General features: G+C 36.0%; 44 protein-coding genes, 1 other RNA gene and 2 pseudogenes (1 of these 47 running past the window's edge). 36 read left to right on the top strand and 11 right to left on the bottom strand.

Going from position 1 to position 57671, the window contains the following annotated elements:
* The 8 genes from B9T31_RS01775 to B9T31_RS01810 all read left to right on the top strand — a co-directional run.
* The coding region (locus B9T31_RS01775) for an aromatic-ring-hydroxylating dioxygenase subunit beta (protein ID WP_086180385.1) at window positions 1–471 on the top strand (471 nt) is incomplete at its 5' end.
* A 9-nt stretch (window positions 472–480) separates the two neighbouring features.
* Window positions 481–1218 (top strand): SDR family NAD(P)-dependent oxidoreductase, encoded by a 738-nt coding sequence (locus B9T31_RS01780; protein ID WP_086180243.1) that lies wholly within the window; start codon window positions 481–483, stop codon window positions 1216–1218.
* 33 nt (window positions 1219–1251) lie between these two features.
* A complete protein-coding gene (locus B9T31_RS01785; protein WP_086180244.1) occupies window positions 1252–2205 on the top strand; it encodes a PDR/VanB family oxidoreductase in 954 nt (317 codons plus the stop codon).
* 49 nt (window positions 2206–2254) lie between these two features.
* Window positions 2255–3217, top strand: coding sequence for a p-hydroxyphenylacetate 3-hydroxylase reductase component (locus B9T31_RS01790; protein WP_086180245.1), 963 nt, complete (start codon window positions 2255–2257; stop codon window positions 3215–3217).
* 204 nt (window positions 3218–3421) lie between these two features.
* Window positions 3422–4330 carry a transcriptional regulator FeaR gene (gene feaR, locus B9T31_RS01795; RefSeq protein ID WP_086180246.1) on the top strand — a complete coding sequence of 303 codons (909 nt, stop codon included), beginning with the start codon at window positions 3422–3424 and terminating at the stop codon, window positions 4328–4330.
* A gap of 275 nt (window positions 4331–4605) precedes the next feature.
* A complete protein-coding gene (locus B9T31_RS01800) occupies window positions 4606–6213 on the top strand; it encodes a GMC family oxidoreductase (RefSeq protein ID WP_086180247.1) in 1608 nt (535 codons plus the stop codon).
* A 72-nt stretch (window positions 6214–6285) separates the two neighbouring features.
* Window positions 6286–7773: an aldehyde dehydrogenase family protein gene (locus tag B9T31_RS01805; RefSeq protein WP_086180248.1), complete on the top strand. Its 1488-nt coding sequence runs from the start codon at window positions 6286–6288 to the stop codon at window positions 7771–7773.
* A 71-nt stretch (window positions 7774–7844) separates the two neighbouring features.
* Window positions 7845–8795 (top strand): transporter, encoded by a 951-nt coding sequence (locus B9T31_RS01810; protein WP_416202508.1) that lies wholly within the window; start codon window positions 7845–7847, stop codon window positions 8793–8795.
* 165 nt (window positions 8796–8960) lie between these two features.
* Here B9T31_RS01810 and B9T31_RS01815 read toward each other — a convergent pair whose 3' ends face one another.
* Both B9T31_RS01815 and B9T31_RS01820 read right to left on the bottom strand, forming a co-directional pair.
* Window positions 8961–12059 carry an efflux RND transporter permease subunit gene (locus B9T31_RS01815; protein WP_086180250.1) on the bottom strand — a complete coding sequence of 1033 codons (3099 nt, stop codon included), beginning with the start codon at window positions 12057–12059 and terminating at the stop codon, window positions 8961–8963.
* Window positions 12059–13210, bottom strand: a complete 1152-nt coding sequence (locus tag B9T31_RS01820) for an efflux RND transporter periplasmic adaptor subunit (RefSeq protein ID WP_086180251.1) — start codon at window positions 13208–13210, stop codon at window positions 12059–12061. Before B9T31_RS01820 ends, B9T31_RS01815 begins: the two co-directional genes overlap by 1 nt.
* A gap of 147 nt (window positions 13211–13357) precedes the next feature.
* Between B9T31_RS01820 and adeR the strand changes: the two genes are divergently transcribed.
* Window positions 13358–14086, top strand: a complete 729-nt coding sequence (gene adeR, locus B9T31_RS01825) for an efflux system response regulator transcription factor AdeR (protein WP_086180252.1) — start codon at window positions 13358–13360, stop codon at window positions 14084–14086.
* Window positions 14076–15149 carry a two-component sensor histidine kinase AdeS gene (adeS, locus tag B9T31_RS01830; RefSeq protein WP_086180253.1) on the top strand — a complete coding sequence of 358 codons (1074 nt, stop codon included), beginning with the start codon at window positions 14076–14078 and terminating at the stop codon, window positions 15147–15149. The genes adeR and adeS overlap by 11 nt, the downstream gene beginning before the upstream one ends.
* 115 nt (window positions 15150–15264) lie before the next feature.
* Here the strand turns inward: adeS and B9T31_RS01835 are convergent, their stop codons facing one another.
* Window positions 15265–16677: a PLP-dependent aminotransferase family protein gene (locus B9T31_RS01835; protein ID WP_086180254.1), complete on the bottom strand. Its 1413-nt coding sequence runs from the start codon at window positions 16675–16677 to the stop codon at window positions 15265–15267.
* A gap of 102 nt (window positions 16678–16779) precedes the next feature.
* On the opposite strand from B9T31_RS01835, the gene B9T31_RS01840 reads away from it, so the two are divergent.
* Together B9T31_RS01840 and B9T31_RS01845 are read left to right on the top strand one after the other, a co-directional pair.
* Window positions 16780–17193: a cupin domain-containing protein gene (locus B9T31_RS01840; protein WP_171264661.1), complete on the top strand. Its 414-nt coding sequence runs from the start codon at window positions 16780–16782 to the stop codon at window positions 17191–17193.
* Window positions 17194–17229: 36 nt separating this feature from the next.
* Complete coding sequence (locus tag B9T31_RS01845) at window positions 17230–17682, top strand: carboxymuconolactone decarboxylase family protein (RefSeq protein WP_086180256.1); 453 nt, start codon at window positions 17230–17232, stop codon at window positions 17680–17682.
* Window positions 17683–17850: 168 nt separating this feature from the next.
* Here B9T31_RS01845 and B9T31_RS01850 read toward each other — a convergent pair whose 3' ends face one another.
* Window positions 17851–18912 carry an alpha/beta hydrolase gene (locus tag B9T31_RS01850; protein WP_086180257.1) on the bottom strand — a complete coding sequence of 354 codons (1062 nt, stop codon included), beginning with the start codon at window positions 18910–18912 and terminating at the stop codon, window positions 17851–17853.
* Window positions 18913–19692: 780 nt separating this feature from the next.
* Between B9T31_RS01850 and B9T31_RS01855 the strand changes: the two genes are divergently transcribed.
* The 9 genes from B9T31_RS01855 to B9T31_RS01895 all read left to right on the top strand — a co-directional run bounded on the left by B9T31_RS01855 (window position 19693) and on the right by B9T31_RS01895 (window position 31780).
* Entirely contained in the window at window positions 19693–20673 is a 981-nt protein-coding gene (locus B9T31_RS01855) for an aliphatic sulfonate ABC transporter substrate-binding protein (protein WP_086180258.1), read from the top strand.
* Window positions 20674–21215: 542 nt separating this feature from the next.
* Window positions 21216–22676: an NAD-dependent succinate-semialdehyde dehydrogenase gene (locus tag B9T31_RS01860; RefSeq protein WP_086180259.1), complete on the top strand. Its 1461-nt coding sequence runs from the start codon at window positions 21216–21218 to the stop codon at window positions 22674–22676.
* 87 nt (window positions 22677–22763) lie between these two features.
* The gene (locus tag B9T31_RS01865) at window positions 22764–23549 is read left to right on the top strand and encodes an SDR family NAD(P)-dependent oxidoreductase (protein WP_086180260.1); all 786 of its coding nucleotides are present in this window, start codon (window positions 22764–22766) and stop codon (window positions 23547–23549) included.
* 48 nt (window positions 23550–23597) lie between these two features.
* Window positions 23598–25781: an alpha-ketoacid dehydrogenase subunit alpha/beta gene (locus B9T31_RS01870; protein WP_086180261.1), complete on the top strand. Its 2184-nt coding sequence runs from the start codon at window positions 23598–23600 to the stop codon at window positions 25779–25781.
* Window positions 25782–25826: 45 nt separating this feature from the next.
* Window positions 25827–27065, top strand: coding sequence for a dihydrolipoamide acetyltransferase family protein (locus B9T31_RS01875; protein WP_086180262.1), 1239 nt, complete (start codon window positions 25827–25829; stop codon window positions 27063–27065).
* 12 nt (window positions 27066–27077) lie between these two features.
* On the top strand, window positions 27078–28466 hold the full coding sequence (lpdA, locus tag B9T31_RS01880) for a dihydrolipoyl dehydrogenase (RefSeq protein WP_086180263.1): 1389 nt from the start codon (window positions 27078–27080) through the stop codon (window positions 28464–28466).
* Between the two features lie 132 nt (window positions 28467–28598).
* A complete protein-coding gene (locus B9T31_RS01885; RefSeq protein ID WP_086180264.1) occupies window positions 28599–29900 on the top strand; it encodes an MFS transporter in 1302 nt (433 codons plus the stop codon).
* Between the two features lie 284 nt (window positions 29901–30184).
* Complete coding sequence (locus B9T31_RS01890) at window positions 30185–31030, top strand: shikimate dehydrogenase family protein (RefSeq protein ID WP_086180265.1); 846 nt, start codon at window positions 30185–30187, stop codon at window positions 31028–31030.
* Between the two features lie 9 nt (window positions 31031–31039).
* On the top strand, window positions 31040–31780 hold the full coding sequence (locus tag B9T31_RS01895; protein ID WP_086180266.1) for an SDR family NAD(P)-dependent oxidoreductase: 741 nt from the start codon (window positions 31040–31042) through the stop codon (window positions 31778–31780).
* Window positions 31781–31849: 69 nt separating this feature from the next.
* On the opposite strand, the gene B9T31_RS01900 is transcribed toward B9T31_RS01895, so the two are convergent.
* Both B9T31_RS01900 and B9T31_RS01905 read right to left on the bottom strand, forming a co-directional pair.
* Entirely contained in the window at window positions 31850–32536 is a 687-nt protein-coding gene (locus tag B9T31_RS01900; protein ID WP_086180267.1) for a GntR family transcriptional regulator, read from the bottom strand.
* A 335-nt stretch (window positions 32537–32871) separates the two neighbouring features.
* The gene (locus B9T31_RS01905; protein WP_086180268.1) at window positions 32872–33483 is read right to left on the bottom strand and encodes a TetR/AcrR family transcriptional regulator; all 612 of its coding nucleotides are present in this window, start codon (window positions 33481–33483) and stop codon (window positions 32872–32874) included.
* 204 nt (window positions 33484–33687) lie between these two features.
* Between B9T31_RS01905 and B9T31_RS01910 the strand changes: the two genes are divergently transcribed.
* The 12 genes and pseudogenes from B9T31_RS01910 (at window position 33688) to cas6f (ending at window position 46157) form a co-directional block, all read left to right on the top strand.
* Window positions 33688–35493, top strand: a complete 1806-nt coding sequence (locus B9T31_RS01910; RefSeq protein ID WP_086180269.1) for an ABC transporter ATP-binding protein — start codon at window positions 33688–33690, stop codon at window positions 35491–35493.
* Window positions 35487–37265, top strand: coding sequence for an ABC transporter ATP-binding protein (locus B9T31_RS01915; RefSeq protein WP_086180270.1), 1779 nt, complete (start codon window positions 35487–35489; stop codon window positions 37263–37265). The genes B9T31_RS01910 and B9T31_RS01915 overlap by 7 nt, the downstream gene beginning before the upstream one ends.
* Entirely contained in the window at window positions 37256–38197 is a 942-nt protein-coding gene (locus B9T31_RS01920; RefSeq protein ID WP_086180271.1) for an ABC transporter permease, read from the top strand. Before B9T31_RS01915 ends, B9T31_RS01920 begins: the two co-directional genes overlap by 10 nt.
* 23 nt (window positions 38198–38220) lie before the next feature.
* Window positions 38221–39144: an iron chelate uptake ABC transporter family permease subunit gene (locus B9T31_RS01925; RefSeq protein ID WP_416202509.1), complete on the top strand. Its 924-nt coding sequence runs from the start codon at window positions 38221–38223 to the stop codon at window positions 39142–39144.
* Window positions 39141–39911, top strand: coding sequence for an ABC transporter ATP-binding protein (locus B9T31_RS01930; protein ID WP_086180273.1), 771 nt, complete (start codon window positions 39141–39143; stop codon window positions 39909–39911). The genes B9T31_RS01925 and B9T31_RS01930 overlap by 4 nt, the downstream gene beginning before the upstream one ends.
* Before the next feature lie 6 nt (window positions 39912–39917).
* A complete protein-coding gene (locus tag B9T31_RS01935) occupies window positions 39918–40883 on the top strand; it encodes a siderophore ABC transporter substrate-binding protein (RefSeq protein ID WP_086180274.1) in 966 nt (321 codons plus the stop codon).
* A gap of 140 nt (window positions 40884–41023) precedes the next feature.
* Window positions 41024–43261: a TonB-dependent receptor gene (locus B9T31_RS01940; RefSeq protein WP_086180275.1), complete on the top strand. Its 2238-nt coding sequence runs from the start codon at window positions 41024–41026 to the stop codon at window positions 43259–43261.
* Between the two features lie 169 nt (window positions 43262–43430).
* Window positions 43431–43628, top strand: coding sequence for a hypothetical protein (locus tag B9T31_RS01945; RefSeq protein WP_086180276.1), 198 nt, complete (start codon window positions 43431–43433; stop codon window positions 43626–43628).
* A 429-nt stretch (window positions 43629–44057) separates the two neighbouring features.
* Entirely contained in the window at window positions 44058–44228 is a 171-nt protein-coding gene (locus B9T31_RS17645; protein ID WP_139840891.1) for a TetR/AcrR family transcriptional regulator, read from the top strand.
* A gap of 7 nt (window positions 44229–44235) precedes the next feature.
* A complete protein-coding gene (locus B9T31_RS01950) occupies window positions 44236–44724 on the top strand; it encodes a TetR-like C-terminal domain-containing protein (RefSeq protein ID WP_139840892.1) in 489 nt (162 codons plus the stop codon).
* 71 nt (window positions 44725–44795) lie between these two features.
* Window positions 44796–45057, top strand: a pseudogene (locus B9T31_RS17950) (PAAR domain-containing protein); the annotation flags it as partial.
* Window positions 45058–45542: 485 nt separating this feature from the next.
* Window positions 45543–46157: pseudogene (gene cas6f, locus B9T31_RS01960) on the top strand (type I-F CRISPR-associated endoribonuclease Cas6/Csy4).
* 211 nt (window positions 46158–46368) lie between these two features.
* On the opposite strand, the gene B9T31_RS17650 reads toward cas6f, so the two are convergent.
* From B9T31_RS17650 to ssrS, 3 genes are all read right to left on the bottom strand, one after another.
* A complete protein-coding gene (locus B9T31_RS17650; protein ID WP_139840893.1) occupies window positions 46369–46572 on the bottom strand; it encodes a hypothetical protein in 204 nt (67 codons plus the stop codon).
* 72 nt (window positions 46573–46644) lie between these two features.
* Window positions 46645–46770: a hypothetical protein gene (locus B9T31_RS18105; RefSeq protein WP_265733375.1), complete on the bottom strand. Its 126-nt coding sequence runs from the start codon at window positions 46768–46770 to the stop codon at window positions 46645–46647.
* Between the two features lie 402 nt (window positions 46771–47172).
* A non-coding RNA gene (gene ssrS, locus B9T31_RS01965) (6S RNA) lies at window positions 47173–47359 on the bottom strand.
* A gap of 260 nt (window positions 47360–47619) precedes the next feature.
* Between ssrS and B9T31_RS01970 the strand changes: the two genes are divergently transcribed.
* Window positions 47620–49341, top strand: coding sequence for a thiamine pyrophosphate-dependent enzyme (locus B9T31_RS01970; RefSeq protein ID WP_086180278.1), 1722 nt, complete (start codon window positions 47620–47622; stop codon window positions 49339–49341).
* Between the two features lie 265 nt (window positions 49342–49606).
* On the opposite strand, the gene coq7 is transcribed toward B9T31_RS01970, so the two are convergent.
* Both coq7 and B9T31_RS01980 read right to left on the bottom strand, forming a co-directional pair.
* On the bottom strand, window positions 49607–50242 hold the full coding sequence (gene coq7 / locus B9T31_RS01975; protein ID WP_086180279.1) for a 2-polyprenyl-3-methyl-6-methoxy-1,4-benzoquinone monooxygenase: 636 nt from the start codon (window positions 50240–50242) through the stop codon (window positions 49607–49609).
* Window positions 50243–50246: 4 nt separating this feature from the next.
* The gene (locus B9T31_RS01980; RefSeq protein ID WP_171264670.1) at window positions 50247–51569 is read right to left on the bottom strand and encodes an MFS transporter; all 1323 of its coding nucleotides are present in this window, start codon (window positions 51567–51569) and stop codon (window positions 50247–50249) included.
* 175 nt (window positions 51570–51744) lie between these two features.
* Between B9T31_RS01980 and B9T31_RS01985 the strand changes: the two genes are divergently transcribed.
* Window positions 51745–54525 carry an autotransporter assembly complex protein TamA gene (locus tag B9T31_RS01985; RefSeq protein WP_086180281.1) on the top strand — a complete coding sequence of 927 codons (2781 nt, stop codon included), beginning with the start codon at window positions 51745–51747 and terminating at the stop codon, window positions 54523–54525.
* 21 nt (window positions 54526–54546) lie between these two features.
* Window positions 54547–57671: the 5' portion of a translocation/assembly module TamB domain-containing protein gene (locus B9T31_RS01990; RefSeq protein WP_086180282.1), read on the top strand. Its footprint extends 1384 nt past the window's final position; the window shows 3125 of its 4509 coding nt (coding positions 1–3125); it begins with the start codon at window positions 54547–54549; its stop codon lies beyond the right edge, outside the window.

A 57671-nucleotide genomic window follows, 5' to 3' on the forward strand; every position in this document is an offset into this window, starting at 1 on the left:
GATTTATTAAATGAAGTTACGGCTTTTATATGGGCTGAAGCAGACATGCTAGATCATTTAGAGCATGAGTCATGGTTGAACTTATGGAATAAAGATGGTGTGTATATTATTCCGATTGATCCAAGTTTGACAGATTATGAAAATAACTTGAATTATGCTTATGACAACCATCATATGCGTCAATTACGAGTGAATCGTTTGGAAAATGGTGAAGCGATTTCAGCAACGCCACGCGCAAATACGGTTCGTAGCGTATCTCGTGTACGTATACTAAAAGATGAGGATGGTGAGATTGTTTTACGTTGTGCACAGAATTTACGAGAGTTTCGTAAAGAGAGTTTAAAGCATTATACGGCCGATGTGACCTTTCATTTAGTGCGTGATGAAGAACAGGGTTTTAAGATTAACCGTAAGATTATCAATTTAGTGAACTCGACAGATACATTAGCGGGTATCAGTTATATTCTTTAGGAGAAAAACATGAAACAGGTTGTTTTAGTAACTGGTGCTGCATCTGGATTAGGAAATGTCATTGCTGAATATTTCGCAAGTCAAGGACATCAAGTCATTTTAACTGCAAGCACCTTAGAAAAAGCTGAGAATGCAAAAGCACGTAGTGCCAATGCAAATAATATGTTTCCATTTAAGTTAGATATTTCTATTGAAGCTGATTTTTATGATGCAGTGGCTTGGATTGAAAAACAATTTTCTAAGCTCGATGTACTCATTAATAATGCAACAGTCACTAAGGCAACTCCTGTTCTTGAAATAACAGCTGCAGATTTTGATTGGATTACCCAAGTCAACCAGCGTGGCACATTTCAGGCATGTCAAATCATTGGTCAATACATGGCAAAAAAAGGCTATGGACGAATTGTCAATATGGCATCCTTGGCGGGTCAAAATGGTGGAACGGCAACAGGTGCACACTATGCAGCAACTAAGGGTGCAATTGTAACTTTAACAAAAATTTTTGCTAAAGAATTTGCAGCCAAAGGTGTAACGGTCAATGCGATTGCACCAGGTCCAATGGAATCACCAATTGTGCATAGTGTGGTATCCGATGAAAAAATGGAACAATTTATCCAAAATATCCCTGTAAAAGCATTAGGCAGTATGACGTTTATTGCTGAAACTTGTGCACTATTGGCAAGCCCAACAGCGGCTTTCGTCACAGGTGCAACATGGGATATTAATGGGGGATTATTTATGCGTTAAGCCTTACGGCTTTTCGTATAAGAGGAAGGTATTATGACTGAGCTATATAATGTCATTGTAAAAAATCGCCATGTTGAGGGTGATAATGTTGCAGTAATGGAATTTGAATCGATAAATTCGACTGCATTACCTAAAATTGAAGCAGGGGCACATATTGATGTTCATTTGCCCAATGGCATGGTTCGTCAGTATTCACTTTGTCAAAATCCGAATCAAGTGGGGACTTTCCGCTTAGGGATTTTGCGAGATCCTGAGTCTAGAGGTGGTTCTGTATCAGCTTTTGATGATTTAAAAGATGGTATGCAGATTCAAGTAAGTGAACCTAAAAACCTTTTTCCTTTAGTGCAAGCAAAACATAGTGTTCTTATTGGTGGTGGCATAGGTATTACACCTCTGATTACTATGGCCTACCAATTGGCCTCTCAAGGGGAATCTTTTGAACTGCATTATTGCGGTGCAAGCCCTGAAAGATGTGCTTTTGTAAATGAAATTAAAAATAGTGAATTAGCTGCATTTACCACTTTTCACTTTAAGTCGGAAGGTGCAAGTCATCGCGATTTTTTCCAATCTGCGATTCAAAATATTGATGGTGAAAGTCATATTTATACCTGTGGTCCAAATGGTTTCATGGATTGGGTGATTAATTTAGCGGTTACTCAAAAATTTCCTGAAAACCAAATTCATAAAGAATATTTCCAAGTTGAAGTAGAAACAGGTGGAAATGCTTTTGAAGTTGTTGCAGAGCGAAGTGGAAAAATTATTTTAGTTGATGCAGAAGAAACAATTTTACAAGCATTGGCAAGAGAAGGTATTGAAATTGAAATGTCTTGTGAGCAAGGCGTTTGCGGGACATGTATGTGTGATGTGATTGAAGGTGAACCAGACCATCGAGATGTTTATTTTACAGATGAAGAAAAGGCCAGTAATGAGCAAATATTAGTATGTTGTTCTCGTTCTAAATCTTCACGTTTAGTTCTCGATATTTAGGTCAAGCATCATCGCTGTAGAAACAGATTGAAAAATTCAGGTGGGAAAAATGAATGTATTAAAAGCAATGGATAGTGTAAGTATTGATCCAATGAAATTTAGACGCGCTTTAGGAAATTTTGCAACAGGCGTTACTATTATGACGGCGCAAAATGAACAAGGTGAAAAAGTTGGAGTAACTGCCAATAGTTTTAATTCTGTTTCATTAGATCCAGCATTAATTTTATGGAGTATTGATAAGAACTCATCAAGTTTCTCGGTATTTGAACAAGCAACGCATTTTGCCGTGAACGTTTTATCAGGCTCTCAAATTGAATTGTCAAATAAGTTTGCACGTCGTAACGTAGATAAATATGAAGGCACTTTGCACCGCGAAGGTGCAGGTAAAGCCCCAATTTTAGAACATTGTTCAGCCGTCTTTGAATGTGAACGCCACCAAATTATTGAGGGTGGTGATCATTGGATCATTATTGGAAAAGTCGTGAATTTTCATGATGAAGGTCGTAGCCCATTAGTTTATCACCAAGGTGCTTATTCTGGTGTGACGCCGCATCCGCTGTTACAAGTTAAAGATCAACAGGTCGAGTCAGAGCAAGATATTGGACAGATGCATCAAGGACACTTATATAGCAATGTATGCTATTTAATGAGTCGTGCATTTAAGTTCTATCAAACGGATTATATTCCTAAACAATTGGTAACTGGTTTTAGAACCAGTGAGGCAAGACTCTTACTTGTATTAGGAAGTGGCACAGCTTCTAAAAAAGAAGATTTGCCAAGAGATATTGCAATGCCAATGCATCAAGTTGAGCAAGCTGCAGAAATTTTGCAAAAAGATGGACTGCTTTTAGAAAGTGATGGTTTTTACCAACTTACGGAAAAAGGACGTAAAACAGCCCATTATTTATTTGATATTGCCGATAGTCACCAAAATGATGTCTTCAAAAAATATCCTGAACATGAAAAAGAGATTTTTATTAAAATCTTAAGGGATATTGCAGGGGTTGCATAAATATAGAACCAGTAAAAGAATAATTTTTTTACTGGTTTATTTTTTGCATGATAAATAAAGATAATATTTTTGATTTTTAGCAATCTATGCTAAGACTATAGTTTAGAAAATTAACATCATGCGATTGAAACAAAGGTGAATATCACAGATTAAAAATACAGCGAATTTCAGGATTGAAATTTGAACGCTTAAAAGGAAACTGTTATGAATACTTATATTAATAATGCAGTTATGGCGTGGAAGCGTGAGCTTCAAAACGTTTGTGGAGATTTTGAAATTGCATTTGATATGCAAAACTCACTCTTTATTGGTGATATAAAGTCCTTTTTATTGGGTGAAACTGAAATTGCATTTATTAAAAGTAATGCGAATTATATTTGTCGGAATGAAGGAATTTCTGATCGAGCAAAAGATCGATTTTGTTTTTTGATTTTACAATATACAGGAAAGATGAAAATTGACTATCAAGGGCAGACCATTACCTTGAATGAGGGCGATATTGTATTACTAGATTCAGAAGAAAAAATAGAAATGTATCCTCAAGGATTATTTAGTCATATTTCAGTGCATCTATATCGTGAAAAATTATATAAACAAGGTATTAATGAAAATCATTTTGGAAAACTCATTACTTCAAATATGAGTGGACATTTATTAAAAGGCATGTTGCAAAATTTATCACCGATTAATATTGAGCTTTGGTATGCCAAAGAAGATGAAAATGCCTTTGAAGATGCTTTGATTGCTTTAATTAAACCTACAATTAATTATAAAAATATTGAAATACTTGATCACTTAAATGTAAAAGCTGAACGATTTATTGTAGAACACTTAGAACAACCTAATTTAAACTCTCAAATGGTTGCAGATTATTTAGGCATTTCAATTCGACATCTATTTCGGTTATTTGAAAATAAGCAGCAAACCGTACATCAATATATTCAAACACAGCGCTTAGAGAAAATTAAATATGAACTCAGGGATGTGAATAATAAAGATGTTTCTATTTCTGATATTGCGCTGAAGTATGGCTTCAGTGACAGCGCTCATTTCTCTAAATTGTTTAGAAAAATCATTGGTATTTCCCCGAGAGAATATCGTATTAGTGATTAAAAATTAATTGATTTATTAAAAGAATATTGAAATTAATTTTAATAAATTATGACGAATGGCATGTAAAAAAGAATATGGCTAACATAAGTTTAATTGGTTTAATTATTATAAATAGGCAATAATTTAAATTTTATAAAATAATAACTTATTGAATATTATAAACTATTTTTTAAATGTCCTGATTTGACATAAATAATGTCACGTTTATACAAGAACATTAAAGCGAATAAATGATGTAATCAAAAGAATGGATTTAGAGCAATTAGGGAAAAGCGATGAATTTGGAATACGATTACATCATCATTGGTGCAGGATCTGCAGGTTGTGTTGTTGCAGCTCGATTACTTCAAGCAAAAGCAGGCACCGTATTATTATTAGAAGCAGGAACGAAAGACAATAGTCCGTTTCATAAAATTCCTGCCACTGTGGTTAAGGTTTTTCAACAAAAGTCATGGCCGTATATGACAACGCCACAAAAGCATTGTAATAATCGCGAAATGATTTTAGCCCAAGGAAAAGTATTGGGTGGTGGAAGCTCTGTTAACGGTATGATTTATTGCCGTGGTCAACGTCATGATTATGATTTATGGGCATCAGATTGGGGATGCACAGAATGGTCATATCAACATGTATTACCATTTTATAAGCATGCTGAAAATAATGAAAGCCTGGGTGATGAATATCATGGTAAAGCTGGCATTCTCCCTGTAAGTGAAAATCGCTATCGTCATCCATTAGTGATGTCATGTGTTCGTGCTGGTCAAGAAATGGGCATGAAATACGTCACAGATATTAATGGCTGGGATCAAGACGGTGTTGGTTTTTATCAAACGACAACTAAAAATGGTGAACGGGCGAGTACGGCTCAAACTTATTTAAAAGCGGTGGGTGACAATCCAAATTTAAAAGTGATTACTGATGCACTTGTACATCAAGTTACCACAAGTGGACAGACAGCAACTGGTGTGATTTATAGTGTCAATGGTGCTGCACCAATTGAAATTAAAGCACGTAAAGAAGTTATTGTCAGTGCAGGGGCAATTGGTAGTCCGAAAGTTTTATTACTGTCTGGTATTGGACCAAAACAGCATTTACAAGACATTGGAATTCCTTGCGTACAAGACTTGCCAGTAGGTGACAATTTCCATGACCATTTGCATATGTCAGTGAATGCAACGATTACCACAGGAAATAGCTTACTCGGTGAAGATAAAGGTCTAAAAGGCTTAAAGCACGGATTACAATGGTATTTTACTCGTTCAGGTCTACTTACATCGAATATTCTTGAAGGTGCTGGGTTTATTGATACCAGTAATTTAGGACGTCCAGATGTGCAATTCCACTTTCTCCCTGTTCTTGATAATTTTGACAATACACCCGGAGAAAAAGCTGCTGCAGAAGAGCATGGTCTGACCATTAAAGTTGGGCATATTCAGCCCAAAGCACGGGGTACTTTGCGTTTAAAAAGTAAAAACCCAAGTGATTTACCTGTGATCGATCCAAATTATTTGGGCGATCAATTAGATGTTGATGCAAATATTCGTGCTGTTCAAGCTGGGCTACGTTTATTACAACAACCGTCACTAAAAGCAATTGTTAAAAACATTGTAGAACCTGCAAATACAGATCCAGATGATGTTGAAGCAATTGAAAAATGGATGCGACAAAACATCAAAACAGTCTATCACCCAGCTGGATCATGCAAAATGGGGAACTCTGCTTCAGACTCTGTGACAGACCAAACCTTAAAAGTACATGGCTTTGATAATTTAAGAGTCATTGATTGTTCAATTTGCCCTCAGGTTCCAAGCGGAAATACCAATGCGGTTGCCATTATGATTGGTGAGCGTGGTGCTGATTTTATTTTGAATAAAACTGCGTAATACCGTACAGGGTATGGTCATCATTTCGTTGAATAACGAATTACAAAAATTTGAAAATATATGGATTGTAAAATGAGCGAAGTACAGATTTTATCAAGTATTCAACAGTTTTTAACACGTAAGCATGGGCATTTTATTCAGGGTCAACACGTTGAAGCAGAACTTTCGGAACGTATTGAGCTTAAAAACCCTGCAACTGAACAAGTCATTGCAACGATTGCATGTGGTAATGAAAATGAAGTGAATCAGGCGGTTGATAGTGCTCATGATGCATTTATAAATGCTTGGGCAAATACATCCCCGTATGAACGCGGGTTAAAATTAAATAAATTAGCTGATTTAGTTGAACAACATGCAGAAGAGCTGGCTCAACTTGAAACTCTTACCACAGGGAAATTGATTAACTTATCTCGTCATTTAGAAGTGGCACAAACTGCGGTCTTTTTAAGATATTTTGCGGGTTGGGCGACTAAAATTCATGGTCAAACGATGCAGCCTTCTATTCCTTCTGCTCAAGGGGAAAAATATACAGCATATACTGTACGTCAGCCTATTGGAGTTGTTGCTGGAATTGTACCGTGGAATTTCTCTTTAATGATTGGAGCATGGAAAATCGGTTCAGCACTAACGACAGGCTGTACTATTGTCTTAAAACCAAGTGAATTTACGACGTTATCACTATTACGTCTTGCAGAGCTTGCGATTGAGGCAGGAATTCCAGCAGGAGTAATTAATGTTGTGACTGGTAAAGGTAATGTAGGGCAATACTTAATTGATTCACCGAAAGTTAAAAAAGTATCATTTACAGGATCTGTTCCAACAGGTATTGCCATTGGTCAACAAGCGATGCGTAGTGATTTAACACGAGTCAGTCTAGAGTTGGGCGGTAAAAATGCAGCCATTATTTTGGCTGATTCCAATATTGACGAAATTTTACCAAGACTATTACAAGCAACGTATGTACACCAAGGGCAAGTGTGTGCTGCACCAGAGCAATTCTTTGTTCATCAATCGAAGTATGATGAATTTGTTGCCAAAGCGTCAGGTGCAATTCAACAGTTTGTCATTGGTTCACCTTTAGATGAAAGCAGTATGTTTGGACCACTATCTAATCAACCTCATTTTGAAAAAGTGAAGGCATATTTAGAATTAGCCAAGAAAAATGATCAAATTATTGCAGGTGGACGTATTTTAGAAGGGCAAGGCTATTTTGTAGAGCCGACTTTATTAAAAATTACAGATATTCATGATCCATTATTTGTAGAAGAAACCTTTGGTCCAGTGGTGAATGTTATTCCATTTGAAACAGAAGAGGAAATGTTGAATAAGGTTAATCATTCAAGATTTGGCTTAACTGCGAGCATTTGGTCAAACAACTTATCTCAAGTTTTAAATTTAATTCCTAAAGTTGAAGCAGGTTCAGTTTGGGTGAATATGCATACGTTTTTAGACCCATCTGTTCCGTTTGGTGGTGTGAAGGCTTCAGGTGTTGGGCGTGAGTTTTCAGATGCCTTTATTGATGATTATACCGAATTAAAATCAGTCATGATCTGTTACTAATCGAAGACGTTACATCAGATGAATGAATGATTAATGTCAGTTTATGGATGAAATAAACGTAATTTTTAACAATTAAAGGGATTTATATGAATAAGGGATTCATCAGCAGCGTATTGATTTTAGGCTTTTCGAATACTGTCATGGCAGGTGCATTGCCAACTGTGAATTTGGGAATGACCAGTTTTGTCGATGGAGCAGTTCCAGCTGGTTCTGGCTGGTATGCTCAAAGCTATGTACAAAACTATAGTGCAAATAGCATTCGTGATGCACAAGGGAATAAAATCCCCTTGCCTAAATCAGATGTAGATTATATTTCAGTTGCTCAACAATTGAGTTATGTACCTGAAAAAACGATTGCAGGAGGACATATTGGTTTGAATATGCTTGTTCCAGTGTTGGCACATATTGATGTGGATGATGGCTTAAATCATCAAGCAATTAAAGCACAAAGAGGTATGGCTGATTTAGTGGTTGGAACATTTATTCAATTTGATCCTATCATGGGTGAAAGTGGTCCGAAGTTTGCTCATCGCTTTGAGTTTCAAGTGAATTTACCCACTGGAAAATATGATCGAAATAAAGATATAAATCCAGGTGCAAATGCAGTATCGTTCGATCCTTATTGGGCTGCCACGTATTGGATTGATCCTAAATGGACTGTATCAGGGCGTTTTCATTATTTATATAGTTTAAAAAATAATGATCCTAATTATACGTATGGGAATGCAAAAAATCTTCAAGCTGGACAAGCATTACATGCCAATTTTGAAACGAGTTATGCATTTTCTCCACATCTACGTTTGGGATTGAATGGTTACTGGCTAAAGCAAATTACTGAAACTAAGGTTGATGGTGCTAAATTAAAAGACAGTAAAGAACAAGTTTGGGCAATTGGCCCAGGTGCGATGTATAGTTTTGATCAACATGATCATTTGGCTGCAAATTTATATTTTGAGCAAAATGCTGAAAATCGTCCACAAGGCACAAATTTGGTACTGCGCTATATTCATCATTTTCATTAATAGAGCATGATTGTATAAAGTATAAAAAGGGTCATAACATGGATATGACCCTTTTTATTATTGAATATTCTTAAAGCTAATTTTGACGGATTGTTCTGTGTGTGAGTCCAATTATGTTATGAAATAGGCAATGAAAGCGGTGATCTGTTTCATCATTCTAAGGCTTTACTTTCTCTTCGCTGAACATAGTTTTTCAACTGTACCCAAAATAAAAATAAAAAAGACTGGAACAAAGAAAATTGCCAAAATCGTTGCAGAAATCATGCCACCAAATACACCTGTTCCTAATGCATGTTGCGTTTCTGAGCTAGCACCAGTTGCAATCACCAGAGGAATAACCCCACAAGTAAATGCGAGTGATGTCATAAGAATTGGGCGTAAGCGTAATTTAGCTGCTGCAACTGTTGCCTCAATTAAACTCATTCCTTCTTCTTTTAACATTTTTGCGAATTCAACAATTAAAATCGCATTTTTTGCAGATAGACCAATAATCGTGATAAGTCCAATTTTAAAAAAGACATCATTCATTAAACCTCTGGACATGATTGCAACGACTGCGCCAAAAATACCTAATGGGATGACTAAAATAACCGACAAGGGAATTGTCCAACTTTCATATAATGCTGCGAGTATTAGAAAGACTACAAGCATTGATAATATTAAAAGAAAAGCCATTTGCGATTCAGATTGTTTTTCTTGCAATGATATTCCTGTCCATTCATAACCAATTCCTTTCGGCAATTGAGAAATTAAATGTTCCATTTCACGCATAGCATCACCAGATGAAGTATTAGGGCTAGGAATACCCGTAATACTTAGAGATGATCGACCATTATAACGATTATATTGTTGTGGTGTTTTGCTCCATTGGGGCGTAACAACCTCTGATAATGACACCAATTTTCCATTTGAATTAGCGACTTTTAAATTTAAGATATCTTGGAGTTGCATACGAGATTTCGCATCAACTTGAACAATCACTTGTTGCATGCGCCCTAAATTTGGAAAATCATTGATATACATAGAACCCATAGAGGTTGAAATGAGATCAGAGACATCTGAAAATTTAACACCAAGTACATTTAACTTTTCACGATCAATTTTTAATGAAATATTGTCACCTTGAGGAAGACCTTCATTCCAAACCATATAAAATTTTTTATTTTTTTCTGCCATTGCGAGCAATTGCTCTTGAGCTGCTAAAAGTTTTGGCATGCCTAAATTGGCACGATCTTGTAAGTGAAGTGTGAAACCTGAAGAGGTCCCTAATTCATCAATTGCAGGCGGTAGTACCGCCATAGTCGTCCCTTCTTTTGAGTCTGCCATGACTTGATTGATTGAGTTAGTGACCTCCGTGGCAGAGGTCGAACGATCTTGAAAATCTTTCAGTGTTGTAAATGCAAGGGCAACATTTTGTCCTGCACCACTGAAGCCCCAACCCATGATTGATGTATTATTTTTAACATCAGGATTTTTGGCTAATTGTTTCTCAAATTCATTGACAATATGACCTGTGCGTTCAGCAGTTGCATCTGAAGGTAATAAAAATGAAGTTAAGAACCAGCCTTGATCCTCTTCTGGCATAAATGAACTCGGCCAATATTTCAAACCCGCAAAAGTAATCACTGTAATGATGATATAAATCACCATCATAGGAAGGCTGTGTTTGACTATTTTAAGTAATATAACTTCATATTTTTTTGTGACTCGATCAAAACTACGATCAAACCATGCAAAAAACCCTTTCTTTTGATGATGCGCATCAATAGGTTTTAAGAGGGTTGCACACAGTGCAGGCGTTAAAATGAGTGCAAGGAGTGCAGAAAATAAAATGGAGACAGACATCGTAAGGGTAAATTGTTGATAAATAATACCAACTGAACCACTTGCAAATGCCATAGGAATAAATACTGCGGTCAATACGAGTGTAATTGCAATAATAGGACTGGTAATTTCTTTCATGGCCTTTGAGGTTGCTTCTTTGGGAGCAAGACCTTCAGTTGCCATGATTCGCTCAACATTTTCAACAACAACAATGGCATCATCAACAATAATACCAATAGCCAAAACCATACCAAACATGGTTAAGACATTAATCGAAAACCCTGCAAGCAACATCACGGTAAAGGTACCCAATAAAGCAATTGGAGCAACAATTGCTGGAATAAGGGTATAGCGTATATTATGTAAAAATAAATACATCACAATGAAAACCAAAACCATGGCTTCTAATAAGGTATAGATCACTTTTTCAATCGATATTTTTACAAATGGTGCCGTATCATAGGGAATGCTATATTGCATTCCTGTTGGTAGACTGAGACTCAGCTCTTCAATTTTTGCTTTGATTCCTTCTGCTGTTTTTACGGCATTTGCGCCAGGACTTAACTGAATAGCCGCAGCAGTCGCTGGTTTTCCATCTTCTAAAATTGCAAAGTTATAGGATTGAGAACCAATTTCAACAACGGCGACGTCGGAAAGTTTGATGACACTGCCATTATTTTTACTTTTTAAACTTATATTTTTGAATTGTTCAATATTTTCTAACTGTCCTTGAGCAGATAAGGGAATACTAATTAATTGTCCTTTAAGGGCAGGAAGATCACCCAACCGACCAGGCGAAATTTCGATATTATTTTCACGAATGGCGGTATTAACATCACTAATTGATAAACCATAAGAAATAAGTTTATTCGGGTCGACCCAAATACGCATGGCTTTTTCTGCACCAAAGGATTGTACTTTGCCAACGCCTTCAACGCGTTTTAGATCTTCAATGACATTTCGGACTAAATAATCACTTAAATCAACTTCTGAATATTCACCATTTTTAGAATTTAATCCAACCAACATTAAAAAGCTTGATGAAGATGCTTCAACCGATAAACCTTGTTGGCGTACAACTTGTGGTAGTCTCGCTTCAATTGCTTTGATTTTATTTTGCACATCAATTTGTGCTAAGTTGACATCTGTACCTGGTTTAAATGTGACTGATATTTCAGCACTACCAGATGTATCTGTCGTTGCACTGTAATATAAAAGATCTTTTACACCAGAAAGTTCTCTTTCAATTAATGTAATGACACTGTCATTAATTGTTTTGGGTGTTGCCCCTGGATAGCTTGCACTAATATTGACTTGAGGAGGAGCAACACTTGGAAAACGCGCTATAGGAAGCTTGGGAATACTTAATAATCCCAAAAGAATAATAAATATTGCAATTACCCAAGCAAAAATCGGGCGATGTATAAAAAACTGTGACATTAATGATTGCCCCCTTGATTCAAAGCGGCAGGTTTCCATAATGAGATGTTTAATGGTTGATTGGGCTGAATACGCTCAACACCTTCAATTACAACTTTATCACCAGATTTTAAGCCTTGATTGACGACATAATATTGTTCATGTTGTTGTCCCAAAACAATGGCGTGTAATTCTGCGGTTCCTTTTTGATTAATGACATAAACTTGTGGATCACCATTGATGTTACGCTGAATTGCTTGTGCAGGAATTAAAAGTGCTTGTGGAATTGAAGCTCGATGAATATTAACGCGGACATACATGCCAGGAAGGAGTTTTTTTCCAATATTATTCACTTCAATCCGAATAGTTACATCACCCGTTTCAGGGTCTACGTTGATATCTTCAAATAGCATTTTTGCTGTGACCTTGTATGGAATGCCATGACTATTGGTAATTTGGATATTATGTTGTGTATTCGATGCTAATTCCCCATTGAGTAAAGCACTTTGTAGGTGCTCATATTCATCAATAGATTGTTTGACATCTACATAGACTTTATCTATCTGTTGTATCACTGCTAGAGTATGTGTATCAGCTTGACTCACTAATGCACCCTCTGTGACAAATGACTGTCCAATACGCCCAGAGATGGGTGCACGTACATTGGCATATTGCAAGTTAAGATTTTGCCGTGTCAGTAGCGCTTTCATTTGTGCAACATCAGCTAATGCCTGACGATATTCTGTTTGGGTATTACTAAATTCTTGTTGGCTAATTGCATTGCTAGGTAGTAATTGTTCATAGCGTTTTAATTGAATTTTTAGACGAGAGGCTTCAGCTTCGGCTTTATTTAAAGTCGCTTTATTGCTATTTACATCGGCTTGAATAATCTCAGAATTAATTTTATATAAAGCTTGCCCTGCCTGAACTTCACTTCCTTGAGTAAATAAAACTTTTTCAATAATGCCACCCACTTGTGGTCTAATTTCTGCAGTGCGATAAGCATTTACTCGTGCAGGTAAGTTCTCACTAAAATGAATAGATTGAGGCTGTATGTTTAAAATACTGACCTTTGCAAGGGGAGCAGGTTGTTCGATTGATTCTTGAGAAGAACAACCTTGTAAGATGAGCCCAATGCATAAAAATAATGAAAGAAGTAAATGCTTTTGCATTTGTTTTAAACCTAAATCTGGGAGTTTTGATAGATATATTATTCTTATTATTTATGTAGTAATAATCACGAAAGTGTGGAAAAAGTGTGGAGATGATAAGAGAATTTAACGTACTATATCGATATTATTCTCCTTGATTCAATATATATGTTTGAGAGTTCATTTTCTTTCGATTGTCGCGATAAGATTATTCTCTTGGTAGAAGATGAATATGATATTGGCGATATTATTGAACAGTACTTAAAACGAGAAGGAATGCGCGTTATAAGGGCTGTTAATGGTAAGCAAGCTGTAGAAATTCACACTGCACAAACGGTAGATTTAGTTTTATTGGACATAAAGTTACCTGAGTTAAATGGTTGGGAGGTGCTTAGTAAAATTCGTCAAAAAGCACGAACACCTGTCATTATGTTAACAGCCTTAGATCAGGAAATAGATAAAATTATGGCATTACGCATAGGGGCAGATGACTTTGTGGTTAAACCTTTTAATCCAAATGAAGTTGTTGCAAGAGTATATGCTGTTTTAAGGCGTGCAGGACAATATCAACTACTCAACAAACATTTAACCTATAAAAATATAGAAATTGATACTGATATTCATAGTGTGTATATCCATCAAAAAGATAAAAAAGTTGTGCTGAATTTGACATTGACTGAGTATAAAATTTTAGTACAGATGATACATTATCCGCATAAAGTGTTCACGAGAAGTGAACTTATGTCTCAATCTATGCCAGATGGAAATGCTCTGGAGCGAACCGTTGATAGTCATGTGAGTAAGTTAAGGAAAAAGTTTGAAGAGCAAGGATTACTGCAGATGCTAATTAATGTTCGTGGTGTAGGCTATCGTTTGGATGATCCACATGAAAAATAATATGGGAATCAGTAAGCAACTCATTATTGCTTTAAGCATTGTAAATTTTAGTGTGACGATTTGCTCGTGTGTTTTTGGCTATTTCATTTATAGTTATGCTGTAGATTTAGGCTGGGTTTCTTTAGAGTCTCTTTCTAGCGATTGGTATGAGTTTGGTCTTGTCGATTGGATTTGGCTATTTGTTGTATTATTATTTGGTTCAATATTATCAATTTTTTTGGGCATACGGCTAGCAAATCGGTTTATTAAACCAATGAATGATTTGGCAGATGCTGCAACTAAAATTAGCCATGGAAATTTGTCTGCACGTGTTGAAAATACGCATAGCGAATCAAAAGAAATTTTAGAATTAATAAATAATTTTAACGCAATGGCTCAAAAACTTGAAGCTTCTGTAAAAAATGCACAAATTTGGAATGCTGCTATCGCACATGAGTTAAGAACTCCGATTACTATTTTACAAGGGCGTTTGCAGGGAATTATCGATGGAGTATTTGTACAAGATACGGCATTATTCAAAAATTTATTAAATCAGGTTGAAGGTCTATCCCACTTGGTAGAAGATTTACGCACACTCAGCCTCATTGATCATCAGCAATTACGTTTAAATTATGAATGGGTAAATTTTAAAGAAATGGTTGAGCGAGTGATTCATTCATTTGAAGAACGTTTGGCAAATGCAAATTTAGTGCCTGAGTTAGAGATGGTCGAGGTACCTGTGTATTGCGATCAACGTCGGATGGAACAAGCATTGTTGGCGCTGATCGATAATGCAATTCGCTACTCTGCACAGGGAAAACTAAAAATTTCAAGTGAAATCAAAAACAATAAATGGCAATTAAAAATTGAAGATGATGGGCCAGGCATTGCACTACAATATCAAGAACAACTGTTTACTCCTTTTTTTAGACTAGAAGAATCTCGAAATAAGGAATTTGGTGGTATGGGTTTAGGTTTAGCTGTTGTTTATGCGATTGTTACCGCGCATAAAGGAAATCTCTCTTATGAAAATAAACACTCAAATAGCCTTTTTATGATTGAAATGGATGATATAAGGCAGTGATTTTTTAGGTTTTATGGAACATTCAAATCACTTATTAGGTATATTTTTCTGCGCAATAAATTATAAAAAGCTTAATCTTAAATATTATATTGAGTTGCAGATATTAGGCCTAATATTAGGTAGTCATATTGTGTTGTATGATATTAAATAGTCGTTCACATGCATTGCTTACATGATGTATTGGCGCAGTCGCAATGCCCAATATCAGTGCAGAAGGAGCATTGTCTTGTTGATGATAACGAGTAGATAAGGGAGCAGGCGCTAAGCCAAAAGCTAATGCATCTTGTGCAATTTTTTGATCAGATATGTGTGCAGGTAATTGAAGTAAAATGGACAACCCAGCAGTCTGAGTTCCTAAACGATAAGGTTTTAAATGTTGAATGAGTTCATTACGTTGAGTCGTATAAATTCGCTTTGTTCGTCTGATATGTCTTAAAAAATGCCCTTCGTGCATGAATTCTTGTATTGCATGTTGTAAAGATGGTGTTGGTGCGGGAGTTAATGTTGCAGTAATATCTTCAAATTGATGAATCACATGCTCTGGCACAACTGCAAATCCTATTCTAAGTTTAGGAGAAAGTGTTTTACTAAAACTTCCTAAATGAATCACGTTTCCAGAATGGTCTAATGAAAATAAAGCAGGTGTTGCTCTTCCATCAAGCTGTAATTCACCTAAATAATCATCCTCAATGACCCACATGTGTTGTTGTTTTGCCCATTCCATTAATTTTAAACGTCGATTGAGGGAAAGGGACATCCCTAGAGGAGCTTGTTGTCCTGGTGTTATTAATGCCATTGCAGCATCAGGGTGATATTGCAGGGCAAAGTCGATATTGAATCCTTCGCTATCAACAGGTATGGGAAAAGTTTGGATTTTTGCAACATTTAAGGCGTGTTTAGAGAATGGAAAACAAGGATCTTCTATCCATGCTTTTTTCCCATGTAGATTTAAGGCCAGTAAAGAAAGTGCTAAACCACCAGAAAATCCTGAAGTAATAAAAACTTGATCTGGAGAACATTGAATTCCTCTTGATAGTGCAAGATATGCTGCAATTTCTCTTCGAAGTTCATATTCTCCTCGGGGATCTGGATAGCTTGGCCAACCACTTGATTCCATACGTATAGATTTTGCTCTGATTTTTGCAAATACTTTGGCAGGAAAACTATGTTTATCAGGTATACCCGATTGAAAAATTCCATGCCTTGTGGTCATTTCAAGATAGGTTTGCATGAATGAACTAGATGGATAAGACTCTTGATGTTTTATAGAAGAAATAACGCTACGAGACACCCGTGTACCTAAAGCTCTTGACGCAATAACAAATTGACCATCTGCAAGTTTTTCATAAGCGGCTTTTACGGTTCCTCTAGAAACACCAAGTTGGCTTGCTAAGTCAACCCAAGAAGGTAAACGATCATTTTCTTGTAAAACACCAGAAATAATTGCGTGTTCTATACTTAAACGAATTTGTTCTGCTAGAGGAGTTTTTAATGTTTTATCAAGCGTGATTTTAAATTTTGAGTCCATTCGAGGTACAGTCTTTTAATGTGTTTTTGGTACATGACTTTATACTATGAAACGATAAAATGACAACAATAGTAAGATTGTTTACAAGGTTGAACCAAGATAATGTCATTCAAAATATATCTCATATTGAGCATTAGTTTAGTGTTTAGTGCAATATCATCAGCAATGGCACATGATGTAAGTGAGAAAGTTATTCCAAATTTTGAGCATGTCATTCCCAATATACCAGGAAAATCTTTGATTGCTTTGGAGGTGGAATATCCACCGAAGGGCGCATCTGTTCCTCATACACATGCAAAATCTTCTTTTATATTTGCATATGTGGTTTCTGGAAGTATTGAATCTAAGGTCAATGATGAACCCGCAAGAATTTATCAAGCAGGCGAAAGTTGGTTTGAGGCACCAGGTGCAATTCATTCCATTAGTCGTAATGTAAGTTTGACAGAACCAGCAAAACTATTGGCAGTGTTTGTGGTAGATACGCATGACAAAGCATTGGTTACCCCACTGAAATAAAATATTTAAAGTATCAATTAGATAGAGGTTGAAATTATGACACAGCGTATCGACTATAAAAATGTTTCTCCAGCAGGTGTTAAGGCGCTAGGCAGTGTATATAGCCATGTTATGCAAAGTGGTTTAGCAGCAGATTTGGTTGAGCTGGTTTATCTACGAATATCGCAAATTAATAATTGTGCATATTGTTTGGATATGCATACCAGAGATTTGCTCAAAAAGGGTGTAAAAATTGAAAAAATTGCTTTAGTGCAAGCATGGCAAGAAGCTGGTCATTTATTTGATGCAAAAGAGCAAGCCGCTTTAGCATGGGCTGAATCTGTAACTTTAGTTAACCGTACAGGTGTGCCAGATGATGTATTTAATCATGTACACTCGGTGTTTAATGAAAAAGAAGTCGTAGATTTAACAATTGCGATTAGTTTAATGAATGCTTATAACCGGTTGGCAATAAGCTTTCGAAGTACACCACAAGCGGCTCAGGAATAAAGAATAAAACATACTCGACCAAGAGGATGATTGCTTGGTCGAGAATTTCAGTAAGCTTAATTTAAACAAGTAATGCTGCATAACCTACACAACTAAAACCAAAACTTATATTCTAATAAACTTGCATCTTATGTAATGAATGATATGCATTGTGCTTTTTATATTGATTTATAAAGATTTTGCTAAATTTCCTTGAGGATAAATTGAGAGAATATAGTTTTGGAACTGTTGTACAGCTTTGGGATTATTTGAACGCTTTAAGTAATTTAAAACACTTTCTAAATAAGGTTCACTTGGTTGTATGTCATAGTTAATGCTTTTACTAAATTGAGCATATTGCTCTTTAACCAAGTTCGGATTTTCAGGAACAGCTCTAATATTCACTTGCATATCTTTAAAAACATAACGTAAACCGTCTAGACTACCTTTAAGTGGGACTGAGCCGTGGTTTTCATCTTCATATTGTGCATATTTATAACTTAAATGATTAAGTGGTTGTTCACTTAAATAATGATTTAACCTTTGAATCCCATTAAAATGGTTATCTGTATTATTTTTAGGATCATCAGAACCTGTTTGTGTTAAGAAAAGTTTTTTATAGTGAAAGTCCTTACTTTTGGCATTTTGAAAACGTTTTAGCATGACTTCATTGTCCCACCAAATACTAGGATCGTGCACAATATAAGCTTGCATATTGCGGTGTCCATTTAACATATGATTCAGCGCCGTGATTCCACCAAAAGAATGACCAATAAAGACATTTAAACCATTCGTACGATATTTTTTTTCAATATCTGGCATCAGTTCAGTCTCAAGAAAACTGAAGAAAGCTAAATTTCCACCAGTTTTTCCATCAATATTTCGACCATCTTTTGAATCTGCTTTTTGAACAGTTGGCGTAAGATCACGAGAACGATCCGTATTTACAATGCCAACTACAATCATTTCTGGAATTGCAGGATAAGGAGATTTAGATAATTTCTCTACGAAACCAGTTAAATAGTGAAAATTACTTTCACCATCTAATAGATAGATAACGGGATAGTGCTGATTGGCATATTTTTCATAACTGGGAGGAAGATAGATTTGGATTTCTCTTTTTTCATCTAAAACAGATGAAGAAATATTGTGCATTTCACCAATATTAATGGGGCTTTGAGCTAAAGTATACGTTGAGATTTGTACTGTAATTAAGCCGAATGCTAGCCAAAGAGAAGCTTTTTTAAACATAAAAGATGCCTATTATCAAGTAAGATGGGTGCTCACATTGAGCGTATTCAGTGCTTTTGAAGTAACCAATAAAATCAAAATTCTGATTTAGTGGCTGTGCTTATTCGTTTAAAAATAAAAATATATGACTAATTATTGATAAAGGTAGATTTCATCATCATGCGTTGTATTGTTTAATGATTCATTTGATTTGGTAGCGTAAAATGTAAGAGAAGAATAATATGAATATTTGACCAATAGATGGATGTTGAAAAGCGGTAGGAATAAGGTAGACATTTCAGTTCATAATAAAATCTGTAATGAGAATTATTATCTTTTATGTTTGATGTGAAAATCAATCTATATTTTGATGTTTTTAAAAATTTAATGATATAAATAAATTAATATTCAATCATTTATTGTAAAACGAATGTTAAAAAAGCAGAATTTTTTAGTGTAAATAGGGTAATGAAGAAAGTTCAAAACATCATTAAATTTAAAATTTGTTATCTTAATAATCTCATGTTTTAATTTTTATTAGCACTATTTTGAATAAGCTTTATGTCTATTGTTATAAGTTTATTCTTAGAATGAATGATGAAGATATAGAAATATACTCTTTATGATATGATCTATACTTTAAATATATATTATTGAAAATATTGAGTTTATTTTAAATTAAGTATTAAAAACATGTATAAAATGGTGCAAATTAAAAGATAAGTATATCTACATTTGATATTTATCAAAGGATTATTAGCTCTATAAACTGAAGAAAATTTTGAATAGGTTATTTCTCCTATGAATAAGGTTATCAGTTTTAGTTTAATCGCTGTTTTAGGCAGTGGGCTAGCACTTTCTGGCTGTTCAAAACAGCAAAGTAGCGAAAAAGAAGCAGTTGCAGCAAATGATATTAAGACACTTAATATTGGGTATCAAAAAGCTGCATTGAAGTTAATTGTTGCTAAGCAAAATCATCTTTTTGAAAAAGAATTTCCAAATGTTAAAATTGAATGGAAAGAGTTTCCAGCAGGCCCTCAAACTTTAGAAGCGCTTTCTGTTAATTCAATTGATTTTGGTTATACGGGCGATGCACCTATTGTTTTTGCTTTATCTGCAGGTAAACAATTAAATTACTTAGGTTATGAACAAGCATCGAATCAAGCACATTCAATTTTACTGCCAACTGATAGTGGTATTAAAAGTCTTGCTGAATTGAAGCATAAACGTATTGCTTTAACTCGTGGATCAAGTGCACATAATTTCTTAGCAGAAGCCTTAAAAAAGGCAAATTTATCTTGGGATGATATTGAGCCAATTTGGCTTTCGCCTTCAGATGCACGCGCTGCATTAGATAAAAAATCTATAGATGCATGGGCCGTTTGGGAACCGTACATCAGTGCAGCTGAAATTGACGGTAATGCCAAAATTTTGTTTGATTCTAAAGAATTGCCACCAACATATGGTTATTATTTAGCGCAACCGAGTTTTGTTAAAAATCATCCAAATGATGCGAAAAAAGTACTTACTGTATTAAATGAAGCAGATGTTTGGATTAATTCACATAAAACAGAGGCCGCTGAAATTTTAGCAAAAAGCACTGGTTTAGATGTTAAAATTGCTGAACAGGTGATTAGTAAGAAGCATGATCCAAATCCTGTCGCATTATTAACGCCTGAAGTTGTTCAATCTCAACAAAAAATTGCAGATCTTTTTTATGGTCAAAAATTAATTCCAAATAACATTGAAGCACAAAAGTTTGTTTGGCAGCCAAATCCTTAATTAATATTAACTTTATAAAAAATCGTGGGATTTCCACGATTTTTTGTTTTAAATGAGCATAAAAAATCAACTATTAATGCTCTAGTATGAGTTTTTAAAATAATGATATTTAGGATTATGGTGTATTGTTTAAAAGAGAGTTTTAGAATAAAAAATAATCTTTTTATACCAATAATTTTTAATAAGAGTCTCAAATTTAAGTATCAGTAAAATAAGATACGAATTAATTTATTAGTTTTTTGATTAAAAAATAATCACTTGAATTGTAAAATTACAATATGAAATATTAATCCGAATCTATATGAATTTAATTTTTTTGAGAATAAATCCTTTAAGTATCTATTTAATCTATATTTTTAAAATATAGAAGAACTTTAATAAACTTATTTTTTCTATTAATTTTAAATAATTAATCTAATAAACCTATTTGAATTACATTTAAAAAAAACTAATATAATACTGTATTACGGTAATTGTGTATTATGATTATTCAGTAACTCAATCACTGCTTGACCTTAAATTTAATATGGACGCACGCCTTTATGGATATCAGCACATTTGGAATTTTTAAAAACTTATCTTTGATTCATGGGGAATGGGTTGCGTCAACAAATTCAAAAAAAATAGACGTTTTAAATCCTGTTGATCAGTCACTCATTGCAACAATTCCTGCACTTGAGCCTGCACAAATTACTGCTGCAATTGAAAGTTCCGAACAGGCATTAGGCGCATGGAAAGCACATTCAGTAAAACAACGTTCTGATATTTTGAAAAAGTGGTATGCGTTAATTATTCAACATCAAGATGAACTTGCGACCATTATGACGGTTGAGCAAGGAAAACCTTTGCATGAAGCAAAAGGAGAAGTGAATTACGCAGCGAGTTTTATTGAATGGTTCGCTGAAGAGGGGCGTCGTATGAATGGTGATACGATTCCTGCTGCAAGCAAAGATAAACGCATTATGACAAAACGTGAACCTGTTGGTGTGTGCGTTGCGATTACTCCTTGGAATTTTCCAGCAGCAATGATTACACGAAAAGTTGCACCTGCATTGGTTGCAGGTTGTACTGTTGTTGTTAAACCTGCACAAGAAACACCTTTTACAGCTTTGGCATTGGGTTATTTAGCTGAGTTGGCTGGTGTTCCAAAAGGTGTGTTGAATATTGTGACAGGTAAATCAGCTGAAATTGTCCCTGTTATGACGCAAAGCCCAATTGTAAAAAAACTGAGTTTTACAGGTTCAACGCCTGTTGGTGCAATGTTAATGGAGCAATCTGCACCGACATTAAAAAAATTATCGCTTGAATTAGGGGGAAATGCACCCTTAATCGTATTTAATGATGCCGATTTAGATTTAGCTGTTCAAGGTGTGATGGACAGTAAATTCCGTAATGCAGGTCAAACTTGTGTATGTAGCAATCGTATTTTCGTTCAAGCACAAATCTATGATGTATTTATTGCCAAACTAGCAGAAAAAATCACGGCACTTAAATTGGGGAATGGACTGACCGCAGGAACGGATATTGGTCCTTTAATCAATCAAAAAGCAATTAATAAAATTCAAGCTCACATTGCAGATGCACTATTGCATGGGGGCGAAATTGTAGTGGGTGGTCACCAGTCAGACTTAGGTGGGAACTTCTTTGAACCCACTTTAATTAAAAATGCAACAGATGACATGCTGTGTTTTCGCGATGAAACTTTTGCACCATTAGCGCCAATTTTTAAATTTACCGATGATGCTGAAGTAGTTACACGTGCAAATCATACTGAATTTGGTCTGGCATCTTATATTTTTACAGAAAACTTAAATCGAAGTATTGCCGTATCAGAAGCTTTGGAATACGGCATGGTTGGTATAAATACAGGGCTAATTTCAACTGCTGAGGCACCATTTGGTGGTGTAAAAGCCTCAGGTTTGGGACGTGAAGGTTCTAAATATGGTTTAGATGAATACACCGAAATTAAATATATCTGTGTGGGTAATGTGGCAGCAATGTGATCACGATGCAATAGAGCATTTGTACGGCATATCGGTGTCTAAAGAATGCTTGTTAGCTTTCTGTATTGATATTCAAGGAATGAGATGATGGAAAATATTCAATCTAAAACGCAATATTCAGGAATTGCAGGAAAAACTGTTGTGGTGACGGGTGCAGCAGCTGGGATCGGCTTTTCTCTTTCTAAAGCTTTCGCTGAACAAGGTGCGAAAGTATTTATGATTGATTTAAATGAAACAGCATTAACTGAAGCTACAGATGCATTAAAAGCGTATCAGGTATGTGGCTATGCTGCCAATGTGACAGACGATGAAGCAGTAAGAGCAGCCTTTGAGCGCTGTAAAAATCACTTTGGTCTGGTTGATGTATTGTTTAATAACGCAGGCATTTCACTCAATAAGCCATCATTAGAAATTAGCATGGCGGAATGGCGTCGCTGTGTAGACATTAATTTAAGTAGTTTATTTTTGTGTTCCCAAGAAGCTGCCAAGCAAATGCAACTACATGGTCGTGGCGCCATTATTAATACAGCTTCAATCTGGGGACTCAATACTTCTGCTGAACGTACAGCATATTGCACGACTAAAGCGGGGGTTGTGGCAATGACGAAGTGTCTAGCGGCTGAATGGGGGGCATTTGGCATTCGTGTTTTGGCGATTGGACCAGGATATACCCGTACAGCATTAGTGGAAAAATTACAGCAACAAAATACGCTTGATGTTGCCGATCTTGAACGTCGTACACCATTAAATCGCTTGGCTGAGCCAGAAGAAATTGCAGAGTTAGGTCTATTTCTAGCTTCAGACGCAGCCAAATTCATGACTGGACAAACTTATTTAATTGATGGGGGTTGGGATGCGAATGGGTTTCAGTAGAAACGCGCATTTACCCACCATCAAGCTATATTGTAAAGGATAGACCGAATGTCAAATCAGATTAATCTTCACCCCGCAAGTCCGTGGATTGAATTGCAAAGTACGCAAGAAGATTGGAACCAAGCAGATTCTAGTTTGCTAGAAAGTATGCTAACACAATTACATATTATTCGTGCTTTTGAAGAATCTGTACTTGAACTTGCAGGTGAGGGTTTAGTACACGGACCTGCCCATTCAAGTATTGGTCAAGAAGGTGGTGCAGTGGGTTCAATTATCTCACTGACAGCAGCTGATCAGGTTAATGGTTCACATCGTGGCCACCATCAGTTTTTAGCTAAGGCACTCACATATTTACGTCCAAATGGAATCAAGCTTGGAAATGCATTCGGCACAGATATTCAAGATGTATTACAACGCACGCTGGCGGAAATTTTAGGTTTAGCGCAAGGTTTCTGTAAAGGTCGTGGCGGTTCAATGCATTTGCAGTGGATCGAAGCAGGTGCATTGGGTACGAATGCAATTGTGGGAGGTGGTGCACCTATGGCAGCGGGCGCAGCATGGGCACACCGTCATGCAGGAACAGATGCCATTGCAATTACTTATTTTGGCGATGGCGCAGTTAATATTGGTTCTGTATTAGAAACAATGAATTTGGCTGCAGCGTGGAAATTACCAATTTGTTTCTTCATTGAAAATAACCGTTATGCGGTATCAACTTCAGTTGAAGAAGCCACTGCTGAAACACGATTATCATCCCGTGGTTCAGCATTTAATATTCCGAGTTGGAAAGTAGATGGGATGGATCCATTGGCTGTGCATTTAACGATGCAACAGGCTTTACAGCATATGCGTGAGGGGAATGGCCCAACGATTGTTGAAGCTGATGTATACCGTTTTTTCCATCAAAATGGACCTTATCCAGGAAGTGCATTTGGTTATCGTAGTAAAGAAGAAGAGCAAGAATGGAAGGCACGAGATCCTATTGTATTGCTTGAACAAAAAATGCTTGAGCGTGGTTTATTAAGTTCAGAACAAGTCGTGAGCTTACGTCAACAGTGTCAAAGCGTTATGACACAAGCCATTGCTGAACTAACGGAACCTACCGAAAAAGGCAAACGCCGTATTCGCCCAGTACTTTGGCCTTCAGAAGATTTTGTTGATGTTGGTATACGTGGTGATTTATCTGAAATCGCACATGCTGACACACAAGAAGAAATTGGATTTACCGAAAACTTAGTCAAAAGCAAATTTATTGATGCCGTGGCACAAGTCATGAATCGTCGTATGGAAACAGACGATTCTATTGTGGTAATGGGTGAAGATATTCATCGTCTTAAAGGTGGAACCAATGGCGCAACAAAAGGCTTAAAAGAACGGTTTCCAAGTCGTACGTTGGGTACACCCATTAGCGAAAATGCGTTTATGGGACTCGGTGGTGGTATTGCTGTTGATGGGCGTTTTAAACCTGTGGTTGAGTTTATGTACCCAGATTTCATGTGGGTTGCGGCTGACCAAGTATTTAATCAAATTGGTAAAGCAAGGCATATGTTTGGCGGGCAAAGTGATGTGCCTTTAGTGTTACGCACTAAAATTGCAATGGGAACGGGATATGGTTCGCAACACTCAATGGATCCAGCGGGTATTTTTGTAACGAACCCAGGATGGCGCATTGTGGCGGCTTCTACGCCATTTGATTATATCGGACTGATGAATTTTGCTTTGGCGTGCAATGACCCCGTGTTAGTCATTGAACATGTCGATTTATATAGTAAAAGTGGTTTAGTTCCAGAAAATAATCTCGACTATCAAATACCTTTTGGTCAAGCAGCAATACGTCGTGTAGGTCAAGCAGTCACTATTTTAACGTATTTATCGATGGTGGATCATAGTTTAGACGCAGTTGAGCAGACAGGTGTTGATGCTGAAGTCATCGATTTACGTTTCCTTGATCGAGCAAGTCTAGATTGGCAGACCATTGAAGCCAGTATTCGTAAAACCAACAATGTCTTGATTGTGGAGCAGGGTAATCAGGGTACTTCTTATGGGGGCTGGCTTGCAGATGAGTTACAACGACGCTGTTTTGACTGGCTAGATCAACCTATTCAGCGGGTACATGGTACAGAAGGTGCACCAAGTATTTCTAAAGTACTTGAACGTGCAGCAGCAGCACGTACTGAAGAGGTCGTAGAAGGCTTATATCAGGTGATGCGTGAAAAAGGCGAAGCGGTTTAACGAGTTTTATTGCAATTTATTTAAATTTTAGTCAAAGGTTGCATCATGTCGAAGTTGCTCCATATGCCAGAAGTTTTGGCAAATACTACTCATGCCACCATTAATCAGTGGTTAGTTGCTGAAGGTGATCATATTGTCATTGGTCAATGTATTGCAGAAGTTGAAACAGATAAAGCAGTGGTTGAATTGATTGCTGAACAAGAAGGTTTAATTAGTCTACTTATTGCCAAAGCAGGCGATGAAGTTGAAGTTGGTACAGCAATTTTACAATTAAATGGCGATGGTCAGATTGAAGCTACAGCAGCTCAAACGAATATTACACATTCTATTAGTGATACAACATCAGCTAATCGAGTAGTAACAGAAGCGTCAACGGTGGGTTTGCACAATCACGATCAAGGTGAACGAGTTTTTGCTTCACCGCTTGCAAAACGTTTAGCAAAGCAAAATCAATTAAATTTAGCAGACTTGACGGGCAGTGGTCCTCATGGGCGAATTGTAAAACGGGATATTGATTTAGCTCTTGAACAAGCAATTGCTCATGTTGTCGCAAATCAAACAACAATGGTAGAAAATTCTAAAGTATTACCAGTGGCGCATCTTGCGGAGTATGAAGAAATCCCACTGAGTAATATGCGTAAAACGATTGCACGCCGTTTGAGTGAAAGTAAATCGACAGTGCCACATTTTTATTTAAATGTGGAATGTCATGTCGATGCTTTATTGACGATTCGTCAGCAAATTAATGCCATTGCAGCAGAAAAAATATCGGTCAATGACATGATTATTAAAGCAGTTGGATTGGCATCGGTTCAAGTTCCTGCAATGAATGCATGTTGGGCAGAAACAGCTATTCATCAATATCACCATGTGGATATTAGTGTTGCCGTTGCGACCGAAAAAGGGTTATTGACCCCAGTGATTAAAAAAGCAGAAACCAAGTCATTGTCAACCATTCATCGTGAAATTGCTGAATTGGCTGAATTGGCGCGTACTGGGAAATTAACTCCTGATCAATATCAGGGGGGAAGTTTCAGTATTAGCAATTTGGGAATGTTTGGTGTATCTGATTTTAATGCCATCATTAACCCTCCACAAGCAGGTATTTTGGCGGTAGGTGCAATTCAGAAAAAGCCAATTGTCGTTCAAGATGCGCTTGAGATCGGTTCTGTACTTCGTTGTAGCTTATCTGCGGATCATCGTGTTGTGGATGGTGCCGTAGCAGCTCAATGGCTGGCAGCTTTCCAACAGTTGATCGAAGATCCACTGAAACTATTAATTTAGTGAGGAAAGCTCATGAATAAGCAAAAATTTGATCTGGTCGTTATTGGTGGTGGACCAGGTGGCTATGTTGCTGCAATTCGTGCCAGTCAGTTGGGAATGAAAACCGCAGTTATAGAAAAAGCTGAACTTGGGGGAATCTGTCTCAATTGGGGATGTTTACCAACCAAAGCATTATTGCGTAGTGCAGACGTTTTACGGTTAGTGAAACAGGCCGATACATTTGGTGTTGAGGTGAATCAACCCCAAGTTAATCTTCAAAAAATTGTACAACGTTCTCGTGATGTATCAGCTCAATTACAACGCGGCGTGATTGGTTTACTAAAGAAGAATCGAGTGACAGTTTTTCATGGTGAAGCTAAATTACTGGGTCAAAATCAAATTCATGTACAAGGTCAAGTCGATCAACAATTGAATGCAACGCATATTATTTTAGCAACTGGTGCCCGTGCCCGTACTATTCCGAATATGCATATCGATGGTCAGTATTTTTGGAGTTACAAAGAAGCATTGGTTCCGAAGTCAATTCCAAAACGTATGGTGGTTATTGGTGCTGGGGCAATTGGAATTGAATTTGCCTGCTTTTATCAATCAATGGGTGCAGAAGTTACGGTTGTGGAACTGGCTGATCGTATTTTGCCACAAGAAGATTCTGAAATTTCATCAACCATAGCCAAGTCTTTGAAAAAAGATGGTATTCAAATTTATACAGAATACAAGGTCATAGAGCATCAAATAAAGAATGGTGAAGTACTGTTGACTTTGGAAGGAAAACAAAAAGTACAGTTAAAAGCCGATGTGGTGTTACTGGCAGTCGGTATTTCTGCAAATACAGAAAATCTAGGACTAGATAAAACTCAAATTCAAATTGAGCGCGGTCATATTGTCACAGATGAATATTGTCGAACCAGTGAAACCAATATTTATGCCATCGGTGATGTTGCAGGTCCGCCATGGTTAGCGCATAAAGCGAGTCATGAAGGAGTATTGTGCGTTGAAAAAATCATGGGGTTAGATGTTCATCCATTCGATAGGCATAAAATTCCAGCATGTACCTATAGCCATCCGCAGGTTGCAAGTGTGGGATATAGCGAGAAACAGGCGCAAGCATTAGGCCGAACAATTCGAGTTGGAAAATTTCCGTTCATTGCAAATGGTAAAGCGTTAGCAATGGGAAGCAGTGAAGGTTTTGTCAAAGTTATTTTTGATGATGTGAGTGGCGAATTACTTGGTGCCCATATGGTGGGTGATGAAGTTACGGAGATGATCAATGGATATGCTATTGCACAGACACTTGAAACGACTGAACAAGAGTTAATCAATACAGTTTTACCACACCCAACGATGTCAGAAGCAATGCATGAGGCGGTACTTGCTGCGTATCAGCGTGCTTTACATCAATAATTTTAAAGATCTGACAAATTTGGATTTGCCAGATCGCATCAAGACATGATTGTGCGCTTTGAGCATGGATGCATTTCATCGGCATAAATATTGATTTGATTGCGAATTAAGAGAAATCACATAAGGATATATATGAATCAACCTGTAGATAATTTAATTAAGTCTGTAGATCAGACATCAGTCAAATATGCAGTGCGCAAAAAATCATTGATCGCAAGTGGCGTAGGTAATCTTTTAGAATGGTACGATTGGACCATTTATGCAGTTGCTTCTGTTTATATAGCTTCAGCATTATTTGATAAATCCGATCCAACTTCTGCATTGTTAAGTACCTTAGCTGTATTTGCTGTGGGTTTTATTTCTCGTCCTTTTGGTGGTTTTATTTTTGGACCATTGGCCGATAAAATTGGGCGTCGTAATGTATTAATGATTACGATGTTGCTGATGGCGGCTGCCAGTATTGTCATTGCGTTAATTCCAAGTTTTGAAAGTATTGGCTACTGGGCTTCTTTGATTTTAGTTTTGGCACGCCTAGTTCAAGGTTTTGCACATGGTGGAGAAACAACAACATCGTATGCCTATGTCTCTGAAATTGCACCGCCTAAACGACGTGGATTATGGTCAAGTACCGTATTTTTTGCGGTTGGGTTAGGTTCACTGACAGCGACTTTATTTTTGGCTTTGCTGACAGCAGTAATATCAAAAGAAGCGATGTTTGATTGGGGATGGCGTATTCCATTTTTATTCGGTGGAGTCTTAGCATTCTTTGTGCTTTATTTACGTCGTAATATGATGGAAAGTGAACACGTTGAAAAAATGCAACAAGATGATAGCCAGCCTTGGCCATTGTCTAAAGTATTAAAAACGGGCATAAAATTATTTTTCTATGAAGCTGGATCAACACTAACTTACTATATTTGGGTAACCGTATGTGCCATTTATGCAATTAACCAATTAAAAATGGATGCACATGATGCATTTGTAATGAGTTGTTTAGCACAAATGGTCTATCTTATTTGTCTACCATTTCAAGGTTGGCTATCCGATATTATTGGGCGTAAAACCAGCACATTAATTTCATTTGGTGGGTCAATGCTATTGTTATTTCCGTTATGGAATTTACTTTCTAGCGAACCATGGACATTATTTGTGGCGCAGGCAATCGGACTCGTTTTTGTTGGTTTCTTGACATCAAGTAAACCTGCGGCAATGTCTGAGCAGATTCCAACACGTTATCGTACCAAATTAATTGGTATTTTCATGTCGTTGTCTATTGCAGTATTTGGCGGTACAGCTTCATATGTCAATACATGGTTATATGCAAATCAATTTGAATCTTTATTTAATGTTTATGCTGTTATTGTCTGTATTGTTGCAATTGCAGTCGTCCTAACGTGGAAGGACAATAAAGGAATTGATTTAGATAAAGTTTAAATTATGTTGAATGAGTGAGTTTTTAGATAGAAATTCAAGTGCTTTCCTCGGTTTAATCAGTAAGAGCAAATTCTGATTAAACCTTTTTAAGGCTGTTGCTATTTCAAGAATGCCCATTCATGAATGAAAGATCAACAGCCTCTTTTTTCATCGAATTTTTTTAAATTGCGTTTGATACGACTCAAATATGACCAATGCTTATGATCAAGACTAAGATACATCTTAGTCTTGATCATATTGAAATGTAATACATAACGAATGAACACACACCGTGGAGAAGACAGATGATAAATCATCTTGAAGCAATGCCAATTTCGGGTAAGACTAAAATTATTCCTATACTGGCAGACCCGATTGCACATGTAGAAACCCCACGTATTATGAATACGTTACTTCGTAAAGCAAATTATGATGCAGTTTGTGTCCCTTTTCAGGTGGCAGCAGAAAATTTAGAGCAATGTTTAGCAGCATTTAAACTCATCCCCACAATTGTTGGGGCTGTGATTACCGTACCACACAAAATGAGCATGTCTGAATTAACTCAAATTAAGGGAGATCAAGCTCAAATTATTGGTGCTGTTAATGCTATTCGCTTTGATGAACAGCGCCAAGTTCATGGCGAGATGTTCGATGGGAAAGGCTTTGTGCAAGGGTTAATCCATGCCAATGTAGAGGTTGGACCTACATTAAAAGTCTTTATGGCAGGTGCGGGCGGAGTAGCACGTGGAATAGCTTTTGCATTATTAGAACGTGGTGTTAGAACATTGCATATTTATAATCGTACTCAAGCGACGGCAGAAGAATTAATACAGATATTACGTAACTATGCACCAGAAGCAGATATTCAATATGCAAGTTATGATGTAAAAGATGTTGACTTATGTATTAATGCCAGTTCCGCTGGAATGTTAGGTGCTTTAGAAGATGTTTTACCATTTAATATCGATGCATTGGAATCAAATGCTTGTGTTGCTGAAGTCGTCATGAATCCAGCTAAAACCAAAATATTATTACAAGCAGAAACTCGTGGTATGAAAACTGTTCCTGGTCAAGCAATGATTCTGGCACAAATTGGTCAATTGGCTGCATTTATTTTAGATGAACCAGAGCTTGCACTTATTCGGTTATAGGATATTGATATGTTTAATTTTCAGGGAAAAACAGTATTGATTACTGGAGCATCTGGTGGAATTGCGATCAGTTGCATCAAAAAACTTTATAATGCAGGTGCACAATTAGTATTATCAGATCTTAATTTGGAAGCACTCGAAAAATTTGCTTCTGAACTTGATCCGACGGGGCAACGTATCTTGGCGTTGGCACAAGATGTATCAAACTCACAGCAAGCAAATGATGTGGTGGCTGCAGCAGTGGCACGCTTTGGTGGAATCGATATTTTAATTCCATGTGCTGGTTTATATTTAGAATGTGCACTAAAAGATATGTCTGATCAAGAATGGTTGAAAGTTACAGCGGTTAATTTGGATGGTGTATTTTATACCATTCGCGCTGCAATTCCATACCTGCGTTCAGGTGGGGCAATTGTCAATGTTACCTCGATGGCAGGTCATAAAGGGAGTTTAAATCATGGTCACTATGCTGCCTCTAAAGGAGCTGTTTTAAACTTAACTCGAACCTTAGCCATGGAATTAGCACCGAATATTCGTGTGAATAATGTATCGCCTGGTTTAATTGATACACCGATGATTCGCCAATTGATGGCAGAGAAAGGTGAAAAATTGCTAGATCAAACGCCGTTATATCGTCTTGGGCATTCAGATGAAGTGGCCGATGCAATTTTATACTTAGCATCTGATTTTGCGAGTTTTATTACAGGTGAAACCTTGCATGTAAATGGTGGATTATATATTGCCAGCTAAACTGTTTTTGCCTCTTTAAGAAGAGGCAATACAATTTTCACCAATCTGAGGGTGAGTAAAGCAATACCATTAAGATGGGATCGAGTTTAAATGTCGTTTATAGTTTCTAACAGCCGCTTGTCCTGCATCTAATAAATGATGATCGTTATGCGTGCATGCTTGTATGATATCTTCTGCAAGTGTTGCATCAAAAATTAATTTTAAATCATCATAACCACGTTTTACTCGATCTTCATAAACGAAGGCAAAGTGTTTAAATAATCCGACACGTGCCTGAATTTTTAAAATCATTTCTTCAAGTACGTTATTTTTTGCACCTTTGAGTAAAATATTATAAAACGAATCTTTATATTCCCAACGTTCATCAACTGAACCATTTAAAAACTTTTTATCTAGGGTTTGATATAAATCATAAAGCTCTTTTTTTTCATTCATGTCTGAATTTTTAATAAATAATTCAATCATTAAACTTTCAACTTTAGCACGAACTAAATATAAGTTAATAATGTCATCATCTGAAAGTTTGGTGACGATTGGCCCCTGCATAGGCACGACACTAATTAAGTGTTCACTTTCTAATAAACGTAACACTTCACGAATGACTGTACGAGAAACACCATAACGTTCACAGAGCACGCTTTCTACTAAGCGATCACCTGGCATAAAGAAACCATCAAGTATGTCTCTTTTTAATAATGCAGTAACTTGCTGTCTAATGGGTGCAGCTTGGCGTTGAACTTTGGGTGCATCATTCATTCTTGAAACCTAGGGAATTGAAAGTCGTAATATTATAATATAGTTAGATATATTTTGTTGATTTAATACTGTTTTGTTGTCGTAATTCATCTCTTAAAAATGAATTGTAATATGAGGAGTTTGATCTCAAATCTTAATTAAAAATCATGCATTATCAATATTTAAAATTAGATAAAAGGTCATACATTGACAAGCAACCATTATCAAATGGAATAATTTAACAAAAATAAATGAGTCATTTCCGAATACGTTTTATTGAACCACTTTTTTAGGAAAAGTAGCCCAATAAATTCAATTTATATAAAAAGTTGGTGTTATCCAGAAAATTGTAGCGCTCATTTTTTATCATTCAACATTGCTAATGTACCAATAATTAAAGCCTCCATACTTTGTATAAATTCTTCTTCCATTTCAACTTCTTCCATTTCACGGTTGAGATTTTTTATAGGTTCTTTACCGACCACAGAATAAATAGTATCGGCAACTGCAATACAATGAAAAGCAATCGTTGCATTGAGCCAACGTGCTTGATTTTGTGTGAGATTATAAGCTTGTGCGATTACATCATGATGGGATTCTATTTTGTGAATCATAGAAGGAGTAGAAGCCATTCTACGAATTAAATAAGGTGTCAGTCCCGCATTAGATTTTACTAATTCTCGTAGAGAATGCATAAAAATAATTAAATACTCTTTTAAATTATGAGGAACAGTATTTGGTGGTTGAGGAATTTCCCATTGAAGAAAAATAGCTTCAGCAATTAAGTACTTAAGCTCTTCAAGACTAGCGACATGTTTATACAGTGCCATATGGCTAATTCCAAGTGCTGAAGCAACGCCAACAAATGTAAGGTTCAACAAACCAATCTCAATACCAGCATTCATGATGCGTTCATGCGTAATTGTACGTGGACGTCCACGTGTGGGTGTTTTTTTGAGAGCGGGCATACTTATTCCATACAACTTAGCTTTTTATGTTGCCATGTCATTGTATATGGGTCAAATCATTTACTTTATTTAATTAGTTTACTACAATGCAACTAATTAAATTGATATTAATTCTCATTAGTGTTTATTGGATATTGATGTTTGAAAACATCAACGGACCAAAGATATTGAACATGAATTATCAATGACAGGATTTTTAGTTCTATGTGTGCAAGTCGTGTGAAAGAAGCTCAACCTCGATATTCGAAGCCATTAAATTTTATATTACGTCCTATTCGGTCAAAGTTAATTCTCTCTTCAGTCACAGCAGTAATTGGCTCCATGCTGACATTGGCTCCTTTAATCGGAATGACGTTTGTTATCAGTTATATGTTTACAGATATGATGACGTTCGGTGCATTGGGAGAAAGTAATAGTAAAATTATATGGGTGATATTCATTAGTATCAGTAGTCTATTACTTGGAATGTTATTGCTAACCATCAGTGAGTTAATTGCGCATTTGGCTGATCATGAAATTACGGGACTACTACAAAAAGATATCACGGAGCATTTAACACAAGTTCCTTTAGGATGGTTTACAGCACGAAGTTCTGGTGAAGTTAAACAAATCATGCAGGATGATATTGGTTTACTGCATAGTTTAACTGCACATTTTTATCCTACAGTGGGACGTACTTTAGGCACGATCATTGTTGCTGTTATTTTTATATTTATGATGGATTGGAGAATGGCAATTATTGCATTGTTGCCATTTTTAGGATTTGCTATTTTTTTGCGTAAAGCAATGAATGCAAGCGGAAATAATATTCAGGAATTCGCAGTTCAACTTGGTCAGCTAAATAGCGCATCCATTGAATTTAGTCATGCAATTCCAGTGGTAAAAACTTTTGGTAAAACTGGTCAGGCTTCACAAGGATACCAGCAAGCAGTCCATTCATTTGCACAAGCTTTTAAAGCATTCACTCGTCCATTGGTTAAGTCAATGGCTCATGCACACGCTATGATTTCGCCTATTACAATATTAGGTGTTGTATTGGGCAGTGGAATAATTTTTATTTCGTTGGGTTGGCTTAAGCCTATAGATTTACTACCTTTTTTGTTTGTTACACCTGCAATTTGTGCTCCCGTTTTATTGTTACATACACTTTTACATGACTTACAAGCAAGCAATGGCGCAGCACAAAGAATTTTAGCGTTATTAGAAACTCCCGTATTATCAGTAACCAAAGCTGATCAAAAAATATCGATAAAAAATAATCACATTTGTTTTCATCAGGTGAGTTATTTCTATGAAGAACAGCGTCCTGTCGTATCTCATTTAAACTTTTCACTAGAGCCAGGAACCATTACAGCGATTGTTGGAGCTTCTGGTGCTGGAAAATCAACAATTGCTCAATTGCTATTACGTTTTTTTGATCCAGTAAAGGGGAAAATTACATTGGATGGGGTAGATTTACGTGATATTGAGACATCAACATTATATCGGCACATCGGATTTGTTTTACAAGATACACGTCTAATTCATGCAAGCATACGAGAAAATATAGCGCTTGGGTGTCCGAATGCAAGCCTTGAAGAAATAGAACAAGCTGCAAAAGCTGCAAATATTCATCATAAAATTATGACTCTCCCTCATCAATATGAATCCATTGTTGGCGATGACATCCAACTATCAGGTGGTGAGCGCCAAAGAATTAGTATTGCTAGAGCCATTTTGCTTGACCCTCCAATATTGGTACTTGATGAGGCAACGGCTGCTGCTGATATTGAAAATGAAATTGCGATTCAAGATGCACTTTCGAGATTCTCTCAAGGTCGCACTCTTTTAGTCATTGCTCATCGCTTAGATACGATTATGTATGCAGATCAAATCCTTGTACTAAATCAAGGAGAAATTGCTGAGCAAGGAACTCATCAATCACTGTTGGCTCAAAAAGGCATCTATGCTCAATTATGGTCATATACGGAAAGCAATTCATCAAAGCCAGTGGGAGAAACATCATGCTAAAAACATTTTCTCAACTGCTAGGTGAGGATGTTGCTATTTTTCACCGTTATATTGGCTTAACAATTGTATATGCAATACTTTGTGGCTTAAGCATTGTTATGTTGGCATTCATTTTAGCTCAATTGATGTTGGGGAATATGAGTGAAATTGTACTTTGGTTCAGCTTCTTATGTTTTTCAATCATATTGTGTTGGTATTTACGACGCATTGTTGAGCAAATGGGCATTCGTGTTGGTCTTGTTGTTTTAGAGAATACGCGCTTACGTTTAGGGCATCATGTTGCAAGCTTACCCATTGGTTGGTTTTCGCAAAAAAACACAGCTCATTTTAATCATCTTGTTACACAAGGCATGATGTCTATTGCTCAACTGCCTGCACATGTTTTTACCCCTTTAATTACGAGTGCTATTACCCTATCCGTTATCGTTATTGCATTGTTGTATATACAAGGTATTTTAGGCTTAATTGCATTGATAGCAACTTTTTTGGTCATGGTGATATTTAAGTTGACATCTAAAATTGCACAATCTACTGATGTGCAATATCAGCAAAGTTTCGCTGTTACAAGTCAACGCATGGTGGAGTTTGCACAAGCACAATCTGTTTTACGTGCTTTTAATGGTCAAGGTAGTAGTACTCGTTTTATTGATAGAGCTGTGGATCAGCAACGTCATTTGAGTCTAAAACTTATTTTGATGTCTTCATTGTCAGCAGTATTGAATACATGGGCCATTCAAATCGTTTTTGCTGTATTGCTTATTGTGATCGTATTTTTAATCAATCTTCATACATCTGCTCAAATGTTATTGACAGAAATCATCAGCATTACTGTTTTATTATTACTGATTAGTCGTTTTATTGATGCTTTGCTTGAAGTTGCAAGTTATAGCGAAGTTTTACGTAGTGCCGCTAGTCAAGTTGTGGCTGTACAAAATATTTTTCAAGTCAAAGCATTACCTGAAGTAGACGTTTCTAAAAAGCTGAATGGTGCGTCTATTGAATTTAAAAATGTAAGATTCCGTTATACCGAGAATGAGCAAGATGTATTAAATAATGTGAACTTACACATTGCATCAGGAAGTATGACCGCACTGATTGGGGCTTCTGGTTCAGGAAAAACCACTTTAACAAAATTAGTTTCTCGTTTTTTTGATGTCAATCAAGGGCAAATATTAATTGGTGGCGTTGATTTAAAACAACTACGTTCAGAACAACTCTCTGAACAAATTAGTCAAATCTTCCAAGATAATTATCTATTTTCAGGCACGATCGCTCAAAATATTCGGATGGGAAGAGAACATGCGACTGATGAGCAAGTTATGCAAGTTATTCAGCAAGCAGGCATTGTAGAAATGTTAACGCGACTTCCTGATGGTCTTGAAACAATGGTTGGCGAGGGTGGGGCTCGATTATCGGGCGGGGAGCGACAACGGATTACCATTGCACGTGCACTTTTGAAAGATACACCGATTTTATTGGTTGATGAGGCGACTGCTGCTTTAGATACAGAAAATCAAGCGATTATTTGTGAACTGCTGAATCAGTTACGTGGTCAAAAAACAATATTAGTGATTGCCCATCAACTCTCCACCATTACAGCGGCAGATCAAATTGTTGTATTAGAAAAAGGGCAAGTCGTTGAACAAGGTACACCAACACAATTACGTTTAATGCATGGGCACTATGCACGTTATTTGGAACTGGGGCAGACCGTTAAAGGATGGCGAATTGGGAAAAATATGCCTAGCAGCGAGCATCGTTCATGCCCATAGTCTTACTTTTTCTATTTTGTATTCTGTGCATTATTTCGTTGCTTCTAGGTGCTCAGCAAATTGTGTGGACAGATTTATTTTCGACATCCAGTGATGCTTGGCTGACACTGACCGCAAGTCGAATTCCTCGATTGGTCGCCATTATTTTAACAGGTGTTGGACTATCCGTATGTGGTGTAATTTTACAGCATATTGTTCGAAATCGTTTCGTTGAACCGGGTACCACTGGTGGTCTAGATGCAGCAAAACTTGGAATATTAGTCTCGTTAACGCTTATGCCAGCGGCAAGTGTGCTGAGTAAAATGTTATTTGCGATGCTTTTCTGTTTTCTTGCAAGCCTCATATATATTGTAATCATTCGCCGTATTCAATTTAGGAATACGGTATTGGTTCCAATCATTGGGTTAATGTATGGCGGTATATTAAGTGCCTTAGCGGAATTTTATGCATACCGTAATAATATTTTACAGAGTATGCAAGGCTGGCTGATGGGCGATTTCTCTCGAATTGTCCAAGGTCACTATGAAATCATATATCTCATTCTTCCTATTGTCGTGTTGACCTATATTTTTGCACATCGCTTTACTGTACTTGGCATGGGAGCAGAAATGGCTTCAAGTCTAGGATTGGGATATGCAAGTATGGCAACAATTGGCTTGATATTAGTTGCAATCACTGTTGCAGCAACAGTCATCACGGTGGGCGCTATTCCTTTTGTTGGGCTGGTTATTCCAAATTTAGTTGCTTTAATGTATGGCGAAAATTTGGCAAAAACCTTACCGATCGTGGCTTTGGCTGGTGCCTCTTTATTACTCATTTGCGACATTATCGGGCGTTCTATACTTTATCCATTTGAAGTACCCATTGGTTTGACCGCAGGCGGAATTGGTGGCGTTTTATTCCTCATAATGATTCTTAGAGGGCTTCGATAGTGAGCAAATTGAAGCAATGGGTGATGGTGCTCAGTGTAATTTTTCTAGCCATATTATTTATATTTTTCAATGCAGGATTAGATTTTAATTACGTCATTCCACAGCGTTTAATTCGACTCGCCACAATTATTCTGGGTGGAATTTGTATTGCATTTTCTTCAATTATTTTTCAGACGCTGGTCAGCAATCGTATTTTGACGCCTTCTATTATGGGATATGAAGCAGTTTATTTACTGTGGCAGGTCATGTTGTTATTTATCTTTGGAACCTATGGATTGTCATGGCTCGGTTTAAATGGCAACTTTTTTGTTTCAATTTTATTGATGCTTTTTTATTCATGGGCAATTCACCGATGGTTGTTAACTCGTCATCGCCATGACGTATTTCAACTTCTCCTATTTGGCTTAGTTTTAACCATGGTGATTAGTGCCGTCACTCAGTTCATTCAGTTAAAAATAAGCCCAGGTGAGTTTTCAATATTTCAGGGATTAAGTTATGCATCATTTAATCGCTCTCAGTCTGAAACCTTAATTTATGCAGTGATTATGGTTGCAATTGTGCTTTGGATATTGAGGAAAAAAAGAGCAGTTTTAGATGTGATGGTTTTGGGCAGAGAACAAGCGATGTCATTAGGAGTCGATCATCATCAATATGTCAAATTCTTCCTTGCCATCATTGCAATACTGGTTGCAATTTCAACGAGTTTAATTGGTCCTACAGCGTTCATGGGCGTATTTATTGCCAATATTGCCTATGCACTTGCTGGCAATCATCAACATAAATTTACGTTACCCATCGGCTGTGGTGTTGCAATTGCCATATTTCTGATTGCTCAAATTTTAGTTGAGCATGTTTTTAATTACAAAACGACAGTCAGTATTTTAGTCAATTTAGTCTGCGGTATTTATTTCCTTGTCCTAACAGTTCGTGCTAGAGGTGTTTCATGATTACTGTGCGAAATATCCATAAATCGTATGGTGTTAAAAATATACTTTCAGATATCAATATTCAGTTTCCAGAAAAACAGGTGATATCACTCATTGGACCAAATGGTGCAGGAAAATCTACTTTATTGATGATGATGGCACATTTATCGATGCCAGATCAGGGAGAAATTTTATTCGATCAAAAAAATATTGCAGATATTCGCACGGCTGAATATGCCAAATATGTGGCAACGCTACGTCAATCTCCAAATTTTAATTTACGAATGACGGTTGAAGAGTTGATTTCTTTTGGTCGATTTCCCTACAGCAATGGTTCGTTAACAGCCAATGATTATCAAATAATTGATGATGCAATTCAGTTTTTGGACTTAGACGCATTACGTAAATCTTATATTGATGAGTTAAGCGGTGGTCAACGGCAGATGGCTTTTTTGGCAATGACAATTGCCCAGCAGACAAAGATACTTTTATTAGATGAACCTTTAAATAACCTAGATATGAAACATGCGGTTCAAATCATGCGTGCATTACGTCGCTTATGCGATGAACAAGGAAGAACCATCATTCTTGTCATTCATGATATTAATTTTGCTGCAAATTATTCTGATCATATTGTGGCACTGAAACATGGAAAACTTCATTTTAGTGGGCCCGTAAAAGAAGTTATTACTGCACAGTATCTAGATGATTTATATGAGCTTGATTTTGAAATTACTCACAGCGAACGAGGCTGTATGTGCAATTACTTCAATTCAACAGGAGTTTGAATACGCATGAATTGGAATCGTAAATCTTGGATGCTAGCGTTGCTGACGACAGTCATATTAGCAGGATGTGAAAAAAAATCTGCCGATGCTACACAGACACTTGAGAAGTTAGAAACTCCCATCACGGTCAAGCATGAACTTGGGGTGACCATGATTAATTATCATCCTCAAAGAGCTGCTGTGCTTGATATGAATGAGGCTGACTTCCTCGACCAACTGAATGTTCCAATTGTCGGTATGCCCAAAGATTATGTTCCGCATTTTTTAAAAAAATATAAAGAGGATAAAAATGTTCAAGATTTGGGTTCAATTGTTCAGCCAAATATGGAAAGGATTTATGCCTTAAAACCAGACATTATTTTGATGACACCACTCCAAGCGAATCAGTATCAAGCTCTGAGTGCAATTTCACCGACTGTGCACTATGACATTAATTTTAATAATAGTCAGCATCATCATATCGAGATGATAAAAGCACATTTAATGACATTAGGACAAATTTTTAATCGACAAGAATTAGCAAATCAAAAAGTCAAAGCATTGGATGAAAAACTAGAAGAAGTACGAAAAGTAACAGCAAATCGTCCTGAAAAAGCATTGGTGGTTTTACATAATAATGGTGCTTTTAGTAATTTTGGAATTCAATCACGTTACGGCTTTATTTTTAATGCATTAGGTGTAAAGCCTGCAAGTACTGTAATTGATAAAAGCTTGCATGGGCAACCGATTTCTAGTGAATTTATTAAACAAGCAGATCCAGATATTTTATATATCGTAGATCGTACAGCGGTCATGGAGCATCGTCCAACAATCAATGCTGAACGGATGAGTAACCCTTTACTGCGTCAAACCAAAGCTTGGAAAAATGGGAAAGTTATTTTTGTCGATGCAGATGCTTGGTATACCACTGCAGCAAGTCCAACATCTATGCATATTTTGATTGATGACATCATTAAGGGGTACCAGCTATGAATTAGGTCTTTATACGATAAATTTATAGCCAGATAAACTCTAGCCAAAACCAATACCCGAAGCAAGTTAGAACAGCATACTTTTCAATAAAAAAAGTGTGGTAGGGAAACTTGTGCCTAAAAATGAAAGGAAATTTGCAAATGAAACATAATCCCCCACTTTTTCAGTACGCTTTGAAGCGTTCACTTAAAAAATCAACGCCACAATTTAAATTGAAAAAATTATTTTTTGCTCAAATGCTCTTTGGTTTAGGATTAACGACATTCATTCCTTTATCAAAAATTAATGCACAAACAATAGATGTGTCCTCATCGAATCAAGAAGCTTTACAAAATTTACCAGTCATCCGTTTACAAGCCGTAAATGAAAAAAATAGTGTTTTAGAGGGTCAGATTTCTTCACACAATAGATTAGGTTTTTTAGGTGAAAAAGACTTTTTAGAAACACCATTTAGCACGATCGGATATACAGAACAATATATTGAAAATCAGCAAGCAAAAGATATTACTGATGTTATTGCTAAAACTGATCCAGCTGTATTTACCAATGGTGCGAGTGGGGGCTGGGCAGAAAATTTCTATATTCGTGGTTTTGCATCAAGTCCAAGTGATATGTCGATGAATGGTTTGTTTGGCATGACACCATTTTACCGAACATCACCAGAAATGTTCGAACGTATCGATGTCTTAAAAGGACCCTCTGCATTGCTCAATGGTATGCCACCCGCAGGATCGGTAGGGGGGACAATCAACTTAGTTACCAAACGTGCTAGCAACACGCCAATTAATCGTTTGACAACCACATATATGTCAGATTCACAGTTTGGTGGTCATCTCGATATAGGACGTCGTTTTGGTCAAAATAAAGAGTTTGGGGTACGATTGAACACGGTGTATCGTGATGGAACAGGCGCAATTAAACATCAAAATAAAAAAACCGAATTATTCTCTCTAGGGGTAGATTGGCGTGGTGAAAAAGCACGTATTTCAGCTGATGTATATGCTGCTGAAGATCGAGTAGATGGTGTGACACGTGGAATTAACTTGTCCCCTGGCATTACAATTCCTAAGCCGCCAAAACCAAATACATTATTGAATCCCGACTGGTCGTTTGTTGAAACAAAGGACAAAGGCGCAATGGTCCGTGCCGAGTACGATTTTAATGATCAACTGATGACATATATCACTTACGGGCAGAGTAAAACCAACTATAAATATAATGGTGCGATGTCTGCGACACTCCTCGATCAGCATGGAAAGCTAAATACTACAATTGGTCAGTTAGCATTTGATCTTGAAAAAAAATCTGCTGATATTGGGATAAAGGGAGAACTTGATACAGGCGTTATCAGTCATCAATGGGTTGCAAATGCAACTTACTATGAACATCATCAAAATGATTATGGGGTACGAACTGTAGCGGGTGCAAATTGGCCGACCAATATTTATAATCCTGTTTGGGGACAACCTGTTCCATTTAATACACCTTTTATTTCTAAAACAACATCACATTTAAGCAGTTATGGTCTCGCAGATACCTTATCTTTTGCGCAAGATAAAGTGCAATTAACATTCGGGATACGACATCAAAATGTGATAAGTAAAGCTTTTTATCCTAAAACAGATACTCGACCTCCTTCTCGTTCTCGTTATGATAAAAGTGCAATCACACCTGGTGCTGCAATATTGTTTAGATTGACAGATAATGTTTCATTATATGCCAATTATATTGAGGGTCTAAGTCAAGGTACTACAGCACCATCTAATGCAGAAAATAATGGGGAGATTTTTACGCCTTTTAAAACAAAACAAAAAGAGTTAGGTATTAAAGTTGAATTTAGTAAATTTGCAAATGGGTTAAATATTTTTGAAATTGAGAAACCAAGTAGTTATCTCGATCCTGTTACAAATGTTTTTTCAGCAGACGGCAAACAACGAAATAGAGGTATTGAATGGAGCTTTTTTGGAAAACCAATAGAATATGTTCGCATACTCGGGGGTATTGCATATATTGATCCAAAATTAACGAAAACAGCAGGCGGGAAAAATCAAGGAAATACAGCGACTGGTGTTGCAAAGCAACAGGCTAAACTGGGAGTGGAGTGGGATATTTCGCAATTACATGGTTTAACTTTAACAGGAAATATCACAGCAGTTTCAAAGCAATATATTAATCAAGAAAATACCTTATATGCTTCTGGTCGAACGCTTTATGATTTAGGCGCACGTTATAAGTCAAATGTTTTAAGTTATCCTGTTGTAATCCGTACAACGATTAATAATGTGACTAATAAAGCATATTGGGGCATGCCACAATTATCTAATTTAGCGTTGGGAGCACCTCGAACTTATATGCTTTCAGCATCAATTGATTTTTAATAGTAATATTCTTATAGAAAGCTCATTCTTCTGAAGAGCTTTCTATTTCTATTTATGGTTAAATGCCATGTGCCTTTATTTATGCGGGTTTTGCTCAAAGATCTTCTGTTTAAGAGTAATGGGATATATTAGACTGGACTGCCGCCAATAAAAACGTTTAGGTAATAAAATGAAATATTTAATACTTTTATTGAGTCTAGTAATTTCTGGTTGTAATGCTTCAGATAAAAAAGATATTGACTTGTTTGTTGAAGATAATTTTAAAACGCTTTTAGAGGATGATAGGGAGATTATTCTTACTTCAAATGAAAATATAGCTTTTCCTGTTAAAGAGGTAATTTTTAATAAAGTTTTATTAAAATTATGATAGCAAAAAGCTTTTTAGAAGATAATGAAAGTAATTGGATTGATGGTGTGAATAGAGATGCTTTAAGTTATGAAAATTTAGATACTTTGAAGTTTAGACTAAAGCTTTGTAAAATAACAAAATGAGTTCTTAATAAAAATATTGTAAATGGTGCTTTGAAACATGATCATAAATCTAAAATAAAAACGCATTAATTTTTTCTATGCATCTTAGTAAGATAAAGTTCTTCATACGACCTAATTTTTTGTAATTCAGCATTACAGTCAGGGGATTACATCATTGATAGTTGATGCTGAAGAAAAATAAAATACGAATCGTATCGTTTTAATATAAAAGTAAGTTAAATCCTTTAAATTGCCAATTAGAAATAATAAGCTCTACTATTTGTATGTAGTGCCATACAATTAATTAATCATAGGCGTTAATTTCATGAATACTGCTGCATCTTTACCAGACGGCCCTGGTCGCAAACGGAGTGAAGCATCCCGTAAAGCAATCCTTGAAGCGACTTATGAGTTGCTGAAATCAATAGGTTTTCATCAAATGTCTATTGAAGGAGTTGCAGCCAAGGCTGGTGTTGGTTTACCGTTGGTGGACTAGTAAGGGAGTGCTTGCTGTTGAAGCTTTTATGGATGCAGTCAATTCCTCCATAGCATTTCATGAAACTGGATCGGCTCTTATGGATATTGAGCAGCAATTGAATAATCTAGCACAAGTTTATAGAGGTCGAACAGGGGAAATTCTGACCGAGATGATTGGTTTTAGTCAATGTGATTTAGAAATGAGAGATGCTTTTTATTTAGGTTATTTTAAGCCTAGGAGGGATGCAGCTAAAGTTGCGTTACAGCGTGGGATTGATAAAGGGGAGTTTCGTTCAGATCTTGATTTGGAAGCATTGATAGATTCGCTATATGGACCAATGATTTCTAGAATGTTGACGGGTGCTTTTCCGATTGATGATAATTTTATAAAGCAGATGAGAAAAGTAGTTTTTGAAGGTATTGTTTGTAAAAGCTGTAAAAGCTGTAAAAGCTGTAAAAGCATATATAAAGTATTTATTAAAATATTGAAAAATAGATATTTAATTTACAAATAAGAAATATTATTCAATAACCATCACAATATGTGGTAAATACTGAACATTATTAAAATTTTATACATATAATTATGCAAATGGGATTCGCAGTTCATAACGCCCCCACTGATCATGGTGGGATTATTCCAGCAACACAAATGAAAAACTCTCAAATGGGAAATTTATTTGTATGAGCTGGTGATGGGTACTTTTGTCCAAAATGTAAAACATGGTCTACTGTTAATAAGAGTCATGATCATGTCATTTTTGACGGCAAGATTGTTGCATATGCAGGTGATAAATTAACCTATGGTGCAAGGATTTTACCTCAGCAAAGTCATGTTGCTGGTGATAAAGAGAACTCTTATGGAGGTTCTACTTTGTCAAATTTAAAACTCATCAATTCAAAAGAACATTTAAATAATAATTTTATTTCAAAAGAGCAATATGAACATTTTTATGTGGAGAATTATAAAACAAATATATTTGTACAGCATAAGGCGATAATTAGTGCGAATGAGCAAAAAATAAAGGTGTTGGTATATTACGAATGCGCTCAGGAGCTGTTAGCTACTTTTTGAATTACAAAATCACTGGTCATAAATTATTTGTTAGTGCTTCGATAAATGCGTATCTTTTATCTAATGATGTGATGTTAAAGTTTATCCTTTTGGCAAAGTAATTATATCAAGAGAAGGTCAGGTTTATACTACCAAACTATTGGAGAAGAACGAGGGATGTTGGAATACGGATGAATACAAATCCATCCCTAAAATTAAAAGCAATTATGCAGTCCAAGCTTGGCTTATGTCACGGATATTCGAGTTTTGGAAGAGATAATGAACTATTACATTGAAGTGACATTAATGGAAAATGAAAAATTTTCCCCTTATGGATTGTGGTCACAACTTTATCTTCAATTACATCTTGCTTTGGTCGAAGTTAAAAATGCTGACAATAAAGTAAACATTGGATTCTCATTCCCTCAATATCATTTTCATTAAGATAAAGGGGTAGGGTTTATTGGTACAAAATTACGTTTATTTACTGAGTCTGAATGTGATTTAAAAAAATTAGATATTCGAAAATGGTTGCAGTATAAAGACTTAGACTTAAATGATTATGTACATATCACTTTGATTCGTGAAGTACCTAGTGATATTAAGGATTATGCCATTTATAAGCGTAAACAAGTCAAAACCAATGCACAATGTTTGGCACGTTATCGTACAAAACGTGGGGATATTGGCTTTGATGAAGCATTAGCTAGATATAGCAATATCGTTACAACAAGGAATTTGCCTTATATCGAAATGAAAAGTTTGAGCACTTCAGATCAGCAAAGTGAAAAACGTTTTAAATTGATTATAGAAAAGCAATTGGCAGAAAAATCTGAAACTCAGGTTTTTAGTACTTATGGATTAAGTTCGGTATCATTTGTACCTGAATTTTAACCCAATATTTTTATACTCTTTAACAGCTTAATAAAATCAATAAGTTATGATAGTAGTTTAAAAATTGGGTCTTTTAGAAGATTTAAGGGTTAAATTACTGTTATAACTTTATTTTTTCGTTAAAATCAGTGTTCACTGCCGTATAGGCAGCTTAGAAATTCACGGACAGGATACACGGCAGCTATTAGTCATTCACTGCCGTATAGGTAGCTTAGAAAATTTGGGTTAGTCGTTGTTGTTTTATTAACTTGTTCACTGTCGTACGGTGATAGTTGTAAATTGCAGAAAATAGCTTAAGTGTGATGTTGGCATGAGACTTATTGGTTTGTGATATTTTGGTATGTTTATCAACTACCATTTCCATGGTTATATCTGTAATTTTTAAATGATGCCAATCTTTTAAATACAGATTCATACCTCTGTCATATACAGCGACTGTATTGGGTTTTAGCCCTGATTTAGCTTTAATTTTTAATACAGTCGGAATTTACTGATGATTATGACGTTCCTGAGAAACCTTTTGACGTAACTGTTCTTTTTTGTCATTAGGGTTTATCCCATGGGACATTTCTAAAAGATACTCAGTTGCTTTTTGCCGTGCAGTCTCTGGCATGTAAACTCAATGATCTCCAATAGTTATACGACAGGGAACACCATTGGGCATCTTCTTTTCAACGGTATATACGAGAGAATGGCGTGTAGCTTTACTAACAAAATCAATCAGCCTGAGGTCATGAAAAACAGTTTTTCTCAGAGGAAAAATCAAAACAATATTATTTTGATTTTTTTAAGGTTTCTTCTACATGTGAATCATTTAGTTGTTTAATCAAATTTTTAACGAACGAAAGGGTAATAAATACTTTTTTATTAGTCATTGTTCATTTACTAACAGCATTAGCTGAATAAGTAATTAAATCTTTGGTATACATGGAGTATACAAAGCGCTAGAAAATGAAAGTTGATTTGGTGGGGATTTTTGAAATTTTGTTGGTGAATGTTGAAAAACAATAACTTAAAGCACTCCGATGATGCCGCTGCATGTCATTACCCTTGAACCCGAAGAGTTCAAGGTGGACGCGACGCATACTTGCTGGGTTTCCCACACGAAGATGGGCATACGCTCTAAATATACAGAACACAATCCATAAGTTTAAGTATCGGCTCAGGGGAATTTGACCCGCTGGCGAACATCTCAGAGTTACATTTAGTATAACGAATAAATAAGAGATGTAAAATCCTTATACGCTTAAAGCGCATCAGAATTAGTATTATTTGCGCAATATTTAAACAATTTATATTTCATTTGATATATGCGTGTAAAACTAGAAAAATTACATTTTAAAATATAAATATTATAATAATAAATCATTTATTTTGCTAAGATTTAATGAGATTTTAATAACTGATATTTAATTATATTTACCTAAATAATTCATTAAATTCTTATAAGGTGATTGTTGCCATGACAAACTTAAAAAAAGTATCTGACATACTTGTCAATGTATTAGAACAGGCGGGAGTTAAACATTGTTATGGGGTGGTAGGAGATACACTCAACTTTGTTACAGAATCAATTTATCAAAGCTCGATTGAATGGATTCATATGCGTCATGAAGAGGCGGGTGCATTCGCTGCGGGTGCAGAAGCTTTTGTTGCAGATCGGTTAACTGCTTGTGCGGGTTCTTGTGGACCTGGAAGTTTGCATTTTATTAATGGTATTTTTGAAGCACATCGAAATAATGCTCCTGTTATTTTAATTGCAAGTCAATTGGCAAGTGAAAATTTAGGAACAGGCTTTCCACAAGAAGTGGACGTTTTATCGATATATAAAGAATGTTCGGTATTTTGTCAGCAATTGACAGATCCGAAGCAGGCAAGACGTGTTTTTACTCAAGCATCTCAAGCAGCAATAAATAAAAAAGGAGTTGCTGTTATTGTCTTACCTGTAGATGTGAGCAAGGCCTTAGTGCAGGACAATGATGCAATTAAAGTTTGGCAAGCAAATCCTGTATTAAAACCAAATGATGATGAATTAAAGCAGATTGTTCAGTTAATTGAGCAAGGGGAAAAAATTGGTATTTATGCAGGGATTGGATGTCAATATGCACATGATGAATTGGTGCAACTTGCCGAACTTTTAAAAGCGCCTGTTGCACACTCTTCACGTGCAAAAGATTTCGTAGAATATCAAAATCCATATAATGTTGGAATGACGGGTATGTTTGGTAATAAAGGCGCATTTGATATGATCAAAAGCTGCGATACTTTATTATTATTAGGTTGTGGATTTGCATGGTCACAATTTTACCCTGAACATACGAAAATAATTCAAATTGATCATGATGCGACTCAATTAGGTTTACGCCATCCGATTGAATTTGGTGCAGTGGGTGCAATAAAAGATACGATTCAAGCATTATTGCCATTATTAAAGCCTCGGTCAGACCGTGCATTTTTAGAGCATCATGTGGAATTGTATTGCCAATCGATTCGAAAATTAGACGCACGTGCCGTTATTGAAAAAACGGGACCTATTCATCCCCAATATTTGGTTGAATTAATTGATAATTATGCAAAAGATGATGCTATTTTCACATCCGATGTAGGTTCTGCAATGGTTTGGATGAGTCGTCATATTCATGTTAATGGTCAGCGTCGAACCCTCACCAGTTTAAAGCACGGTACAATGGCAAATGCAATGCCACAAGCTTTAGGTTTACAAAAAGCATTTCCAAATCGACAGGTCATTTCAATTTCTGGAGATGGCGGTTTAACCATGTTATTGGGTGATTTATTAACGGCATATCAAGAAAAATTACCCATTAAAATTTTTGTTTTAAATAATGGTGCCCTTGATTTTGTGGAGTTAGAGCAAAAAGGTGAAGGTTTGATCAATCGGTATACTGATTTGCATAATGGTGATTTGGCGATGATTGCTAAGGGTATGGGTTTTTATGCAGAAACCATTGAACATGGAGCTGATTTAGATGCGGCTGTGAAAGCATGCTTGTCATATGATGGTCCAGCACTATTAAATGTTAAGACCAGCCCAAATGAGTTAATTGTTCCTCCAACGATTGCAACGGATAATGTTTCGAGCATGGCGCTGTATAGTGCAAAAGCCATACTTGAAGGTAAATATTCTGATGTGGCACATTTAATAGAGGATAACCTTCGCTCTTAAAAAGAAGATTAGAACGGGGATATGACGACCTCAGAATAAAGTTGATTTATCCTGAGTTTTATTTAAGTTTTTTCTCTAAGAAGGTGATATAAATTTAATATTGTATTAAGTTCATATTATTGTGAATGATTAAAAAAAGCCCAATTTGTTTCCAAATTGGGTTTCTCGAAATGCGCTCGTATTATGTTTTTTCTTTAAGTTTATGATCTCAATGTTAAAAATAAATGACGCTTTTAGTTTAAATAGCAATCAACATAATTCAACATTAAATGTAATAACTGGTTTTGGTCATTAGCTTTGAAATTGCTGTCATGGTTATACGTACAGGGAAAGGCAAGTCAACACCACCAGCTTTGAGTGCGGTATCACGATGATGAAGTTCATCTTCATTCATTTGCTCTAATATTTTTAAAGAACGTTGATCTTGTTCAGGTAATTGTTGAATATGATCAATTAAATGCAAGCTCACTTGTCTTTCAGTTTCCGCAACAAAACCTAAACTGTATTTATCTCCTGCAATTCCAGCTAAGGCACCCATACTGAAGGATAATGAATACCAAATTGGATTTAATAGACTGGGTAAACTATCGAGTTCTTGAAGACGGTCTTCACACCAAGCAAGGTGATCTTGTTCTTCTATTGCAGCTTTTTCCATTTCAAGACGTACATTGGGTAGCTTGGCTGTCAATGCTTGTCCATGATAAAGCGCTTGTGCGCAAACTTCACCACTATGATTAACGCGCATTAGCCCTGCTACATGTCGCGCATTGCTCACAGAAAGTTGAGCATTTTGATCATTTCCTGGGTTTTCACGATGTGCAGAAGTCGCACCAGGCACTAGACTGCGTAATGCTTGGTCGAACGACTGAATCAGCTTATCGACACCCGTATATTGACGCATGAGATTAATCCTCCAAAGAGACGTGTGCAGTTTTTAATAAAAATTTTAGTCGAGTGAGTAACCAGATTGAGAAAATAGCACTTAAAATAGCTGTAATACAAAACAGTATTTTAATATTGATACTAAGTACACTTAAAATGATAATTGAAAATATAGCCGAACTTACCATAAAAATGGCATTTAAAATATTATTTGCAGCCACGACCCGTGCACGATGTGATCGAGGGGCATAGGCTTGCATCATTGCATAGAGTGGAACGATGTAAAAACCACCACTAATCCCCAATAGAGTCACTGCAAGGAGGACATGGTAATACGCACCACCATGTTGGAATAATTGACTTAAACCTAATAAACTCTCTAAATGTTGTGGAATAAAGTGTAAGCTGATTGCTAAATATAAGGCAAAAATAGTTAGACCTATTGCGCCAATAGGTACCATTCGGATATTGACTTCAGTGCCACCAATTTTACGACACAGTAATGAACCTACGCCAATTCCAACAGAAAATAAGGTGAGTAATAAAATGACGACATTTTCATTGCCATGTAAATTTTCAAGTGTCATTTGAGGAATTTGGGTTAAATATGTTGCACCATAAAACCAATACCACGAATTACCTAATAAAATAGTAAAGATTAAGGGTAAATTTTTAGCGTATCGAATCGTTTGAAAGCTTGTTCTAAAAAAGTTCCAATCAACTTGAATATGGGGTGCTGTAACAGGTTGTTTTAAAATAAATCGACTAGAAATATAGCCTAAAATGGCGATGGTTAAAACTGTAGTACTGATCCAAATTAAGTTACTTCCAAAAGTAGAAATGACTGTACCCCCTAAAATCATTCCAATTAGAATCGCCAAAGATGTGCCTGACTGAAATAGAGCATTACCCGACATTAATTCATTAGATTTCAAAATTTCAGGCAAAATGGCATATTTTATTGGTCCAAAAAAAGTGGAGTGCGTGCCCATTAAAAATAATGCGAATAATAAAATCCAGATATTGGCCAATAAAAAGCCAATTGTCCCAATGATCATGATGATGATTTCAAGGATTTTAATGCCTCGAATTAACTGAGATTGTTCATATTTATCTGCAATTTGGCCTGCAGTCGCTGAAAAAATAAAGTAGGGTAAAATAAATAGAAGCGCAGCAAAATTATTAAGCATACTCACGTCGTTAATTTGCTGCTGAATGAGTCCATAAGTAATGACTAAGAGTAAAGCTTGTTTAAAGACGTTGTCATTCAATGCACCGAAAAACTGGGTAAGAAACATCGGTAAAAAACGACGTGTACGGAGTAAATGCTCATTTTTTTCCATGATAAAACTACTTCATTTTAAAATTATTAAGAATTGTCACTAGTTAGTGTAATTAAATCAAAATCAGGTATGATATTTAAGGAACTTCTTCAAAGAAAGATTTGTATTTATATAAAAATTTGTGTTTTTATTCATATTTGAATTTCCATCAGAACTAATTAGTTAATATCGAGTTTGTATGCCTGCACATCTGAAGTTTAAAAAGTCAACATTATATATGAGTATGACTTCCATTATTCAGTGGAAGCATGCAAAACACGCATATATGGGCCTATTTTTAAGTTTTGTCAGTCATCAAACACTTGCTGAAAACATGAGTGATTTTTCTCATCTTCAGAAAAATTCAATTTATTCTTCAGAAATACAGACATCAGCGCACATTGAAAAACAGCTTACTACAAATTCAAAACAAGAAGTAACTGACAAGCTAGAAAAAATTGAATTGCCCGCAGATGAGAATATTCCTGATAGTTTACAAATGCTACAAGAACAATTAAATGAAAATGCAGATATTAAAGAATTTAAAAATATTAATATTGATGATTTAGCACCACTGCCTTCATTTGACGTTAACCCAGCAATGGTCAACGAAATATTTGCCGTAGCGGATGAAGCAAAAAGTGAAGCTTTGGCATATAGAGCAAATCAGAAAAATGAAATTACGGTGAGTGAGGCTACTCAACAGGAACTCGCGGAAATTAATTTTGCACCTGTAAATGTTGATCAACTCATGACCACGATTCAAGCTGAAAGTAAAATTGTGGTCGATGCGAATGAAAAGGGTGCGACACTTCGGGATTTAGGTTTAGCCAGTGATCAAATTGAGGAACCTAAAAAGCTGAATGTTTTTAAAAGAATTTTATATTCTATTCGTCCTCCTAAGGACGAAGAAAATGCACCAGCAGAAAGAATTACAGCCCATGTACATTTAATAGATGATGGACGGAGCACCGCATTATCTAAAAAAGAAATTGCTGCTCAGCAAAAACTAAAAGACAATATTGAAGCGAAACTTTCTAGTTATACTGTTGAGGTATTTAGTGATTATTCGTCTGCCGTACCACAACTCAGGGCTTTATCTAAAAATGCAGCAGAAGCTGTTGGATTTTATAATGCCATTTTTCATTTTGAAAAAAAAGGCAGAGCAAGTTTAGATGTTTTTGTAGAACCGAATGATCCAGTTATTGTCGATAAGCAAGATATTGTATTTATTGGTGCAGGTGCAGATTTACCGCAATTTCAAGTAATTGGAATACTACCAGATTTGCAGGTTGGTGATATTTTAAATCAAGGATTATATACAAAGACCAAAGATCGAATTACTGAGGCCGCTTCAAGTAACGGATATTTTGATTCATATTGGCGTATTCATGATTTACAAATTTTGCAACCAGAAAATGAAGCGATTATTGATTTAAAATATGAAACTGGAACACGTTATCGCTTGGGTCCAGCAGAATTTATGATGAGTGATCCAACTAAAAAAATACCTTTAGATATGGATGTGTTAGAAAAAATGGTGCCATGGCAGGCTGGGCAAGATTATGCTTTATGGCGAGTGACGGGTTTGGTGAATAATTTAACCAATTCACGTTATTTTAATTACACACTAGTCGATACAATTATTCCAGATCCCATTGAAAAACCTTTAGAACTGACTCCAGATATACAAGCATTACTCAATGAAGAAGATGCTCCCGAAGAGTTACGAACACGATTAAATCCAACTGATAGCCCAATTTCAAATAAAGAAGTGACTCAAAATGTTGTAAATGAAGCTGAATTTGCAGGAACAGTGCAAAATATTGATAAAAATAAAGCCCTCATTCAACCAACACTTATAGAAGAGAATATAGAAGAAGAAGCCAAAAAAGCAGCAGAAACTGAACGTCTTAAAGCATTAGCCCGACAAGAACATACCGTTCCAGTACTCGTTACATTGAATGCAGATCGTCTCAACAGTATTGAGACTGGTTTAGGTTATGGATCAGACACAGGTGTACGTTTACGTACTCAGTATCGTCGTGCAATTGTGAATAGACGAGGACATTCTTTTGATGCGAACTTGGAGTTATCACAAATCCGTCAAGCGATAGAAGGGCGCTATAATATTCCATATAATCATCCATTGAATGATTATATTACTTTAGTAGGTGGTTATGAGCGAGAAGAACGAAAAAATGTGAGTGCAGATGGGAACTTGATGATTGAAACAGGCGTGGCTGGAATAGATAGAGTCATCAAAAACCCGCGCGGAAGTTGGCAACATACATGGAGTACACGTTATCGTTTAGATCGTTTAACTGAAAAAGGAATTTTTAATAAAGATGATATTCCAGATTGGTTTCTTGCAAATACCAAACCACAGCAAGAATCTTTGTTATTTGGGTATGAAATTTCAAGAATAGATGCAGATAAACGTGTTAACCCAACCAAAGGGATTAGCCAAAACTATAAAGTTGAACTTGGTAGTAAAAATTTACTCAGTGATACGGACATGGCAATTGTTAACGCAGGCTGGAAGTTTCTATTTTCTTATGGAGAAAATGCCAATAACCAAGTTCTTGGACGTGCGAATTTAGGTTATATTTTTACTAAAGACTTTAATGAAGTACCGTATAATTTAAGATATTTTGCAGGGGGAGATCAAACGATACGTGGGTTTGATTATAAGTCATTATCTCCAAAAGAGTTTGGTTTTAAAATCGGTGGGCAGGCACTAGCTGTTGGTTCACTTGAATATAATTATCAATTTATCGAAGGATGGCGAGCTGCTGTTTTTAGTGATTTTGGTAATGCTTATGATAAAAACTTTAGTAATCCAACTGCATATAGTGTGGGGGTTGGGTTACGTTGGGCATCTCCGATTGGACCAATTCGTATCGACTTAGCATCTGGTATTTCAGATAAAGAAGATCGTCCGATTCGTTTACATTTCTTTATTGGTCCACAAATTTAATATGAAGGTTTAATTTAAAATATGGCTGACGTTCAACAGCAATCTGAAGCACCAGCACCGCTTCCACCAAAGCGTAAATTATTTAAAAGTATTGTACTTTCACTTTTGTTCGTGCTGATTTTTATTGTTGCAGCTTTAGCGGTAATGTTTTCTACCGATAAAGGAAGTAAGTTTCTTTTAGATAGTGTATTAGAAAGACAACATATCATTAAATATGAATATGAAAAGGGAAATTTACTACAAGGTATCGCGCTCAAAAATATTTTGGTAACTTTAGAAAGTGTTGATGTGAAAATTGATCGCGCAGAAATATCCTTAGGTTGGCGAGCAGTTTTAAATAAAGAAATTCATTTACGTTATGCAGATGTACAACGTTTAAAGGTCATCATGAAAGGACCACCAAGTCATGAACCTTTTAAGTTTAATGAAATTAAATTACCCTTTGTTTTAAGGTTAAATCGGGCAGATGTCGATCATTTACAGATTCAGACAGCAACCGCAACAGAAGTTGATTTTTATAGTATTCATTTAGAAAATACGTTGTGGAAAGAAACACGCCTTGATTTCAAGAATATTTATATGGATATGGGGTATTTGAATGTCCGAAATGCCGTTGGATATATTAATTTTTCAGGAAAATATCCGCTGAGTTTACGTGCATCAGTGAATTTACCCTCATTACATGAAAGTTTAAATGTTCATGATATTTTTGTCGTTGCTAAAGGTTCACTGGATACTATTCAAGCTGGTTTTGCGACACAAACCCCAGATATGTTAACGGGATGGGGCGTTATTCATCCTGTTCGTGACGGCGTACCAATGAATGGTGCATTAAAATTAAATCAATATCATCTTCCAATTTTACCAGAGCAAAAATTATTTGCAGAAAAAGGTGAGATTCGATTCATTGGGAATTCACATGGATTAAATTTTGAATTAAAAACAGATCTCCGTGGAAAAGATATTCCTAAGGGTGAATATACAGCGGTGATGCATACCGATTATATCCATCAATTAGACATTAAGAACTTTAATGGTCAACTGATGCAAGGCAGTATCAATCTTGCAGGAATTGTAGATTGGGAAAAGTCAGTTCATTGGAATTTAGAAGGACGCTTAGATCATTTAGATGCAAACGATCCAATTATTCCGACCATTGTAAAAGAATTTTTACCTGAAAAATTAAACGCTAAAATTGCCTCTAAAGGCGATTTAGCAAAAGGTTTACACGTAACAGGATTGGTCGATTTTGATGAGTATGAAACATGGGATTTGTCTTTAAATCAAAACGAAGCAGAACCAAATAAGTTTGAACCAATGTTACTTGATGTTCATTGGAAAAATATTGACCGAGCAATGCCATATATTGGTTGGTTAAAAAGCAATACGGGTGATGTGAAGATAAAATTGCTTGAAAAACAAGAAGACATTCAATTTTCTACAACTATTTTGGCACATGAGAAAAGTGCATTACCATTAGGACAATATCAGGCTCAATTAAATATTAAAGAGAATCATTTAAATATTCCTACTTTAAGTTATGTGAATGGAACAGGCAGCTTAAAAGGGAATGCCGTTGTTAATTTACCAACTGATAAGCAACAATTGAAATGGAATGCAGCACTTAAAGCGACTCATTTTAATCCTCAAAGTATCGCTGCTGCTGCACCTATTAATTTATTAAATGGCGAATTAAGCGCCAATGGTTATGAAAAACCTAATCAACAAATTATTCATTTAAATGCAATTAATTTAAATGGGCGTTTAGATGGTTCTAATGAAATTGTTCATTTAACAGGAAAGAGTACAGCTGCTGTTTTATTTAAAGATGAAAAAGCAGGCGGTGGTTTTAAAAGTTTTGCGGTCCAATATGATGGTGCACTAAAAGCTGATGCTATACCAGGCAGTGCCGGTGTATTAAAAGCAACTGTTGCAGGCACGACTGACTATATTAAAATTACAAATTTATATCATGATGGTATTGCTGGAAAAATTGCTGCAAATGGGATGTTAAATTTAAATAATGGTGTGGGTTGGGATATCAATGCATCATTGGTACATTTTAAACCCCATTATTTTGCACAAAGTGTTCGCGGTGAAATTTCTGGAATCGTTCATTCCGAAGGAACATGGTCTGATGCTTTGAAAAAAGTAAAAATTTCAAAGTTAAATCTAGCAGGAACAATTAACAATAAACCGGTACGTGGTACGGGTAATTTAGCATTGATTTTGTCGAATAAAAATGCGGCTGTACCTGAACAATTTGAAGCCAATAATTTATTTTTAAGTTATGCACAAAATCAGTTACAAGCCTCTGGTAATCAACAAAGTTTAAAAATTAAAGTTAATGCGCCAGCTTTACGAGAGGTATATGCAGGATTAAAAGGTCGTGCATATGGCTATCTAGATATTCAGTCTAAACCTCACTTAAAAGTTTTAGCAAACTTAGCTGTTGATAATTTAAGTTTTAATAATATTTTTAATATCCAAAAAATTCGGGTGCAAGGTGAATTGCCTGCTTCAGATAATTTACCATCACAATTGATTGCAAGTTTAACATCACTCCGTAGTGGTCAAAGAGAGATTCAACAGGCTGAAATATCAATTACGGGCACACGAAAAGCACATATTGCAAAATTAAGTGCTGAAAATAAATATACACAGTTTTTTGTACAGCTGGCTGGCGGATTTAATGCACAAAATGATTGGTTGGGTCAAATTCAAAAAGGAGATTTAGATTCCTTTAGAACGCGTTTGACTCAAGTGCAAAATGCATCAGTGATTTATAATCCAAATAATAATGAACTCTTTGTTGGTGCACATTGTTGGGCAAGTAAAGGAAGTCAGCTTTGCTTTGATCAGCCAATTAAAATCAGTGCAAATAAAGGCAATGTATCTTTTATTACGGAGAATCTAGATTTAGGAGACTTTGCTGCATTTATGCCAGAAGGTTTAGCATTGACGGGTAAGCTAAATGGTTATGCGAGAGCTTCGTGGGCACATGGAAAAAAACCGAATATTGATGCAAAAATTATTACTCAAAATGGTCTTTTAGGAATTGCAGATACAGATTCTGGGGAAGTTGGTTCTAATTTACCTTATGAGCAAGTGGCTTTAATTGCAAAGAGTGTGGCTGAAGGTTTACA

Source organism: Acinetobacter sp. ANC 4558 (assembly GCF_002135375.1).
Taxonomy (GTDB): Bacteria; Pseudomonadota; Gammaproteobacteria; order Pseudomonadales; family Moraxellaceae; genus Acinetobacter.

What these genes read in the sequence shown, in the direction of transcription:
- B9T31_RS01780 (WP_086180243.1), top strand. Translation starts at nt 481, where the DNA reads ATGAAACAGGTTGTTTTAGTAACTGGTGCTGCATCTGGATTAGGAAAT.
- B9T31_RS01785 (WP_086180244.1), top strand. Translation starts at nt 1,252, where the DNA reads ATGACTGAGCTATATAATGTCATTGTAAAAAATCGCCATGTTGAGGGT.
- B9T31_RS01790 (WP_086180245.1), top strand. Translation starts at nt 2,255, where the DNA reads ATGAATGTATTAAAAGCAATGGATAGTGTAAGTATTGATCCAATGAAA.
- feaR (WP_086180246.1), top strand. Translation starts at nt 3,422, where the DNA reads ATGAATACTTATATTAATAATGCAGTTATGGCGTGGAAGCGTGAGCTT.
- B9T31_RS01800 (WP_086180247.1), top strand. Translation starts at nt 4,606, where the DNA reads ATGAATTTGGAATACGATTACATCATCATTGGTGCAGGATCTGCAGGT.
- B9T31_RS01805 (WP_086180248.1), top strand. Translation starts at nt 6,286, where the DNA reads ATGAGCGAAGTACAGATTTTATCAAGTATTCAACAGTTTTTAACACGT.
- B9T31_RS01815 (WP_086180250.1), bottom strand. Translation starts at nt 12,059, where the DNA reads ATGTCACAGTTTTTTATACATCGCCCGATTTTTGCTTGGGTAATTGCA.
- B9T31_RS01820 (WP_086180251.1), bottom strand. Translation starts at nt 13,210, where the DNA reads ATGCAAAAGCATTTACTTCTTTCATTATTTTTATGCATTGGGCTCATC.
- adeR (WP_086180252.1), top strand. Translation starts at nt 13,358, where the DNA reads ATGTTTGAGAGTTCATTTTCTTTCGATTGTCGCGATAAGATTATTCTC.
- adeS (WP_086180253.1), top strand. Translation starts at nt 14,076, where the DNA reads ATGAAAAATAATATGGGAATCAGTAAGCAACTCATTATTGCTTTAAGC.
- B9T31_RS01835 (WP_086180254.1), bottom strand. Translation starts at nt 16,677, where the DNA reads ATGGACTCAAAATTTAAAATCACGCTTGATAAAACATTAAAAACTCCT.
- B9T31_RS01840 (WP_171264661.1), top strand. Translation starts at nt 16,780, where the DNA reads ATGTCATTCAAAATATATCTCATATTGAGCATTAGTTTAGTGTTTAGT.
- B9T31_RS01845 (WP_086180256.1), top strand. Translation starts at nt 17,230, where the DNA reads ATGACACAGCGTATCGACTATAAAAATGTTTCTCCAGCAGGTGTTAAG.
- B9T31_RS01850 (WP_086180257.1), bottom strand. Translation starts at nt 18,912, where the DNA reads ATGTTTAAAAAAGCTTCTCTTTGGCTAGCATTCGGCTTAATTACAGTA.
- B9T31_RS01855 (WP_086180258.1), top strand. Translation starts at nt 19,693, where the DNA reads ATGAATAAGGTTATCAGTTTTAGTTTAATCGCTGTTTTAGGCAGTGGG.
- B9T31_RS01860 (WP_086180259.1), top strand. Translation starts at nt 21,216, where the DNA reads ATGGATATCAGCACATTTGGAATTTTTAAAAACTTATCTTTGATTCAT.
- B9T31_RS01865 (WP_086180260.1), top strand. Translation starts at nt 22,764, where the DNA reads ATGGAAAATATTCAATCTAAAACGCAATATTCAGGAATTGCAGGAAAA.
- B9T31_RS01870 (WP_086180261.1), top strand. Translation starts at nt 23,598, where the DNA reads ATGTCAAATCAGATTAATCTTCACCCCGCAAGTCCGTGGATTGAATTG.
- B9T31_RS01875 (WP_086180262.1), top strand. Translation starts at nt 25,827, where the DNA reads ATGTCGAAGTTGCTCCATATGCCAGAAGTTTTGGCAAATACTACTCAT.
- lpdA (WP_086180263.1), top strand. Translation starts at nt 27,078, where the DNA reads ATGAATAAGCAAAAATTTGATCTGGTCGTTATTGGTGGTGGACCAGGT.
- B9T31_RS01885 (WP_086180264.1), top strand. Translation starts at nt 28,599, where the DNA reads ATGAATCAACCTGTAGATAATTTAATTAAGTCTGTAGATCAGACATCA.
- B9T31_RS01890 (WP_086180265.1), top strand. Translation starts at nt 30,185, where the DNA reads ATGATAAATCATCTTGAAGCAATGCCAATTTCGGGTAAGACTAAAATT.
- B9T31_RS01895 (WP_086180266.1), top strand. Translation starts at nt 31,040, where the DNA reads ATGTTTAATTTTCAGGGAAAAACAGTATTGATTACTGGAGCATCTGGT.
- B9T31_RS01900 (WP_086180267.1), bottom strand. Translation starts at nt 32,536, where the DNA reads ATGAATGATGCACCCAAAGTTCAACGCCAAGCTGCACCCATTAGACAG.
- B9T31_RS01905 (WP_086180268.1), bottom strand. Translation starts at nt 33,483, where the DNA reads ATGCCCGCTCTCAAAAAAACACCCACACGTGGACGTCCACGTACAATT.
- B9T31_RS01910 (WP_086180269.1), top strand. Translation starts at nt 33,688, where the DNA reads ATGTGTGCAAGTCGTGTGAAAGAAGCTCAACCTCGATATTCGAAGCCA.
- B9T31_RS01915 (WP_086180270.1), top strand. Translation starts at nt 35,487, where the DNA reads ATGCTAAAAACATTTTCTCAACTGCTAGGTGAGGATGTTGCTATTTTT.
- B9T31_RS01920 (WP_086180271.1), top strand. Translation starts at nt 37,256, where the DNA reads ATGCCCATAGTCTTACTTTTTCTATTTTGTATTCTGTGCATTATTTCG.
- B9T31_RS01925 (WP_416202509.1), top strand. Translation starts at nt 38,221, where the DNA reads ATGGTGCTCAGTGTAATTTTTCTAGCCATATTATTTATATTTTTCAAT.
- B9T31_RS01930 (WP_086180273.1), top strand. Translation starts at nt 39,141, where the DNA reads ATGATTACTGTGCGAAATATCCATAAATCGTATGGTGTTAAAAATATA.
- B9T31_RS01935 (WP_086180274.1), top strand. Translation starts at nt 39,918, where the DNA reads ATGAATTGGAATCGTAAATCTTGGATGCTAGCGTTGCTGACGACAGTC.
- B9T31_RS01940 (WP_086180275.1), top strand. Translation starts at nt 41,024, where the DNA reads ATGAAACATAATCCCCCACTTTTTCAGTACGCTTTGAAGCGTTCACTT.
- B9T31_RS01945 (WP_086180276.1), top strand. Translation starts at nt 43,431, where the DNA reads ATGAAATATTTAATACTTTTATTGAGTCTAGTAATTTCTGGTTGTAAT.
- B9T31_RS17645 (WP_139840891.1), top strand. Translation starts at nt 44,058, where the DNA reads ATGAATACTGCTGCATCTTTACCAGACGGCCCTGGTCGCAAACGGAGT.
- B9T31_RS17650 (WP_139840893.1), bottom strand. Translation starts at nt 46,572, where the DNA reads ATGAATCTGTATTTAAAAGATTGGCATCATTTAAAAATTACAGATATA.
- B9T31_RS18105 (WP_265733375.1), bottom strand. Translation starts at nt 46,770, where the DNA reads ATGCCAGAGACTGCACGGCAAAAAGCAACTGAGTATCTTTTAGAAATG.
- B9T31_RS01970 (WP_086180278.1), top strand. Translation starts at nt 47,620, where the DNA reads ATGACAAACTTAAAAAAAGTATCTGACATACTTGTCAATGTATTAGAA.
- coq7 (WP_086180279.1), bottom strand. Translation starts at nt 50,242, where the DNA reads ATGCGTCAATATACGGGTGTCGATAAGCTGATTCAGTCGTTCGACCAA.
- B9T31_RS01985 (WP_086180281.1), top strand. Translation starts at nt 51,745, where the DNA reads ATGCCTGCACATCTGAAGTTTAAAAAGTCAACATTATATATGAGTATG.